We start from the raw sequence: 43,543 nt of genomic DNA, 5'->3' as shown, positions 1-43,543 counted from the left end.
CCATAAAATTTATGTAAAACAATAAATTACGCCCGCTTTTCGGAGCCACTAACCATATAACCTAAATTTAACCAAATTTATAACCACGCGCGCGAAGGCGCGCACCGCCTCTTGGGGCTACGCCCCGCCGGCTCCTCCGCTACGCTACGCCCGCGCTACGCGCTCCCCACCCGGCACCCCCAGGGGCTTTGCCCCTCGCTTCGCTCACCCCTATGGATCAGCCCTCCGGGCTGGCTATCTCACCGTGCAAAGCATTGCCAAAAACATGTATTGGCCAAATTTGCTTGGCGCTCTCCAGTCGCTGTGGCTGCCCCTCCGGGGCACCGCTTCCGCTGCCTTCGCTCCTTCAAGCGCCGCACCGCACGCGGTGCAAAAGCATTGTTTTTAGTTTTGGGGGGTGACTTTTAAGTGTCATGGCCTTATCCTCGAATCCGTTCTTTTCATCCGTTTAGACCCTCTTTTTAATATTAAAATGGGTGTAATAAGGGGTAATAATGATACTCACAGTCGGTAACACTAAAGGCGGCGTCGGGAAAACGACACTGGCGCTGAACATCGCCATTGCTCGTGCCTTATCAGGTCGGGATGTTTGGTTGATTGATGGTGACCGCCAAGGGACAGCCCAGACCGCAATTGCGTTGCGCGCGGAGTCGGGGCGTCAGCCGGCGATTGCCTGTGCCCAATACGCAGACGGTACGACATTGCGGACCCAGGTTCAGCACCAAGGCAAAAAGTTCGAGGATATTGTCATTGATGCCGGTGGACGTGACTCCACTGCCCTTCGCGCTGCTCTGGTGCTGTCCGATGTGCTGCTGGTGCCCTTTGCGCCCCGCTCTCTGGATGTATGGGCGTTGGCTGACATTTGTGCCCTGATCGATGAGGCTAGGTCAGTGCGTGACGGATTAAAAGCTTATGCCGTGTTGAATTCGGCAGATCCAGGCGGTTCGGATAACGCGGATGCTGCGGCGGCTGTCGCTGACTATCCGCAACTGGTCTATCTCGATACGCCCATCCGGCGCCGCAAGGCAATTGCCAATGCCGCCGGACAAGGGCTTTCCGTGCTGGAGGCTTCACCGAAGGACGCCAAGGCCAGTGATGAACTCCATGCACTGCTTTCAAAATTGTTTTAATATTGAAAGCAGTTATTTGAATATTAAAAAGGCATGATATGGCTATTACAAAACCTGTCGCCAAGGTGACGCCGCCGCCAGCGGCTCCGGTGGATGAGTTTATCAATGGCGCTCCGGATGGTGAGAGCGCCAAAAAGGAACGTAAGGGTGTGCAGAAAGGGAAGCGGGAACAGATCAGCCTGACCATCCCCCCTGCCCTGTTGACCCGCCTCGATGCCGTTGCTGAGCGCCTGGCACTGTCCCGTGCCGGGATGATCAACCTGGCGATCGTTCGGGCCGTCGAGCAGGAAGAAAAGTCACAGTGACGGCGGTATGCTAGGCTGAAGATGTTAGTGCTTTTCCAATCTTCCGGAGCAAGGTGATGGACAAACATCCGCTGGATCAACGTCCGCCGCAACCGGTCATCTCCCTTGCGCGTATTGCGGCCAAGCCATTGCCGATAGCGTGGCCAGAGGGCTGCCAGTCACGGGCATGTTTGATGGCAGCGTTCAGCAACTGAACGCCGATGATCCCCGGCTGGATGCTTACCGGCAACCGGGGGAAGACATGGCGTCGCTATATGCTGCCAGTCCTGTGGAGGTGTGTTACACGCCGCCCATGAAGCCGGTGGCAGACAACTTACGGCCGGCCATGGCTCATCGACATATTGAAGTGCGACTCCAATCATTTGACGGTCTTGGGCTGACTCCGAGTGAAGTCTTGGATGCTTTGCAGATGGCGGTGGAGCGGGCACGAGCCATGCTGAAAGAGTAGCCCCTAAATTACACCTTATTTAATTGTTTTTTAATATTAAATAAGGTGTGATACCAGTGTCATATTCTGTTCATCAATTCAGTTCGCACTGACCGTCTTGCCGGTCAGGCGGGCTTCACTTGCCCAAAACTGAATTGAGGTCATCATGTCCCATCATCGAAATTCTTCCTTGCCTGTACCGACTGCTGCTTCTGTTCCGACCAGATCGACTTCTATTGACTATCCTGCTGATGACGGTCAACTGAGTGAGGATCAGCTGGAGGCGATCCGTCAGCTGGTGGTTATGCCCGAGCACCCGACAGTCTTATCTACGCTGCTGGCGGTAGGTCTTAACGACGAAGCGATAAAACCAGGTAGCTGAAGCAAGGTGATGTATTGACACTTGAGGGGCGTTTCCGAAGCCCCTCAAGTGTCAACAACAACGCGGGATTCATTCTTTTTTAATATTAATTAGATATTAAATAAATCATTTTTTCATGGTGATCGCGGAGAGCGTAGCCTTAAGCGCCACAAGCAGAAGTCGAGTAGGGCGTTTGTTAATTTTTCAGATTGGGGGGACGTGTGTATGGTCTATAATTAATCTATTAGTAATATTTTTTGAAAATTATAAGAATATTTAAATGATATGAAAAAATGGGCCGCGCATTACGCGGCCTGTGCTGCTTCCACTTGGCGCTCTTGAGCTGGGGCTTTCCGACTGCGAAGCCGCACCCAAGCGTGGCCATTCCGGCTCAGGGTTTCAAACTGTCCGTCCGCATCGATCAGCTTCCGTAGCCCGTTGAAACCGTATATGCGGGTCGTGAACTGCGGGTAGCGGCGCTGGATTTCCGTCATGGTATCGGCCATGAGCATCCAACCGTCGCTGTCGGCCCGGAATGCCACCGCCATGGCGATGACTTCATACAGGCCGGTCAGACTGAGGTCCGGTTTGTTATTGGCGCTGAAGGCGCGGGGCTGCGCCCGTAGGGGATCATCACTGATCCCGACCAGTATTTCGCGACGGTTCACATCGCTGGCTGTCGTCACAGACGGCAGGCTGCAGAGCAGCTCCCGGGCGCTGTCTTCCGGCCAGCGGTGGTGAGTCAAAGGGTGAGTCAGATAGCGGAGGACGTCCGCCGACAAACCCCAGTGATCGGGCCGCTGGAATAATCTGATCGCTTGGCGGATCTGCTCATCGTGTGTTTCCTGAGGCAGTGGTGTGCGCTCCTGGGGGCGAAGAATCAGCATGTGTTTGAAGCGGCTGCCGGGGCCTTTGCATTCGACCAGCTCCGGGTGATCCATTACGACGCCTTCCCATGTGACATAGCCGAAGTTTTTCGGGTCAAAGGAAGGCATCAGCAGCATCAGGGCATCGTACAAAGCTGTCGGAGATATCCGGAGCTGATCATCGGCATGAACCCTCGCCAAGGCGCTGATGCGGTCAAAAAGCGCCTGGCGTTTATCCTCCCGTGCGGGTTTCGCGGGTGAGGGCGGCACGGCTACTGTTTGCTCCGGTGCGTTAAGACGGATGAAATACTGACTGGGTTTTTCCGCACGCCGTCCCAACTCCAGATAGCCCAGGGCCTGATACATCTGGGTCAGATTGCTGAACTCTTTTCGGATCGTCAGGTAATAAGCGTGGCTCCGGGCGCTGGTGTCGAACTTCGTCATATCGACCCACACGGCTTCTTCCTTGGGCAATTTCTCATAGGCGTCTCTCAACAATGCGTTCAGGGCCCGGTCTTGGCTGATGTCCATCTTGCCCGCCGGCTTCTTGTCACTGGTGAATTTCGTGATCTTGCCAGGGGCTGTCGGAGTGGCCGATGGCGGGGTTTTCACCGCCGGTTTGGCTTCCAATGCGGCCAGTGTCGTGAAGTGTTGGCAAACACCGCGCAAGCAGGGGGCGTTATCGCGGCTAGCGATGGCGAAAACCTGTTTTCCTTGCTGCCGCAGGCGGACGGCCAGTGGTGCGAAATCACTGTCGCCGCTGATCAGGCAGAACCCGTCCAGAAGGGGTTTGCTGTACAGCAAGTCCATCGCGTCGATGATCATGGCCATGTCGCTTGTGCTTTTCCCTTTCACATAGCTGTGTTGCTGTACTGTCTGAATGGGCAGCGTCCGGCATGCCACTTTCCAGGCGGAGACGCTGCTATTGGCCCAATCGGCATAGGCCCGGATCAGCACGGGCTGGCCCCAGCGATGGACTTGCTCCATCAACAAGTCGAGTCCGCGGGTGGGCATGTTTTCGGCATCAATGAGTACCGCCAGCCGGGGCTGATCCGGTGAGTTGAGCCGTTGCTGGATCTTCTGATTGATCCGGGCGAGGGCGGGGCGGGCAAGTTGGAGTAGTCCTTGAAGAATCGGCATGAGTGGCTCCTGATAGCTCCGGTTGGCTTGGAATGGTGAAGTGCCGGCCCGCTTTCCTGCAATGACAGTGGTCTACCGCGCGACGCAAGTTGACGTTAGTTGATGGGATAAAGTGAGCCAGGCACCAGCGTACTTTACCAGTGTGAAAGGTTAAAAAGAATATTCTTTTAATATTAAAAAAGGTGTCTTTTGATTTTAACCAATGTCGCCGATGCTGTTGGTGGATTGATGAGATACAGCACTTTTAACCGTCCTGGAGACAGGCGCGGAGCGTTTCCGCTGGTTCCTGGCGTGTCCAGACACATAGGCCAGCAGGGGAGGCGGAGTAAGGGAGGAGGATGTCTTCTGGCCGTCACCGCCCGTTAGGGCGAGAGCATGCCGGTAGACCTGCTGTGTGGAATCAGGGGGAGGGGAGTGTGATGTCGCCGCCTGAGCAGGTTCCCTCCCGGCGGCACGGGGTCATTTTTTCTTTGGGTTGGTGATCAGTTCCACTTCCAGAATGATCAGGCGGCCCAAACGGATCGTCAGTATTCCTTCGCCGAAGGCAATGTGCCAGGCCAGTTTGCACCCCACGAAGAGTATCAGCGCTGAGAATATGTAGCAGAACGCCGCGTACAGGATCCAGGCGAAGTGCATGTAGGACTGGTAGAGCTGATTCAGCATGGTGGCTGACTCTCCTTATGAAGGCTCACTGGTTGCGAGCGTAGGTTTTGGGGCAGTCGCAGGCACGGCTAACAAACGTGCGAGTTCTGCGGTCTGGGCGATAAAGTCTTCCGGTCTTTTTTTACTGAATTTTTTCAGGTTTTCCAGCTTCCAGCGTAAGGCAGGAAGTTCGGCTGCATGGGGGCACTGCAGAAGCTTCCATGACGGTTCAGCCTGACTCAGACTGACCAGAAAGCTTCGCTGGTTGGGCGTCAGTCGTTGCGACAGTTCTTCCCGTAGGCGAGTTCTTGTTTCAAGCAGTGTTTTCAAGGGGACGGGTTCGGTCGTCATGCCTACAAAGTGGTTATGGTATTCGCGTTCTATATCCTTGTCGGTGCCAAACAGCACCTCGTGGAAAGGGCGGGTCCCACCAGCCAGATAGGTGACAAAACATTCGATGGTGGCGTCAGTCAGTCCGCCGGTTTCAAAGAGTCGCCAGACGTCGAAAAGATCGCGCGGATGCTGGCGATCCAGGGCTGCAACCAGTTTGCTGCCATAGAGTTCGTCCGGCGCCAGCATGGGTACTTCCACTTCGGTGCTGAATTGCAAGGAGGTCTTGGGGCTGAGTGCCAGCTTGACCGTGGGGAGAACCGTGCCGCGAAAAACGAAATTCACTTCAATCTTGACTTGGCTGGTCTCATGTTCGATTAACAGCTTGGTTTCGCCCTGATCCTTGGAGGGTAGGGTACGCACCGTGACCCCCAAGGGGGTAAGGCGTTCCCGGATATTCTCCAGCTCGGCGGCGATATCGCGCAGGGCTTCCGCCCGGCTCGGCTGCCATGGGACATACACCACATCAATGTCAACGGAGAGGCGGGGCATATCCTGGACGAACAGGTTGATGGCTGTCCCGCCTTTCATGGCGAAGATGTCATTGTCGAAGACGGCCGGCGCAGCGGTTAGCAGCAGCCGGACGGTTTGGGCGTAGCGCTCATCCATGGGGTTTGAGGCTCAGTAGGCTGCCGTCATCGAGATGACGTATCCAGCGTTTTTTGCTGCCGGTAGGGATGCGATATTGCTGCAACAGCAGATCGAGGTTGATGGCTCCAGTTTCTTGTCCCCAGGTCAGCAGTAGTCGCGTGGTCTTGATGCTGGTGCAGGCTTCAAGAAGCGGTCCCAAGGTGTTCAGTCGCAGGTTACGGACGCCGGAAAAAACGTTGTAGGCTTCTTCTACACCTTGATGTGTTCCTACTTCATAAAGCATTTCTAGCAATGCCCGCTCCGGGACGGAAACGCGCAGGCTGTTGACCACCCCCGGCGGAGTAGTCAGCGTTTTCTCCGGCCAGGAAGCGTCCGGCCAATTGAAGAGGGTTGCGGACACATAGTGTGCCGGGAACCGGGTGGTCAGCCAGTCCGGCAGTGAAAAGCGTTGCTCCCCCCACAGGGTTGTTGAGTCTCGAAACATCAGGTTATGGCGAACACCCTGCATGGCCAAGGCGCTTTTCCCGGCGACGTGCAGCCCACGGATACGGGTTTGCAGGAAGCAGAGGGTAGGGTGCAGTTCCAGAGAGTCGCCAGCGAAGGCATAGACGCCGTGGCCAAGACGAACCAGCCAGCCGCTGTTGACATATTTAGCGGCCAGCTGAGGGGACACGCCATGCTGCTGCAGGGTGTCGAGGTCAAAGGGCATTCCTCGGGGGAGGGAGGTTTGCAGGCCTTTGATTAGATCATGACGTGAAATTAAACTCATGGTTTAAATTTATAGCATAAAATAATCACGTGGAGGCCAGAAGAATGCTCTTTTTCTATGTCAAAAGGCGAGTGCCAATAAAGCTGTATTACACTATATGAAGACAGTGACCTGATCGGAGATTGGGCGCTAACATCAGAAACCCAGTGTAAGGAACTCGCGTCATATGCGGCGTTTCAAGTACCTGACAATGGCCGATATTGAAGCCATTTGTTTATTGGCGGACGCCCGTAAATCAGTACCTGCCGGCGTTGCCCCGGATTGGCAGATTCGTCCCGATTCCGAAGATCGACGACAACTGGACGATCTGCTGACGCGGGGGTTGTCTTCGGCCCATTTGACCCTGTTGCGCCGGATCCAGCAACTGCCTCGCGAAGCCCAGATCGAACTGGCATCGCTAGCCTGGTTTGGACGGGGCGATGCTTCCTTCGATCAGGTCACGGCGCACGCAGAGCAGGCCTACAGTTCCACCTTGCCGTATTACCTGGCCGACAAAGTTGAACTCGGGGATTACCTGCGGCGAGGATTGCAGCGCCCATAATGATGCAGCCAGTCTCAAAGCGGCTGGCAGGATTTCTATGCGAAAAGTTCGGCCCACGCGATCCGGCCGAGTTAAAGCCACTGACGAATTAGCTGATGAGCTTTACCTCTTCAAACGTTGGCTACAAAGTGTCAATGGCCAAGCAGCAGCCCTGTTCTCATGAATGCCCGTCCAACTGACAGCCACGCATGAACCCGACTCCGGATCACACCAGGCCTCACAGCCTCAAAAGACGCAATCCGTTAAAAACCACGATCAAACTGGCGCCCATGTCCGCGAATACCGCCATCCACATCGTGCCATGGCCGGACAGCGTCAGCGCCAGAAACACCGCCTTGATGCCCAGCGCCACGGTGATGTTTTGCTTCAGCACCACCGCTGTCGCCCGCGATATCCGGACAAAAACCGGAATCTTGCGCAGGTCGTCATCCATCAGCGCGACATCGGCTGTCTCGATGGCGGTATCCGTGCCCGCCGCGCCCATTGCAAAGCCGATATCGGCCCGCGCCAGCGCCGGCGCGTCGTTAATGCCGTCGCCCACCATCCCGACCCGGCCGCCGTCACCGGTTAGCGCCGCGATCGCGGCGGCCTTGTCCTCCGGCAACTGGTTGCCCCGCGCCTCATCCATGCCCACGGCGTCGGCGATGAAGCGGGCGGTGGTCGGGTTGTCGCCGGACAACATCAGGGTTTTGACGCCCAGCCGGTGCAGGTCGGCGATGGCCTCCCGGCTACTGTCCTTGACGGTATCCGCCACCCCGAACAAGGCCAGTACACCGTCTTCCCCGGCCAGCAACACCGTCGTCTTGCCTTGTGCTTCCAGTATTTGCAGATGCGATTCGATGGCCGGTGAGCACAGCTTCAAGTCTTCAATCAGCCGATGGTTGCCCAGATGGTAAGTCCGATCATTGATGCGACCGGTAACGCCGCGTCCGGGCAAGGCATTGAAGGCGGTCACATCCAGAGGCGCGCTGCCAGTGTCAGCCAGCGCCCCGGCCACGGCCAGCGATACCGGATGGTCAGAGCGCCGCGCCAGGCTGTACGCGATACGCAGCGCCTCGTCTTCTTCCCCGGCCAGTACCTGGCGGTCGGTCAGGGCGGGCTTGCCGTGGGTGATGGTGCCGGTCTTGTCCAGCGCCAGCCAGCGCAGGGCATGGCCTTGTTCCAGATAGACGCCGCCCTTGACCAGGATGCCGTGCCGGGCGGCGGCGGCCAGACCGCTGACGATGCTGACCGGCGTTGAAATCACCAGCGCGCACGGGCAGGCGATCACCAGCAACACCAGCGCCTTGTAGATCCAGTCGAACCAGACGCCGCCGAAGGCCAGCGGCGGAATCACCGCCACCAGCAAAGCCAGGGCAAAAACGGTTGGGGTATAGACCTCGGCGAAGCGATCCACGAAACGCTGCGTGGGCGCACGGGCACCCTGGGCGGATTCGACGGCCCGGATGATGCGCGCCAGCGTCGAGTCGGTGGCGGCCGCCGTTACACGGTATTCCAGTTCGCCGCTCTGGTTGATGCTGCCCGCGAACACCGCATCGCCGGGGCCCTTGTCTACCGGCACGCTTTCACCGGTAATCGGGGACTGGTCAAGGGCGGACTGCCCACTGAGTATCTGCCCGTCCAGCGGCACGCGCTCACCGGGCTTGACCCGCACCCGCGCCTCCACCGGGACAGTGGCCGCCTCGACGGTCAGCCAGCCGCCATCCGGCTGTAGCACGAGCGCCCGGTCCGGCGTCATCGCCAGCAGGCCCCGGATGGCGTTGCGGGCACGGTCGAGTGACGCTGCCTCGATCCGTTCGGCCACGGCGAACAGGAACATCACCATCGCGGCTTCCGGCCACTGGCCGATCAGGAAAGCGCCGGTGACGGCGATGCTCATCAGGGCATTGATATTGAGTTTGCGGTTGGCCAGCGCCGTCCAGCCCTTGCGATAGGTGGTCAGGCCGCCGGAGAAGACGGCCAGCAATGCTAACGCCGCCGGTAGCCAAGGAGTCAGCAGGTGCAGCCAGTCGGCGGCCTCCGCACCCATCGCCGCCAGTCCGGCCACGGCCAGCGGCAGGACGGAGGCTGGCGTTTCCGCCTCGTCCTCGTCGCGTTCTGCCGCCGGGTTTTCCGGCTCGAAGCCCAGGCTGCGGATAGCAGACTGTATGGCGTCCAGGGCCGAGGCCTCGTGATCCACGGTCAGAAGGCGCTGCATCAGGTTGAAGCTGAGACCCTGTACCCCGGTCATCCCGGTCAGCTTGCCCCGGATCAGGGCCTCCTCGGTCGGGCAATCCATCTGGCGGATCAGGAACTCGGAGCGAATCCCCGCACCCGCACTGTCCGGAAGAGAGGGGGAACTTGGCGGAGCCAGCGGCGAGCGGGATGCACAACCGCCTCCGCAGCAAGAGGACTCAGAATGGGAGTGATCGGTCATGAAAGTCTCCGCCTATTGGGCTATGCTGCCAGTAAACACCCTGAAGCTGCTTCAGGGTCAAGCCGTGAGAGCACCGCCATGAAAATCGGGGAACTGGCCCGCGCCGCGCAGTGCAGCGTCGAGACCATCCGCTACTACGAAAAAGAAGGATTACTGTCTGCGCCGTTACGCACAGACGGCAATTACCGAGACTACGGTCCCGGCCACATCGAACGGCTGCGCTTCATCCGCAACTGCCGGGCGCTGGACATGGCGCAGGAGGAAATCCGGCAGTTACTGGGCTGGATGGATCATCCTGCGGACGATTGCGGGGTCGTTAACCGGCTGGTGGATGACCATATCCGACACGTCGAGATGCGTCTTGCGGAACTGGAGCGGCTGCGGGGACAACTCCAGTCGTTGCGCCAATCCTGTCAGGCGCGGCGCACCGTCGAAGACTGCGCCATCCTGCAGGCGCTGACGCACCGGGAGCCGCAGGCATCCCCGCTCCGCCATCATCACTTGGGCTGAGCGGTGACAACCGCGGTTCAGGATGCCGATTTGGCGGCTATGGCGGGATAGCGACGGGAAAGGACCGCCCCGATCAGGAGAGAGGCTGGCGCCAGCACCAGTGCATAGGTCAGCCAGACACCATATTCGCCCCCCGGTCCGTAAGGTTCGGTCGCGTTATGCCAGAACGTGTTGTCGAGTCCCGGCAGAGCCCCGGCCTCGCTGAACTCGTGGAAGGCGTAAATCCCCAGCTGGACCGCGAACAGGCCCAGAAAGACACCGGTGACGGCAAACAGCAGGGACAGATTGACCCGCTGGCCGTAACGGCTCCAGAGACCGGCCACCCCGATCGCCGCTCCCACGCCTGCCGTCGCCCATATCGCCAGCTGGCGTCCGGTCTCCATGCCGGACAAGGCCGCGATCAGGGTGGCTGCTTCCACCCCTTCACGACCGACCATGAACACCGCGAACAAAAAAACGCTGCCCCACATGAACAGGGGGCGGCGGTTGGTCGCCTTGGCCAACTCATCCCGGATTTGCCGGGCCATCTGTTTGCCGTGGCGCTGCATGTGGATGATGCAGCCGACGATCAGGGCGCAGGCGACCAGGGCCAGCCAACCCTCCCATAGCGAGGAGAAAGCGCCGTGGCGGGCCAGATAGACACCCAGGGCGGCCGATCCCAGGATGGCGGTGCCGGTGCCCGCAAACAGGGCCGTCGTCAGCGAACGGTTGCCGGTCTTGCCCAGGAAGGCCAAGGCGACCGATATAATCAGCAGGGCTTCCAGCCCTTCACGAAATGTCGTCATGAAAATAGCCAGCATGGCAATCTCCGGATTCTGGATCAGCGGGGGAGCGGGGCGATCCGGTTCGGCATCGCCCTTTCATTATTGCACAAATGCAAATGATAACCGTTACTATTTGTCAGTTAACTCACTCTGGCCGCCAGCCGCCCAGCCGCGCATCCCGGCAATCTCCAGCCCCAGCACCGCCTGCCAGGCGCTTGCCCGCGCCGTCAGTTCGGCGTCCGCCGCCGCCAGTGCTTGCCGCCGCAATTGCAGCAGCTCCGCCACCCCGGTTTCCCCCAGCCGGAATCCCTTCTGGCCGCGCTCGGCCGCCAGCGCTTGGGCTTTGGCGCTGTCGGCGGTCAGTTGCCAGACCCGCCACTGATTGTCGGCGGTCAGCCAGGCCAGCGCGGCGTCGGATTCCTGCCGCCGCAGTTCGCCCTGGGCCGTCAGTTCAGCGGCGCGGGCGTCCGCTTGCGCCTGCGCGGCCTGCTGCTGCCGGCGCTGGCCGGACAGCGGCACACTCAGGCTGAGGCCGATGATGCGGTCGGTGTTATGCGCTTCCGAGGCGGTGAACACGCCCACGGTCGGGTCGGGGGTACGCTCCTGCGCCTGCCGTTCCGCCTGCACCCGCAACTGCTGCGCCTGCAAGCGGGCCAGCGCCAGACGCGGGTTGTCGGTCAGCAGCCGTTGCCGCCAGCTGGCCGCGTCACCCGTGGGGGCAGACGGCGGTGGCAGGGTGGCGTCGGTCAGCGCCAGACCTGGAAAGCGGCTGCGCAGACCGGCTTCGGCCTGCTGTTCAGTCAGTTGTGCGGCGGCCAGCTGACCGGCCAGTCCGGCCAGCTCCGCGACGGCCAGGGTTTCCTCCTGCACCGCGCCGTCACCGCTGCGGATGCGTTGGCGCACTCCGGCGAGGTTGGCCTCGCTCAGTATCCGTTGCTGTTCCAGCAGGGTGCGCCGCTCCTTGGCCTGCGCCCAAGCCAGCCAATGATCCAGCAACTCGCGGGCCGATTCCTGCCGGGTTTTGGCCACCTCCAGGGCGGCCGCTTGCCGGGTCAGTTCCGCCTGTTGCCGATCGAGTCGGGCCTTGCCCGGCAGCCGCAGGCCATGTTCCAGCGCGGCATTCCATTCTTGGGAGTTGGCCGCGCCCTGGGTGCGGCGCTGCTGGGCGCTGAGGTTGGCGGTCCATTCGTAGGGTGACGCCGTCAGCACGGCGGCGGCGCTGTCGGCCGCCTGCTGCCGGGCTAGTGCGGCAGCCAGTTCGGTATCCTGCGCCAGCACGCCGCGCACGGTGTCGGCGGTCGGCAGGGCGAAGGCCGGGGCGGCGAGCGCCGCCAGCAGGCCCAGGGTGGTCGGGAAAGCTCGGGACATCACAGTTCTCCCGTATCTAGGACGTGGGTCATCCAGTAGGTAACGCCGGTACCGGCCATGGTCGCCCGTAACCGATCCAGCAGGGCATCGGCCGCCGTGCGGTCGAGCAGCAACTGGATGCTGACCGAATGGCCGCGCCCCAGCACCTTTTCCAGGCGGTCGAGGGACTGCGGATGCAGTCCGTGGGTGAAGGACGGGGCGCTGCTGAACAGCGGCGCGTCCGCGTCCACCAGCAACAGGTCAACGATCTTTTCTTCCAGCTCCGGCGGGCAGAGCAGGGTCAGGCAGCAAAGTGTCATGTACGGTTCTCCGTCGCAAAGGCAAAGCGCCGGTAAAGAATGGGAAGCAGAATCAGGGTCAGGGCTGTGGCTGTAATCAGGCCGCCGATGACGACAATCGCCAGCGGGCGCTGGATCTCGGAGCCGGGGCCGCTGGCGAACAGCAGCGGGATCAGGCCGAAGGCGGTGATCGAGGCGGTCATCATTACCGGCCGCAGCCGACGCTGGGAGCCAACCATGACGCAGTCCTGCAAGGACAGGCCTTCCGTCCGCAGCTGGTTGAAGTAACTGACCAGCACCACGCCGTTCAGCACCGCGATGCCGAGCAGCGCGATGAAACCCACCGACGCCGGCACTGACAGGTATTCGCCGCTGACCCACAGGGCGACGATGCCGCCCACCAGCGCAAAGGGGATGTTGCTAAGCACCAGCAGCGCCTGCCGCACCGAACCGAAGGTCGAGAACAGCAGCAGGAAGATCAGTCCCAGCGCCACCGGAATGACGATGGCCAGGCGTTGCGCCGCCCGCTGCTGGTTCTCGAACTGGCCGCCCCAGGCCAGGTGGTAGCCCGGCGGCAGTTTGACCTCGCGGGTGATTTTGGCCTTGGCCTCGTCCACAAATCCCACCAGGTCGCGGCCGCTGACGTTGGCGATCACCACGCTGTAGCGGCTGCCCGCTTCGCGTTCCACTTTCACCGGGCCTTCCTCACGCGCCAGACTGGCAATTGCCGGCAGCGGTACGCTGCGGCCGTCCGGAGCCAGGACATTGAGGTTGGCGAAGGCTTCCGGCGACACCCGGATATCGGCCGGGCCGCGCACCAGGATCGGCACCCGGCGGTTGCCATCCACCACGGTCCCGGCCTTTTCCCCTTCCACCTGCAGGCGTAGCGCATCCTGCACATCGCTGACGTTCAGGCCGAAACGACCCGCCGCCAGCCGGTCTACTTGCAGCCGCAGGTACTGTACGCCGCCGTTCTGCACGGTGTAGACATCCTGCGAGCCGGGCACCTTCTTCAGCACTTGCTCCATCCGTTCAGCCAGTTCGTTCAGGGTATTCAGGTCCGGACCAAACACCTTCAGCGCCAGGTCACCGCGCACGCCGATGATCATTTCATTCACCCGCATTTCGATCGGTTGCGAGAAGCTGAACACCAGACCGGGGAAGCCTTCCATGACCTCGCGCAGGCGGTCGAGCAAGGCCTCCTTGTCATTCGGCGTCCGCCACTCGTTGGCGGGCTTGAGTTCGAGGAAGGTATCCGTCTGATTGATGCCCATCGGGTCAAGGCCGATTTCATCGGAACCCGCCCGCGCCACGATGCCGGTGATTTCCGGGACGGATTTCAGCAGCGCCTGCTGCACCCGGTTGTCCAGTTCCAGTGTCTGGGCCAGACTGACCGTGGGCTGCTTCTCGATGCCGATCAGGATGTTGCCCTCGTCCATCGTCGGCATGAAAGTCTTGCCGACCTGCGTATAGACCACCCCGGCTCCGGCCAGCAGGACCAAGGCCCCGATAATGACCGGCGCGGGACGGCGCAGGCTGGCGGCCAGCAGCGGCGTGTACAGGCGCAGCAGCTGGCGCGGCAGCCAGGGGTCGGCGTGGTCGTTGCCGCGCAGCAGGAAGGAGGCCAGCACCGGGATCACCGTCAGCGACAGCAGCAGCGACCCGGCCAGCGCGAAGATGATGGTCAGCGCCACCGGCACGAACAACTTGCCTTCCAGCCCTTGCAGCGTGAGCAGCGGCAGGAAGACGGTGATGATGATCAGGATGCCCGCCGTCACCGGCGTCGCCACCTCGCGCACCGCGCGGTTGACCAAGTGCAGCAGCGGCAGACGGCCCTTGCTCGGGTCATGTGCCAGATGCTGGACCACGTTCTCGACCACCACTACGGCGGCGTCCACCAGCATGCCGATGGCGATGGCAAGGCCGCCCAGGCTCATCAGGTTGGCGGACATACCGAACTGGTGCATCAGGATGAAAGTGACCAGCGCCGACAGCGGCAGGATCACCGCCACGGTGATGGCGGCACGGGCATTGCCGAGAAACAGCCCCAGCAGCACCAGCACCAGCGCGGTCGCCTCCAGCAGGGCCTTGGATACCGTCCCCACCGCCTTGTCGACCAGATGGGCGCGATCATAGAACACATGCAGTCTGGTGCCGGCGGGCAGGCTGGGTTGTATCTCCGCCAGCCGTACCTTCACCCCGGAGACCACCTCGCGGGCATTGGCCCCGGCAAGACTCAGGACCAGGCCTTCAACGGCTTCGCCCTGACCATTGCGGGTCACTGCCCCGTAACGGGTGAGCGCGCCGGTGCGCACCTCGGCGACATCGCCCAGCCGCACCACTGCGCCGTCGCGCATGGCCACGACAATGGCGCGCAGGTCGTCCGGGGTGCGGATGCGGCCTTCCTCCCGCACCAGCAGCGATTCGCCGCCCTCATCCAGCCGTCCGGCGCCGTCGTTGCTGTTGTTGGCGGCAATCACCTGCCGCAACTCTTCCAGCGTCACCTCGTTGGCGGCCAGCTTCAGCAGGTCCGGCACCACTTCCAAGGCACGGGCCTCGCCGCCCAGCGCGTTGACATCCGCCACACCGGGCACGGTGCGCAGGGCGGGGCGGATCACCCAGTCCAGCAGGTCGCGCTTCTCCATCAGCGACAGCGTGTCACTTTCGAGGGTGAACTGGAAAATTTCGCCCAGCGGCGTGGTGATCGGGGCCATGCCGCCAGTCAGGCCTGCCGGCAGGTCGCCCATGATGTTGTTCAGCCGCTCGGCTACCTGTTGCCGCGCCCAATAAATATCGGTGCCGTCGGCAAACTTGAGAGTGATGTCGGCGATGCCGTACTTGTTGGTGGAGCGCAGCGCCTCCTGATGGGGAATGCCGAGCATTTCCACCTCAATCGGCACGGCAATCCGTGATTCGACTTCTTCCGGCGTCATGCCGGGGGCCTTGAACACGATTTTGACCTGCACCGGCGACACCTCCGGAAAGGCATCAATCGGCAGTTTGGTGAACGACAGCCAGCCACCGGCGGCAACCACGACCACCAGCAACAGCATGAACAGCCGCTGCGACAACGAGAATTGCAGGAGACGGGTCAGCATTTACTCGGCCTCCATGCCGCTCTCGCCCAGCCACACACCCTTGAGCGCGATGATGTTGCTGACGGCGACCTGATCCCCGGCCTGCAAGGGGCCTTCGACCCGCACCTGATCCCCGGCCGCCACGCTGACCGTCACCGGCCGGGCCGTGAACCCGTTACGGCTGCGGACAAAGACATAAGCCTGCGCCCCCTGGCGGGTCACGGCGGCCTGCGGCAAGCGCCAGGCTCCGCCGGTGGAGGGCAACCGGGCTTCCAGCGCCGTACCCGGCAACAGCGGGGTGGCCGGGCCGGCATTCAGACGGGCGCGGGCGCTGACGCTCTGGCCACCGCCCGCCACCGGGCTGATGCTGACCAGTGTTGCCGATTGCGCGCCGACCTGCACCGCCATGCCCGGCTTGTAGCGACCGGCCACGGCCAGCGGTAACTGGATTTCGACCCACACGGGTGTCGGCCGCACCAAATGCAGCAGTGCTTCCGCCGCCTGCACGCGCTGGCCTGGCCGGATAGCCATGCCGGTGACCACCCCGGCCGCCGGGGCGCCGATGACCAGTTCCGGCGCGGGTGCCGCTCCGGACTCCAGACGCCGAATTGCACCTTCGGCCATCCCGGCCAGTTGCAACGCGGTCCTGGCCTGCATCAGCCCGGCCTGCGCCTCCTGCCTGGCCGCCTCCGCCTCCAGCAGGCGGCGCTGCGGCGTGATGCCGGTGTCAAACAGCTCCTTCTCGCGCTGCCAGGCTGCCCCGGCCAACCGGGAGCGGCTGACGGCCTGCACCAGCGCCAGTTGCAGTGTGGACAGCTCCGGGCTTTGCAAGATCAGCAACGGCTGACCGGCCTTGACCGGTTGACCGTCTTGTACCTGGACACGGGTCACCAGCGCCGCCAGCGGACTGCTGACCACCTGTTCCTGATCGGGAGAGAGCACCACCCGCGCCGGGTAGCTGACGGACAGCGCCCCGGACGGTGACGGGGCCAGCGGTAACAGGCGGATGCCCAGGTTCTGGATCTGTTGGGGGCTGACGGCAAAGGCGTCAGCGGCCAGGACGGGGCCGGTGAGCACGGCGCAGAGCGCGGCGGCCACACAGGAAAGACGGAATACCATGAAACACTCCTTACGGAGCGATCCGCCGGCGGCAGGCCGGAAAGAGAAACAGATCGCCCGAATCCAGACAGGGGAAAACCGGCCGCAAAGGCCGAGCCTTATGGAGTGGTGAGCGATTTAAATGAGCAGGACTGTCATCGCGCGCAGGGCGACGGGGTGACTGTTGGGAGATGGAGGAGGTGGGGCCGGACTGGTCGCCAGGGGCGGCGGTTCGAACAACGGCAGGAACGACAGCACCGGCAGCAAGGCCGGGAACATCAGGGGTTGCACATTCTTGGCGGGCGCGGGCTCATCCGTGGCGTGACCGTCATCCAGCGCCAGATCCACACACAGCTGCCCGGTCGCCTTTTCGGCGGGTGCGTCCAGGCAAGGCTTCCCATTCAGTTCCAGCACCGCCTTGCCGTCCGGTTCCAGGCACAGCACATCGGCCATGGCCACCCCGAGCCCAAGACACCAATGCAACAGCATCACTGCGATCAAAGGCAGTGACCAGCGGCGGCGACGTCGGCGGGTGAAGTGGAACATGCAGGGGCGTTCAGGTATCCGGATATGGCGGGCAGTCTAGCAAGGATCAGTAGAAGAGAAACGTTCTTGTTTGTAATTGATGATCTATTTCCTCGCCCCTATCCCCGGAGAGTCGCCAAGCCCCGCGAGATCCGGCGAAATGCGCAGATGCCATAGGCTATCGTGGCTGAAAGGCAATGATCGCCATGCCGGATAGCGCCACGACAACGCCGGTCAGGTCCCAGACGTTCGGTCGGATGCCGTCCACACCCCACAGCCAGAGAATGGCAACGGCGATATAGACCCCGCCATAAGCGGCATAGACGCGCCCGGCAGCGGCTTCGTGCAGGGTCAACAACCAGGCGAACAACGCCAGACTCAATACGGCGGGTGCCAGCAACCAGACCGGTTTGCCGCCCTTTAGCCACAACCAGGGCAGGTAACAGCCGACAATTTCGGCGAGCGCGGTGGCGATATACAGCAGCAGGGTTTTCATGCGGCAGGACTCTAGCATTCGATGTTTGTGGTACGGGTTACAAGACAAAGAGTCTATATCAGGTTGTTTTACCCAGCAGCTTCAACCCATCCGACCGCAACTCCCCTTTGGGTGAGACATGGCGGTACAGGGTTTGCCGTGTGATCCCAAGCTCTACGCAGAGGTCCCCGACGCGGGTTTCCGGTTGACCCATTGCCGCCATCGCCAGACGCAGCTTGGCCGCAGTCATCTTGAACTTCCGGCCGCCCATGCGTCCCCGCGCCCGCGCCGATGCCATACCGGCTTTGGTCCGCTCCGAAATCAGTTCTCGCTCGAAGTCGGCCAGCGCCGCGAAGATACCGAAAACCAGCTTGCCGGCGGCCGTCGTCGTGTCCACCGCCGCGCCCTGACCGGTCAGCACCTTCAGGCCAACGCCCCGGGCGGTCAGGTCATGCACGGTGTTCACCAGGTGACGCAGGTCCCTACCCAACCGGTCCAGTTTCCAGACCAGCAGGGTGTCTCCCTCGCGTAACGCTTTGATGCAGGCGGCCAGGCCGGGCCGGTCATCCTTCTTGCCGGAGGCCTGGTCTTCGTAAAGGTGGGCCGGATCGACCCCGGCGGCGATGAGCGCATCGCGCTGGAGGTCTGTGGACTGGCTGCCGTCCGTCTTGGACACGCGCATGTAGCCGATGAGCATTTTTCCCTCTGGATGGATGTCACATAAACGTTCGGTTGCGTGACAAGCGGAGCAAACTCGGAGTTGGCATCAAATTTTGTCACTTATCCCGTATCGCAAAGTAAGACACGCAAAGGACCAATTTTCAAGATAAAGTGAAGATTCCGGCAGGATGTCTGGGGGGATGTTCTGTGTTTAGGTCGAACTCAGCATTTTGGAAAGCGTCTGTTGAGGCATTTTCAGTCTGGTGAAACCTGTTAATGAAGGTTGGGAATAGATGGCAGATGGCGTCCATGCCATCGCCTCATGGTTTATATTACCAGTCTAATTGACAGGGAACCCCAATTATATCTCGAAGCCATCTATTTGATTTCGAAACAGCATTTTCAATGCTGTGTGCTATTTTAGGGATAAAAATCGTTCCTTCGATTGATGTTATATAAACAATGCTCCCGTCATCATTTTCATGAATGACAGAATCATAAGATTTTCCACTGTAAGAAAATCGGCCAATTTTTACGTCATGACCTCTATGAAGGTCAAAATAAGGAATGGTCATCAGGAATCTCCTCTTCATGCCATACCTTATTTTAGCGTGCTAAACCGATCCATCCGGTCTAGAACGAAAAAATATTAGGAAACCCCCCTCCAATGGAGGGGGGCTTGAGTTAGGAGTGTTTTCACGGATTCAGCCACAAACGTAGCGTTCACCGTGGTCCGGCCGATCATAAGATCGCCACCCCTCCGGACAGGGTTTGGTTTATTTCTACCACAACTTTTCGGCGTGTGATTGCCTGATTTCCGCAAAAGCAGAGAACAAAGCGAGCAGGGTGCCACCCCTGCCGCACACACACTACGTCTTCCCACCAACCAACAACTGGTTCCGACTTTCGGGTACATACCGACCGCACAAAGTACGTTCGGCTCGTGACCAGGCTTCGACTGAATCGCCTGACCCCTTTCGCCCCTACTCATCGAATCTCCCCCGCTTGCGCCTCGACGGTGCCACCCGTCTCAATTGGCCGTCAGCGGTTCCCACGTTATTTTCCGGTGTCTCATTGAACAGAACGCCAGCGCTCTCCCCTAATGTGTCTTGGCCATCGGCCTCACCTGCAAGGCAGGTTTTCAGCGCTCCGAGATTCCAAAGCAAGTCGCTTACCAACACATCGGATCATCGAACTTCAGTCATAGGACTGGCTCATGTTCCCCACGATGCACCCTCTGCGGGCGCAATTACAGGCTTAAGCTGTACAGCGATCCTGGCGGCTTGCGCCCCCAGGTACCGAGTCCTCCAGATTTCTCCTCAGACCCCTGACGTGTTTCCACGCCCTCAGCAGCCCACCTGCGTGGCACAGGTTCGACAGTCTCCTGCCGCCCCTGGATCGGACTGATTACCGATTCTCACCGGAAACAGGGTGTGGCCTGGTTACCCAGGCTCCCGTGTCCGCGTCGCCCAAACTCAACATCCTGAAGCATGAGTCATGAATCTCACATCGTGATTCATGACTCATGAATTGCCTCGCCCGAAGGCGGATTGGGTCGAAAGGAGCATCACAGCTCCTAGCGCCCGTCGTAGCCGTACCAGCCCCATTACGGGCATACGGCTTCACCAGTCTGGCTCCCGATTGGCGATCGGGAGTTCCTGGTCGGTGGGAGGACGCAGCGGGGGTGGCAACCCCGCTGTCACACGTGGCTGACACCCGGAACTCCGGCGTCCCGAAAATTTTCGCAGGTCACAGAGCAGGCCTCAAGGCCTGCAGGAATCTCTTATTATTCAGAAGCTCATTCCCTGCACAAACAATCCAATTTAAGAAGCTGAATGCCTTTAAAAAATACAGCTCTGCTTTATTTGGTTGCGGTCTGTCGGCTAGGATTCGCTCCCGTTTCACGAATGGATGCGCCTCCCCATGCTGACCTGCGAAAGCAAGATCCTCCTGATGCAACGCCTTCAGGACTACGCCCGTCTCGACTACCGTTACTACTTCCAGGGGGAAGTCGGCCTCGACAAGCTGAACAGCCTCAGCCGAAAATTTGCCCAACAGTACGATACCGAACTGAGCAAGTTTCAGCGTGCCCGCCGCAAGCGCAGCGGCGAGGCTGTCACCCAGTTATTGGTTTGGACGCCCGAAGACAGCGACAAGGCAAGGTTCTGGTTGCTCGCCACCGAGGGTAAGGGCCGGGTGCATGACTATGAAACCTTGCTTGATCTCCGCGACAAGGCCAACCGTATCCGGCTTCCCGATTACGAGCTGGTTCACGACGGCGTGAGTTGGTCCTGGCGCATGTCCCAAGCGACTTATTCCTTCCATCAGAAGCGCCTCCGGAATGCGATTCTGGCGCGTAACGATCTGCTCTATGGGGTAGCGGTAGCCTCCCTCTATCAAAGCCCTGGATTTCGGCTGGTGCGGCGTCAGGTGGGGATGCTGGCCCGTTGGCTGCGTCTGGAATGGGGGAAGCTGCGCAAGGAGCCGATGCAGGAGTTGCCCACCTTCCTCCCCTATGTGCGGCGTTTGCCGAATCCGGCGGCTAAGACCAAGGCCCGCTCTACCCGTCCGGCGGTGGTTGCGGATGAGGCGGCGTGATAGATTGACTGTTCAATTTCAGTACGTCTTCATGCTCTTGTGATACAATGCAATCATGTGTACACAATGCAAGAAGGGTGTGTGATGTCCACGACCATTTCCATGCGGATGCCCGAATCGCTGGCCGAGCAGCTGGAGCTGCTGGCCAAGGCGATGGGCCGTAGCCGTTCCTTCGTCGCTGTTGAAGCGATTCAGGCCTATGTGCGTGAACAGGCCTGGCAAGTTCAGGAAATCCAGAATGCCTTGCAGGAGGCTGACGCGGGTGATTTTGCGGCCGAGGATGATGCCTCAGGGGTGATCCGCAAGTGGGCTGGCCATGCGGGTTAAATGGCTGCGTATCGCGGTCCAGAATCTGGATCAGGCGGCCGAATGGATTGCCAAGGATAATCCACAATCGGCTCGGGTTTTTGTTATTTCAGTGCAGGATACCGTGGATAAGATCAGTAACCTCCCTGCGATAGGGAAAACTGGTCGAGTGGCGGGAGTCCGTGAAATCGGCGTTATTGGGTATCCGTACATAATCCCCTATCGCGTGGTCGGGGATGAGTTACAGATACTGCGTATTTTCCATGTCAGGCAGCAATCTCCTGGCCGTTGGGAATAATAGTTGTGGTGAGGGATTATTATGGCAGCGGCAAAAAAAGATAAAGGGAATCTGGTGGCCACGGTTGAGGCCATGCAGCGCCGTGCCCTGATTAAATCGCCGGGTAATGATTCGGAGAAAGTTCTCCAGTTGCCATTATGGCCGGCTGAAATGCGGGCTATTCCTAATGATTATGCTCGCTCGGCTTTGTTCACGGTGCGGAACAAGAAGACGCCCCGCGAGGCGATGATGGGGCATGAAGTCTTTCACACCAGTCAGGATGTGCAGATTTACTACACCGGTATCGAGCTGCGGGCCGATGATGATGAGCTGGTCTGGCAGCAGGTCTTAGAGTACGCCAAGCATTTTCCATTGGGGCAACCGGTCTCCTTCACGCTTTATCAGCTATGCACGGATCTGGATTGGCCGATCAACGGCCGCTACTACCAACGTGCCGAGGAGTGCCTGGATCGCCTGCAGGCGAGCGCAATCAAGTTCGTGTCCAAGCGCTTGGGCAGTCTGGAGTCCCTGTCGATGATCAAGCGTTATCGGATGGTAGGGCGTGGGTCGCGCGGGGCGCGTTGTGAGGTTGAAATTGATGGGGAAATGGTCTATCTCTTCGCCGGGCATCACTATACCCAAGTGGTGTGGACCAAGTACCGTAAGCTGTCGCCTGTTTCCCGGCGGCTTTATGATTACCTCGCATCACATAAAGAGCCTTACCCGCTGGCGCTGGATACATTCAACCGGATGTGTGCTTCGTTGTGCAATCGCCCGAAGAAGTGGGCTGAAATGGTTCGGGAGTCTTGTGAGGAGCTGAAACAGGCCGGGCTGGTGGATGCGGCCTGGGTGCATGAAGGGATGATTCGTGCCCAGCGTTAGAGCAATACAGGCAACAGCGAATTCTGGTGGACTGCGGGCTATTCCAGGGGCTCAAGGAGCTTCGCCAACGAAACTGGCGCCAATTCCCGGTTCCTGCATCGTCCCTGGACGCTGTGATCCTCACACATGCGCATCTGGACCACTCCGGCTATTTGCCCCGTCTCTACCGGGAGGGTTTCCGGGGGGGGGTATACACTACCCCGGCCACACACGAAGTCGCGGGCATCTTGCTCTACGACAGCGCCCACCTGCAGGAGGCGGAGGCAGAGCGGGCAAACCGCGGACGTTACTCCCGGCATGATCCGGCGGAGCCGTTGTACGGCGTCCGGGAAGTGGAGGCGGTATTGCGATTGTTCCAGCCAAAGATAGCCAATGAGGGCTTCCGGCTCGGTGATCTGACCGTTACTTTCCTGCCAGCCGGGCACATCCTGGGAGCCGCCTGTGTCCGTATAGAGGCCGACGGCAAGTCGCTGGTGTTCAGCGGTGATGTCGGGCGACCCGATGATCCGCTCATGAAGCCGCCTCAGCCCTTGCCATCCACGGACTTCCTGGTGCTGGAATCCACCTACGGCGACCGTTTGCACGCACCGGTCGAAGCGTCGCGTGAGTTAGCCCGCATTGTCGTGGAAACGGCGTCCAGGGGCGGAACCTTGCTGATCCCTGCTTTCGCGGTTGGCCGCGCCCAAACCCTGCTGCAATTGCTGGCCGAGTTGCAGGGTCAGGGCGCTATTCCGGAGTTGCCCATTTATCTGGACAGCCCGATGGCCATCAACATCAGCCATATCCTGTGCCGCTATCAGCCGGAACACCGTCTCGATCCGAAACAGTGCCACACCCTCTGCGGCATCGCCACTTATGTGCCTGACAGTGAAATATCGCGGAAACTGTCTCGTGATCCCCGACCAAAAATCATTATTGCCGGGGCGGGCATGCTGACCGGCGGGCGTATTCTGCATCACCTGGAGTCCTTTGGCGGCAATCCGGATAACTGTTTGCTGGTTTCCGGATATCAGGCGGCCGGAACACGCGGCCGGAAATTGCTGGATGGTGAGCATCGGCTACGGTTATTTGGCCGTGAAATCGAAATCCGCTGTCAGGTAGAGCGGTTGGACGCGCTGTCAGGACACGCAGATTATCGGGAGCTGGGAGATTGGTTGTCGGCCTTGCCTAAGGCTCCGCGCCGGGTTTTCCTGACGCATGGAGAGCCGCAGGCCGCATTGGCATTGAAGGATTATCTGGCGGAACGTCTGGGTTGGCAGGCTGAAATCCCGAGCGAGTTTGAGAGTGTGGATCTGTCACTTGATGCGTCTGGCGAGGTCTAGAGCTGGCGGGCAATGGCCATGACTCCTTTGAGTCCGGAACCGAACCGTGCAATGGCTTCTCGATGTTGCCGTAGCTCGCTATAGGACAGAAACCGTAATGACAGCTCGCGCACCCGTGAAAATGCGGGACGGGCAAATTGGTCGCGAACATCCTGTTCCCGATTGTCAGGAGCGACCAGGAAATAGGTGCTGGCCAAATGCTCCGGAGCGGCCAAGGCTAGATCAAGCATGCGTACGATGCCGGAATAAATACTGGTGCTGTGCTCAACCTCGAACGCGGCCACAACGCCACCTTGTACATCCAGCCACAGAATATCAATCAGACGGATGGTGTCCTGAGACGGTAACGTCTCGAGTGAGAGCGGCAGGCGCTCCAGGCAGCCATCGCCGAGGCGTCCGCCAGCAAAGGCCCGTCCACGGTCATTGCTGGCAATCCAGATCCGATAGCCCAGCGCGATGCCCAAGTCACGTAGCCAACCTTGGATCTCAGTATGGGTATGGTCGGATTCGCGAGCGGCTGACAGAGCCTTGGCGGTCTGGGCGTTCTCTTCACGGATGTTCGCCAATTCGGCACGGAAGCGCGCCAACGCCTCGGCATCATTGTCCAACGGGGGGGCCGGGTAACGCTGGTTGCCCATGTCAAAAAGGAAGCCGGCAACAGCGCCGAAGTCATTCGAGAACAACCCCCGATAGGTCAGTTGCAACTGCTGCATCCCACGCCGCATGACCAGATAGTCCGGCCATTTTCCCAACTTGACCTTGCCACCGGTGACTAGGTTATAGCCCCTGACGATGGCGGTATTGAAAGGGGGGACCCGGGTCGGATGTAGAAAGTAAAGCAGGTTGGCCGCTGCCGGGCCCAATCCCTTGATCTGATGCTGGTCGAGCTGGTGAATGGCATCAATCAGTGCCTGATCACTGTTGCAACAAAAACACTGATTCAGGAAGCGGCCGAATGCCTTCTGGTTATCGGGGCTTTCATAGATATCGGGGATGCGTAGCTTGGGTTTCCACAAGAAGGCGTGATCAGCGCCCTTGAAAATCTGGCGTTGCTCCGCGATGGAGCTGACGACTGTTTCCAAGGTGGATCCCCGATATTGGCAGCCGAAGGTTCCAGCCTCAATTTCCGCGATCACCGTTTGCAAGCCACGCCGGATGGAACGGAAGTTCTTCAGGCGCTCTTCCCACAGGAACCACGTCTGATAGGTGCCGCCTGGATCAGATCGCCAACGTTCGATCAGGGGCGTCAGCGTGGTACTGGACGGCGAAGTGCTCATGCTTGTCCTCGAAGCGGTAGGGGTTCACGAACGTAGTTAGCAACAGCCCCGTTTCTTTGTATTGATTGCGGCCGTCACCGGGAGCCGCTCCATATCTCCTGGCAGTGATGCTTGCCGCAGCCGTAGCGCGTTGAAAACCACCGACACCGAACTCAGGCTCATCGCCAGCGCCGCGATCATCGGCGACAGCAGCCAGCCGGTCAGTGGGTACATAACTCCGGCCGCTATCGGCACTCCCAGCGCATTGTAGACAAAAGCGAAAGCCAGATTCTGCTTCATGTTCGCCACGGTGGCCAGTGAAACCGCCCGCGCGACGGCAATGCCGCGCAAATCCCCTTTGACCAGTGTCACCTGGGCGCTATTCATCGCCACGTCGGTGCCGGTGCCCATGGCGATGCCGACATCGGCCTTGGCCAGTGCCGGAGCATCGTTGATCCCGTCGCCCGCCATTGCCACCTTGCGGCCTTCACGTTGCAGGCGCTCCACCAGCGCCAGCTTGTCGGCGGGCTTGACCTCGCCATGCACCTCATCCAATCCTAGCGTTATGCCTACAGCTTTGGCGGTAGTCAGCCCGTCGCCGGTGGCCATAACGACCCGGATACCCATGTCACGCAGGGCGTGCAGCGCTTCCGGCGTAGTGGCCTTGATCGGGTCCGAGACGGCCAGCAGCCCGGCCAGGCGTCCCTCAACCGCCAGATGCATGACGCTGGCGCCGGTGAGGCGCAGTCGTTCTGCCTCTGCTCGCAAGCTATCGGTTGTAACGGCTAATTGATCCATCAGGGTGGTGTTGCCCAGCGCCAGCGCTTTGCCGTCCACTACCCCGCGCACGCCGATGCCGGTGCCGGATTCAAAGTTGTCCGCCTTGGCCAAGGGAATATCCCGGCGCTTGGCCTCCGCGACCACGGCGGCTGCCAGCGGGTGCTCGCTGCCCTGATCGAGGCTGGCGGCTAGGCGAAGCACCTCGTTTTCGGAGAATCCGGGTGCGGCCACGATCCGGTCGAAGGCGGGCTTGCCTTCGGTCAGCGTCCCGGTCTTGTCCACGATCAGGGTATCAATCTTGCGCAGATTCTCGATCGCGGCCGCATCCCGGAACAGGACTCCCCGCTTCGCGCCAGCGCCGGTGGCGACCATGATCGACATCGGGGTGGCTAATCCCAGCGCGCAGGGACAGGCGATGATCAGCACTGCGACGGCGTTGATCAGGCCATAGACCCAGTTCCCGGCCAACAGACCCCAGCCGAGGAAAGTCAGAGTGGCTATCCCGATCACGGTCATCACGAAATAGCCGGCCACTTGGTCGGCCATGCGCTGCATCGGCGCGCGAGAGCGCTGCGCCTGCATCACCATGGTGACGATCTGTGAAAGCATGGTGCCCGCGCCGACCCGTTCGGAGCGCATAACCAGTGCGCCGTTGGTATTCATCGTTGCACCGATGACCTTGTCTCCCGGACGCTTCATGACGGGCACCGGTTCACCGGTGAGCATGGACTCATCCACGGCGCTGCTGCCTTCCAGCACCACGCCGTCCACAGGCACTTTTTCGCCCGGTCGCACCCGCAACCGGTCGCCAACATGGACATGGGTCAATGGCACATCTTCTTCCGTCCCGTCGTCATGAAGGCGGCGAGCAGTTTTCGGAGCCAGCCCCAGCAGGGATTTAATGGCGGCCGACGTCTGGGAGCGCGCCTGCAACTCCATCAACTGCCCGAGCAGGGTCAGTGAAATGATGACGGCAGCCGCCTCGAAATACACGGCCACCCGGCCCATCGAGATGAAGGACTCCGGAAAGGCCTGCGGGATCAGTGTGGCCACCACGCTGTATACATACGCCGCACCGGTACCGAGGCCGATCAGCGTCCACATGTTGGGGCTGCGGTTCACTACCGACTGCCAGCCACGGACATAGAATGGCCACCCGGCCCACAACACCACCGGTGTCGAGACCAGCAGTTCGATCCAGCTTTGCACGCCCATCCCGAACCAGTGAAAGCGGTGTCCGAACATGGCCAGCACGAAGACGACGAGGGTTAAGGGCAAGCTGCCCCAAAACCGGCGGCGGAAATCGACCAGTTCCGGATTTTCCTTTTCCTCCAGATCGGGCAGCACCGGCTCCAGCGCCATGCCGCATTTTGGGCAGTTGCCGGGGCCAAGCTGCCGCACCTCGGGGTGCATCGGACAAGTGTATTCGGTGCCGCCCTCGGTCGGCGTCACCGGTACGGGTGACGGTGGTGCAAGGTAACGCGCCGGTTCCAGCCGGAACTTGTTGAGGCATTTGGCGCTGCAAAAGAAGTAGGTGGCGCGGTCGTGCTCCAGGTGGTGCGGGGAGGCCGGTGTGACGGTCATCCCGCAGACCGGGTCTTTCAGCGCCCCTGCCGGATTATGGTGGTGTTCAGGTGCCTGTGTGTGATTGGCGTGATCATGAGGATGTTCGTGGTCATGCTCGTGCATGGAGGCCTCCCGGCGTCAATTTCAGGTATCGGCATTTCACTGGTGAGGCCGGATTAAGATTGATCCGGCTTCTTGATGAACTCCACATCAATCATCAGCTCAACGGCATCTCCTACCAATGGGATATACGCTGTTGAGTCAAACGCAGACCGGGTGATCACAGTCTTTGCCGAAAACCCGGTTCGCAAGACACCGAACATGTCCTTGCCGGAGCCCAAGAAGGTCACGTCCAGTATCTGTGGCCGGGTCACCCCGGCCAGCGTCAGATCGCCGGTGACGGTACCCTTGCCATTCCCCGCATACTTTATGGCTGTCGATACAAACGTCACTTTTGGAAAGAAGTCCGCCTTCAGAAAATCTACCGGAAAGCTCTTGTCCGCCTTGGCGTTGCCGGTATTCATCGAACGAGGGTCAACTGTCACTTGCACTCGGGAAGCTTCCGGACTTTTTGGATCGAAGGCGTAGGCAACGTCAAAATTGTCGAAGCGGAAGGTATACCAGGCAAAACCCTGATGCAGTACACGGGCGATAATGCTGGCATGAGCCTTGTCCAGCTTGTAGACCCCGGCGGGCATGTGGTTTGGATCGGGGTCCGGCGGCGTCTGCGACGTGGCTGCAGCCGATACGGCTGTGGCGGTCATTAGCAACAAGGCTGGTACAATGTGGACTGAATGGCTAAACATGGGTTGTTATCTTTGGCGTTCGGCTCATGGACAATGCGGTGTTTCCTTCATCTGTTATTTGCAATCTACGAGAAGTAAACACACGCTTCATAGCCCGTAAGGGCGCGCTAGCGCATCACCATTTTTATGGCTGATGCGTCAGCAATAAAATAGGCATGACCGGGAATTACTGTCCGGGGACCGCGCCATGGTTATGGTTATGTTCCGGAGAGGTTTCCGGCTTGGCCTTGCCGCCCTTGCGGTGCTTCGGCTTCTTCGCGGCTTTCGCCTTGTCAGCCGGCTTCATGCTATCCATGCCCTGCATGCAGTGATCGTGCATGCCTTTCATGTCATCCATGCCCTTGCTGTCGCCCATGCACTTCTCATGCATGGCCTTCATGTCGTGCATATCTCCACCGGGCTTCATATCGTCCTTCGGGGTCATCGATTTCATATCCATCTTGTCCATGCCCTTCATGGCGGGTTTGGCCGCGTCATCGGCATGGGTCAGGCCGCCCAGGGCGACAATCAGCGGGAACAGCAGCAGGTGGCGTTTCATGGGGATTTCTCCAGAGAGCTTCATGTTGTCCGGGGGGACAGGTGGGGTAGGAAACGGGGCGTCCGTCCAGCATAGGCCTGCCAAGCCTTGCCAAACGCGGACTCCATATCCCGTTCCTCGGTCACGGCCAGCTGGCCATACATGGCCAGTAACACCGGGAACATCAGCAGCGTCAGTATCGTCGGCCATTGCAGCAGAAAGCCGAACAGGATCAGAACAAAGGCAACATACTGGGGATGCCGGATACGGGCATACGGGCCACCTGTCGCCAATACGCCGGCGCGCTGTGCGTGATACAGCACATGCCAACTGGCGGATAACAGCCAGAACCCCGCGATGATGAGGACGTTGCTGGCGATGTGCATCAGGTCGAAATGCGGGTTGCCCTTCTCGCCCAGCAGGGTATGCCACAGGTGGCCGGAGTCGTGCGACATCAGATCGATGCCAGGGTAATGCGTCTGCAGCCACCCGGCCATCACGTAGATGGTCAGCGGGAAGCCGTACATCTCCACGAACAGCGCGACGATGAAGGCCGAGAATGCGCCGAAAGTGCGCCAGTCACGGCTTGTTTGCGGCTTGAAGAAGCTATGCGCGAAGATGATGAACACGGCAGAGTTCAGGAAAACCAGTGACCACAGCCCATAGGCCGCTTCGTGGTGGGCATTCATGGGCGGTCTCCCGAGGTGCGGTCGTTATCCTGCGGTGGCCGATGACCGTGGTGGTGTCCGTGGTGCATGAACAGATGCATCAGCGGGCAAGCGAACAGGATCAGGTAAGGTAGTAGTCCGAGCAGGTGCGCCCGGTGCTCCTCGAACAGGAAAAAAAGGGCGACACCGCCCATCACAGCCAGGGCGATTGCCGCGCGTGACGAGCGAAAGGGTGGATGGGGGTGAACAGGATGTTCTTCTGTGTTCATGACAAGCTCCTTGCCCCGTCCACCGGGGCGTCAGTGGGTATGGGCGTGGCCATCCGCTTGGCCAGACGCTCCGGCGTCGTGATCACCCTCCTCGCCGGGACTGGCTGTCAGTCGACGGTAGGCGGAGGCATCCAGCGTCGGTAATTTACGCAGGAACGCTACCATTGCCCAGATTTCTTCATCATCGTGGGTTGGCCCCCAAGCGGGCATGGCGGTTAGCTTGATGCCGTGCTTGATGACCCAGAAGGCCTCCGCCGGATCATGCATACCATGTTCCGCCAGTTTGGGCGGCTGCGGATACAGCCCGGGCCGGATTTCCGAATCCTGCTGCAAAGGTGATAGGTGGCAACCGGTGCACATGGCATTGTAGTGCTCAGCTCCCATGCTGATGACGGCCGGGTCATCCAGGTTGGCGGGAACGGTAATGCCGGTGGCGTGATGGGCGATGGCGCGGTCGCGGAAGAAGCTGATGAAAGCCTCCACAGGCCGCCAGTGCGGTTCATCGGCGCCGATGGCGTAGACGCCTGACCACACAAAGCCGAGGCCCGCCGCGACGGCGAGCGCTGATCCGGCCAGCAGGGTTTTCGGAAATTTGCCCATGATTATTGCCCTTGGGACTTCTTCAGGTCTGTGATCAGCAGGCCGCCGTTCTGGCGCTGCACCACGAACTGCACGGCGTCACCCGCCTTCAGGCCGTCCAGCATTTGCGGGGACTGGACCTTGAAGATCATGGTCATGCCGGGCATGCCCAGATTCTTGATGTCGCCGTGCTTTATGGTCAGCTTGCCTTGGGCGGTGTCCACCTTGCGGATTTCGCCCTGGGTGTACATGTCGGCCATCGGGCTGGCGGCCGGGGTGGTCTGGGCTGCCATCGGGGACGCTTGCGTGGGCATAGGCATCTCGTGCGCCATGTTGCCGGTCGTGGCATGGCTGTGCGGATGATTGCTGTCCGCCAACACAGCCGGTGTGACGGTGGCGAGTACGGCACCCAGCAGGATGGCGTGAAGGGTGGTTTGCAGGATTTTCATGGGTGTTCTCCAGTTATAGTGGGGGCAATGAGTTCGGAGCTGGGGGCAGAACGGTGACTCTGCCCTGCATGCCCGCCTGCCAGTGTCCCGGTATCAGGCAGGCATATTCGAAATTGCCGGCTCGGGTGAACTGCCAAATCAGGTCGCTGCTTTTCCCGGTCTCGATCCGTATCAGGTTCGGGTCGGCATGGGCCATGTCGGGTATTTGCATCATCATCGCAGCGTGCGCTTTCAGGCTGTCCGGTGTGCCCAGAACGAACTCGTGGGGTTGTTGGCCCGTGTTCATCAGGCGTAGCCTAACGGTTTCACCTGTCGTCACGGTGATCAGGTCCGGGTTGAAGCGTGGCGAATCGTCCAGGCGGATTTCGATGGTGCGGGCCACGTCACGAGTCATACCTTGGCGGCCATAAGGTGTTTCCTCGGAGGTGATGGGGTTATCCACGGTCATGTTGGGGTCGATGTGCTCATCGCCATGCGCCTGCGCCAGATTCACCGTCAGCAGTAGTGGCAGCGCGGCCCACCAAAGTGCCAAGGATACGGTCATGTCTGATTCCTCCTGATGGCCTCAGTGATTCATCGGCCCGGTGGGTTTGCGGACGTTCAGGTCATGATCCCCGACCGGTGCGGGCTCAGTGCGCACGGTGGCTGGCTCTTCGCCGGTATGCAGCCATGCGACAGTGCCGGAGGGGTGGTCATACCAGCCCGGATCGCGGTAGTCGTCCGGTTTCTGGTTGTCACGCACTTTCAGTACGGTGAACATCCCGCCCATCTCCAGCGGCCCAAAAGGCCCCTGTCCGCTCATCATCGGCAGGGTATTGTCGGGTAGCGGCATTTCCATTTCACCCATATCGGCCATGCCCTTGTCACCCATGGGCATGAAGTCTGGGGCCAGCCTTCGAACCTTGTCGGCCAGCCCCTGTTGAGATGCTCCAATCATGGTTGGCAGCTTGTGGCCCATTGCATTCATCGTGTGGTGCGATTTGTGGCAATGGAAGGCCCAGTCACCGGCCGTCGCCTCGAACTCCACCGCGCGCATCTGGCCGACCGCAACATCGGTAGTGACCTCCGGCCAGCGCGCTGACTTCGGCACCCATCCTCCGTCGGTGCCGGTAACTTCAAAATCGTGCCCGTGCAGATGGATTGGATGATTGGTCATGGTCAGGTTGCCGACACGGATGCGCACCCGGTCGCCGGTGCGTGCGACCAGCGGATCCAGACCGGGGAATACCCGGCTGTTGAAGGTCCACAGGTTGAAATCCGTCATTGTGGACACCTTGGGTGTGTAACTTCCGGGGTCGATGTCGTAAGCGCTGAGCAAGAACACGAAGTCGCGGTCCACCCGCATGAAGTCCGGGTTTTTCGGATGCACTACGAAAAAGCCCATCATGCCCATCGCCATCTGCACCATTTCGTCAGCGTGCGGGTGGTACATGAAGGTCCCGGATCGCTTCAGTGTGAACTCGTAAACGAAGGTTTGGCCGGGCTTGATTTGCGGTTGCGACAAGCCGCCGACACCGTCCATGCCGGACGGCAGGCGGATGCCGTGCCAGTGTATGGTTGTGTGCTCCGGCAGCTTGTTGGTAACGAAGATACGCACCCGGTCGCCTTCCACGCATTCGAGGGTTGGGCCGGGGCTTTGGCCGTTATATCCCCACATGTGCGCGGTCATGCCGGGGGCCAGCTCACGCACGACCGGTTCGGCGACCAGGTGGAACTCCTTGACACCGTTTTTCATTCGGTACGGCAGGGTCCAACCATTCAAGGTGACAACCGGATGGTAGTCGGGCCCTCCGTGTGGCAGGCGCGGCCCGGAGGTGCCTGGATGGTCCTGCGTCGCTGCCTCGGGAATGCCGGCGTGGACGCGGGACGCCAGTCCGCTGGCGAGCGCGGTGGCGCCGGCACCGAGCAGAAAATGTCGTCGTGTCGTCATGGTCGGGAGTCTCCGTTAGTGGCCAGGGGTGTCGGGTCGACCGGTAATGATCGGGGCTCCGGCTTCGCGGACACCGCCTCCAGCACCGTAAACGGCGCCGTTGAGAATGGTATCCTGCACCCAGTAATCGTTGAGTGCGGTCATCCAGGCGTGGCTGGCCGCTACTTGCTCACGAGCCTGGGCCAGCAGGTCGAATGTGCTGATCAGCATGCCGTTGTAGCGCAGTTGCATTTCTTCAGCGATTTGCCGCTGGAGCGGCACGACCTCGTCGCGATAATGGCGCGCCAGCGCATAGGCGGCCTGATAACCCTGATAGGCGGTGCGGGCCTCGCTACGGGCGTTGACAGCCGTCTCGGCGACTTCAGCTATTGCCGCCCGGTAACGGGCTTCGGCTCCTGCGGTGCGGATCCTGCCGAAATCGAAGATCGGGATTTCAAAACCCACGGTGACTCCCTGTTGCCGGGGCTGATCGTTGTAAGTATTCGTCTGATAATCCAGATCCAGAACATTAACGAATCGGGTGATCCGGGTCAGCTTCAATGTGCGCACGGTATTATCGAACCGCTGTCGCGCCAACCTGACATCCAGGCGATGTTCAAGCGCATCCTGTTCAATATCAGCCAAGGCGCGGGGTTGTGGGGGCAGGTCCGGCAGCCGGTCTGGCAATCGGATGTCAGTCGTGTTTGTCAGGCCTAGCAGGCGTGCCAGTCGCTCCAGCGCGGCGTTGTATTCCACCTTATCGCGCTCGGACTGAGCGGCTGCTTCCGCGTAAAAAGCCTGCTCGCGGGCGGCGTCCAGCCGGCTGATGTTGCCTGCAACAGCCAGACTCCGGGCCAGATCACGCCCCGCCTCCGCTGCTGTCAGTACTTCACGGCCGTAATCCCGCCGTTGACGGGCGAAAATGGCCGCTACATATGCCAGTCGGGTTTGCTGCGCCAGGCTAACAGCTATCCGGGCTGCCTCTTGCCGGGTGATATCGTAGCGCTGGCGTGCTATCGGTGTTTGTGCGGGCAGCAGCAACAAATCGATCAGATCGATACCAATACTGAAGCCAGTTTCCCGGCTGGAGCCTTGGGTCAGTCTGGATACGGAAAAGCGCGGGTTGGGGATGCGGGTTGCCGCCACCAGTTGGGCCTCATCGAGGCGTAATTCAGCAAAGGTGCGTTGCAGGCCCGGGTTGTTCAGCAGGGTAATCGTGGCCGCTTCATCCATCGTGATCTCGTGTGCCAGCAATTCTCTGACACGCTCCCCTTTCAGGTCGACGGCAGTGACGCCGGTCGCAGTCAGTATGGCGTCGCGCTCACGACCTTCGTCGGATAGCGTGGCGCAGGATCCCAGTCCGGTGGTCAACGTCAGGACCAGAAGGGTTTGGCTGACTGCTTTGGAAGAAGGCATCACATGGCTCCGTGGCGCATGCCCGGCATGGCCATGCCGTTGTGAGGGGGTAAGGAGGTCGTATCGGCTTCGCCATCGTGCGCCCCGTCAGGAGCGGTGTTGTCACCCATCACCAGCCTGTTGCTTTCGCGCCAGTCACGGACGGCCGGATCGCTCCATCCCTGATAACCGGCAAGGCCGTGCTCGGGCGCGCGGGTGTCGATTGCTGGGGATATGGTGTCGGCGGCCTGTGTCAGGCCGGAGGACAGGAGCAGGCTGACAAGCAACAATCGCATCTGAGATTCTCCTGCCCTGCAATATCTTCGGATACGACTATGATGCGGGTTATTTACGGTCAGTACCCTGACACGAAAATGACATTTGTGTCATCCGCGCTTCAGGTGCGGCAAAAGCGGGTATTGTTGATGGCCATGACGCGACACAATTTGGGGCTGGCCTGCTATGAAGATCCTGCTGGTTGAAGATGAAACCAAGACTGGGGAATACCTGCGCCAGGGACTGTCCGAAGCGGGTTATATCACCGACTGGGTACAGGACGGCCTGGCGGGCCGCCATCAGGCCCTGTCGGAAGAGTACGACCTGATTATTCTTGATGTGATGTTGCCTGACCTGAGCGGCTGGCAGGTTTTGGCCGATATTCGCCGGTCCGGGAAAACCCTGCCGGTGCTATTCCTTACCGCCCGTGATCAGATTGAGGATCGGGTCAAGGGGCTCGAGCTGGGCGCGGATGATTATTTGGTAAAGCCATTTGCCTTTGCCGAGTTGTTGGCGCGAGTGCGCACCCTGCTGCGGCGCGGACGCACGAGGGAGTCGGATGTGTTGTGCGTTGCCGACTTGGAGCTTGATCTGCTGCGCCGCCGGGCCGTCCGTGCGGGCCGCCGGATTGATCTGACGGCCAAGGAGTTCGCGCTGCTGGAATTGCTGATGCGGCGGCAGGGCGAAATCCTGCCGCGTTCACTAATCGCCTCGCAGGTCTGGGATATGAACTTCGACAGCGACACCAATGTGGTGGAGGTAGCCATCAAGCGCCTGCGCGCAAAGGTAGACATCGGGTCTCCCAGACTGATTGGTACGGTACGCGGCATGGGGTATGTGCTGGAAGCGCCATCGGAGGATCGCCATGGCGGTTAGGTCGCTGACTTTCCGTACCAGCTTGTGGTTTAGCCTGCTCGCGTTAGGAGTCTTCCTAGTGATGGGGCTCTTCATCTTGGCCTCTGTTCAACATCACTTTGGAGAACAAGATCGTGATGCGCTGGCGGGAAAGTTGGAACTGATTGCCCGGATTTTGCACCCGCTTCCAGATCAGCCTTTGGCATCAGACTCCCGCCGCATATTGGAAGCCGCCTTGGTGGGGCATCATGATCTATCGGTGCAGATTCTGACGGGGGATGGAGTACCGTTTCTTCACAGCGGCGAGGCTCTTTTTCCAATGTCCATGCTGCACGATGCAGCCCCTTGGGAGACAGGCCAGGTTGCAAGGGTCCTGACCTGGTCGGCATCCGGTGAGAGTTTCAGGGGGGTGGCTGTCCGTTTGGCAGGGGCCGCATCTTCCCGGACTTCCGGCTGGATCGTCGCGCTAGCGGTGGATACCCGTCATCATACGGACTTCATTTCCGCTTTCGGACGGGAATTGGCACTGATCGGCGCTGGCGGCCTGCTGTTGATGGCCGTATTGGGTTGGCTGGTCACCCGGCGGGGCTTCCGGCCGGTGCTGGAAATGGCTCAGGTGGCCGAGGGGATATCCGCACAGCAGCTGGATAAGCGGCTTGCCCCGGCGATCATGCCTGCGGAACTTCAACCGCTGGCTCGCGCTTTCAACGGGATGCTGGATCGCTTGGGAGACTCACTGCAACGTTTGTCGGGATTCTCTTCGGATCTGGCTCATGAGTTGCGTACGCCAGTCAACAATCTCATGACACAGACACAGGTTTGCCTGTCAAAGCCGCGTGATGTCAACGAGTACCGTGAAGTCCTCTATTCCAACCTGGAAGAATTCGAGCGGCTGGGACGGATGATCGGTGACATGCTGTTCCTCGCCAAAGCTGATCATGGTCTGGTGGTGCCTGAGCGCTCGCCCGTGAATGTCAGAGCCGAGATAGAGGCGCTGTATGAGTTTTACGACGCCTTGGCGGCGGAAAAACAATTGGTCTTGAGCGTTGAAGGAGAGGGCCAAACCTCGGGCGACGCGCTGATGTTGCGGCGGGCTTTCAGCAATTTGCTATCCAATGCCCTCCGTCATGCCGACCTTGGATCGATGGTGAAAGTCAGCCTGGTGCCCTCAGCGGATCGTTTGGCTGTACTGGTCTGCAATACGGGTGATACCGTGTCCATGGAGCATCTGCCCCGGCTGTTCGACCGCTTTTACCGCGTGGATGCATCGCGGCAACGCCAGGATGAAGGCGCTGGTCTCGGGTTGGCAATTACCCGAAGTATCATCCAGGCGCATGGCGGTGAGGTCACGGTCACGTCCAGTGCCCGGCAGACCTGTTTCCGGGTTGAGCTGCCTGTTGCGGTTCATGGCAGTCAAATCGTCTGGAGCGTACAGCCTTGAACCAGAACAGGCTCACGCGCAAGCGCCTTTCAGTACTCTTGAGTCTGCTGCTGACCGCTTTTCTGTTCTGCCAAGGCGTAGCGAAAGCAGCGGCGTTGATTCCGGCACTGTCACAGGTGGTCGTGGCCACTGTTCCGCTGAGTTGTCACGAGAGGATCCAGCCGCTCCACACGACTACAGAAGCGGACTGCGACACGGGTTGCCAACATCTCGATAAAGCGTACAGCCCTGAGTCGCAGCCCTCATCTTGGGTTCATCTACCGCTGGTGTTTATATTTTTTATGCCCGCGCTGCAGGGTGAAGCCGGCAGCCCGATTGCCTTTGCTTCCCTCCCATGGCACGACCCGCCCGGCGATCCGCCCATCCCAATCCGCTTCCAGCGCTTCCTGAAATAGCCCGCGCCGTGCGGTCGTGTTCTGCCGGCCGCCTCCCCTCTCCCGTTCGCGATGCGAATGGACCGTATTTGTTATGGCTGGTAGCCATAGCACTTCGTAACCCGCCTGACCGCTGTCTCCCACGCTCCCCGTCCGGAGATCGCCGCAGGCCTTGAATGGTGATGACCCGATGAGGATGCCCGTTCCCCGGAGCCTTCCCCGCGCCTGCTTGCTCGGCTGGATGGCTCTCAACTCTGGTAGCGTCACGGCTGAAGAACTGAGTTTTGCCGACGCCCTGCAACAAGCCCGTCTCCATGCACCGCAAATCGTGCAGCAGCAGGCCAATTTGTTCGGAGCCACGGCGGCACAGCGTGCCGCTGACGCCTTGCCCGACCCCAAGGCCTTTGTCGGAGTCGATAACCTGCCAATAAATGGTGCCGACCGTTTCAACCTCACCCGCGACTTCATGACCATGCAGAAGATCGGGGTGATGCAGGACATTCCCAACCGCGCCAAACGTATGGCCCGCGCAGAGGCTGCCCAAGCCCGTATTGATGAGGCCGCCGCTGACCTCCGCCTGACCGAAAGCGTTGTGACCCGCGAAACCGCAGTCGCTTGGCTGAATCGTTATTTTCTCGGGCGGCAACTTTCTTTGTTCGTGGACCTAGAACAGGAAAACCGGCTCTGGGCTGGGGTGGTGCAGTCGCAACTGACCGCAGGGAAAGGCCTGATGGCGGATGCCCTGCTGCCGCAACAGGAAGTGATCAGCCTTGCCAACCGGCGAGACGATCTGGAGCGGGATATCCGCAAAGCCGACGCCGTGCTGGAGCGCTGGCTGGGCCGCTTTGGCAAATTTGCCCCCGTTGGCGAGCCGCCAGCGTTCACCCTTAATCCGGACACTCTGCGCCAGCATGTTGAGCACCATCCGGACCTGAACCGCTTTACCCCGCTGGCCAACCTGGCGCAAGCCGAACTCCATGAAGCACAGGCCGCCAAAAAGCCGGACTGGGGTGTCGAGTTGGCCTATCAGCAACGCGGCCCCGGCTACAGCAACATGGTCTCGGTGCAGGTCTCAGCCGATTTGCCCTTGTTTACGCACAGCCGCCAGGACCCGCTGATCGCCGCGAAGCAACAAGCCTTGGCCGAAGTGGACGCCGAACGAGAGGCCATGTTGCGCGAGCATGTGGCGGCGCTGGAGGCCGACCTTGCCGACTACAAGGCCCTCACCCGGCAGCGGGACCGGCTGCAGCAGGAAGCCGCACCGTTAGCTCAACGAAAGGCGGACCTGTTGCTGGCCGCGTATCAGGCTGGCCGCGCCGAATTGGGGCTGGTTCTGACGGCGCGGCGGGAATCGCAGGCGTTACGGTTCCAGATTATTGAACTGACCGCACAGCAGCAACAACTGGCCGCGCGCCTGCATTACCTCTACACCCCTGATCCGGAGATCGCGCCATGAGCCGCCATATCCTCAAGACCGTGCTGTTTACCGCATTTATCGCTACCACCGGGGCGATTGGCGGCTACTGGTTCGCTCAGCGTCCGCACGCGGCAGCGGTCATGACCACTGTCGCCTCATCCTCGGCCCAAAAGCCGCTGTACTGGTATGACCCGATGGCGCCCGACCAGCATTTCGACAAACCCGGAAAATCGCCCTTCATGGATATGCCGCTGACACCCAAATACGCCGACGGCAACGAAGCCTTACCGGGCCTGCGAGTGGACAACACGGTGTTGCAGAACACCGGAATCCGCTATGCCACCGTCACGCGCGGCCGTTCTGGCTCCGCTGTGGAAGCGCCCGCCACCGTCGGATTCAATGAGCGCGATATCGCCATTGTCCAGACCCGCACCGGCGGTTTCGTGGAAAAAACCTATGACCGCGCGCCGGGCGATATGATTCCGGCCGGTGCGCCGCTGCTCGACCTGCTGGTGCCGGAATGGGCTGGGGCGCAAGCCGAATACTTGGCTTTGCGCCAAACCGGCGATGTCGGACTGACGCAAGCTGCCCGCAACCGCCTGCGCCTTCTGGGGATGTCGGACACCCTGATCCAGCGTGTAGATCAGATCGGGCAGGTGCAGAATACCCTCACCATCAGCGCCCCCATCGGCGGCGTTATCCAGTCGCTGGATATCCGGCAGGGCATGACTGTCAGCCCCGGCATGACGGTTGCCCGGCTCAACGGACTCAGCACGGTCTGGCTGGAGGCGGCGATTCCTGAAGCACAGGCCGGTCAAGTCAGGCCGGGCCAGGCTGCCGTCGCCCGTCTCGATGCCTATCCCGACCTCGCTTTGTCCGGCCAGGTCATTGCCATCCTGCCGGAGGTTAACACTCAGAGCCGGACCTTGCGGGTGCGGCTGGCGTTCCCCAACCCCCGCCAGCAATTGCGGCCCGGCCTGTATGCGCAGGTTCGGTTGGTGACAGCGGCTAGGACGGATGCCTTGTTGGTGCCCAGTGAGTCTCTGATCCGCACCGGTAAGCGCACGGTGCTGATCAGCGTCGATCGGCAAGGTCGATTCCAGCCGGTCACGGTGACTACGGGCGGCGAAGCGGACGGCCAGACCGTCATTCTGTCCGGCGTACAGGCCGGGGAACGGGTGGTGGCCTCGGGGCAGTTCCTGATCGACTCTGAGGCCAGCCTGCAAGGCGTACTGACGCGGTTGGCGAGCGATTCGGCGGCAACAATGACAGCTCCGTCAAAGTCTGTCCCGGCTTCGGCTGATATTGAAGCATGGGGCGTCATCGAGGCGATAAGCGTCCATGAAATCACCCTCTCCCATGAGCCGATTCCTGCGCTGGACTGGCCTGCGATGACGATGGCCTTTCCAGTTGCCGCCGAGGTCAAGACTGCCGGATTGAAGGTCGGGCAACGGGTGCGCTTCACGCTGGTCAAGGGTGTCGATACCCCGACGATAACGGCAGTCCGGCTGCAGGGAGGTCAACCATGATTGCCACCCTGATCCGCTGGTCAGTGCACAATCGCTTCCTGGTGCTGCTGGCGACCTTGTCCATCACCGTCTGGGGTATCTGGTCGATCCGGCAAACGCCGGTGGACGCCCTGCCTGATCTCTCCGACGTACAAGTGATCATCCGCACCACCTTGCCGGGACAAGCGCCGCAGATCGTCGAGAATCAGGTCACCTACCCGCTCAGCACCACCCTGCTGTCGGTGCCGGGGGCGAAGACAGTGCGCGGTTACTCCTTCTTCGGCGACTCCTTTGTCTACGTGCTGTTCGAGGACGGCACCGACCCCTACTGGGCGCGCTCGCGGGTGCTGGAATACCTCAATCAAGTGCAGGGGCGGCTACCCACCGCCGCGAAGACCGCGCTGGGGCCGGACGCGACCGGGGTTGGCTGGATTTACGAATACGCGCTGGTGGACCGCACCGGCCAACACGACCTGGCGCAACTGCGCGCCTTGCAGGACTGGTTCCTGCGTTTCGAGCTGAAGGCGCTGCCCAACGTGGCGGAAGTGGCCAGCATCGGCGGCATGGTCAAGCAGTACCAAGTGGTGCTCGACCCGGTGAAGCTGGCGGCCTACGGCATCCCGCAAGGCACGGTGGTGGACGCCATCCAGCGCGCCAACCAGGAAGGCGGCGGCTCGGTGCTGGAGCTGGGCGAAGCCGAGTACATGGTGCGCAGCAACGGCTACTTGCAATCGCTGGATGACTTCCGCGCCATTCCGTTGAAAGTCGAAGGGAGCGGCGTGCCGGTGACGTTGGGTGCGGTGGCGACCGTCCAGCTTGGCCCGGAAATGCGGCGCGGCATCGCCGAACTCAACGGCGAGGGCGAAGTGGCGGGCGGCGTGGTCATCCTGCGCTCGGGCAAGAATGCCCGCGAGACCATCGCCGCCGTCACCGCCAAGCTGGCCGCCCTCAAAGCCGGGTTGCCCGCCGGGGTGGAGATCGTACCGACCTACGACCGCTCGGCGCTGATCGACCGCGCCGTGGACAACCTAACCCACAAGCTGGTCGAAGAGTTCCTTGTGGTGGCGCTGGTCTGCGCCGTCTTCCTCTGGCATCTGCGCTCGGCGCTGGTGGCGATCATCGCGCTGCCGCTGGGTATCCTGATCGCTTTCATCGTCATGCGCCAGCAGGGACTCAACGCCAACATCATGTCGCTGGGCGGCATCGCCATCGCCATCGGCGCCATGGTCGATGCCGCCGTGGTGATGATCGAGAACGCCCACAAGCGCCTCGAAGCCTGGCAACACGCCCATCCCGGCCAGACCCTGCGCGGCGCTGCACACTGGCGCGAAATTGCCGAGGCGGCGGCGGAAGTCGGCCCGGCGCTGTTCTTCTCCCTGCTGATCATCACTCTGTCCTTCATCCCGGTGTTCACGCTGCAAGCGCAGGAAGGCCGGTTGTTCGGACCGCTGGCCTTCACCAAGACCTATGCAATGGCGGGGGCGGCCGGATTATCGGTGACGCTGATTCCAGTGTTGATGGGCTTCTGGATTCGTGGCCGCATTCCCGAGGAGCACCGCAACCCGCTCAATCGCGCCTTGATCGCCGTTTACCGCCCGTTGTTGGACCGGGCGCTGCGCTACCCCGTCCGGACGCTGATCGTGGCGCTATGCGCCTGCCTGACGGCCCTATGGCCATTGTCGCGGGTGGGTGGCGAGTTCATGCCGTCGCTGGACGAAGGCGACCTGCTTTACATGCCCTCAGCCCTGCCCGGCCTGTCAGCGTCCAAGGCCGGACAACTGTTGCAACTGACCGACCGCATGATCCGCACCGTGCCGGAGGTGAAATCGGTGTTCGGCAAGGCCGGACGGGCGGAAACGGCGACCGATCCCGCGCCACTGGAGATGTTCGAGACCACCATCCAGCTCAAACCCCGCGAGCAATGGCGGCCGGGCATGACGCCGGACAAGCTGATCGAGGAACTCGACCGCGCCGTAAAGGTGCCAGGGCTGAGTAATATCTGGGTGCCGCCGATCCGCAACCGCATCGACATGCTGGCCACCGGCATCAAGAGCCCGATCGGAGTCAAGGTGGCCGGGACCAATCTGGCTGACATCGACCGCACCGCGCAGGCCATCGAGCGGATTGCCAAGACCGTGCCCGGCGTTAGCTCAGCGCTGGCGGAACGACTGACCGGCGGCCGTTATGTGCAGGTGGACATCCGTCGAGACGCCGCCGCGCGTTACGGATTGAACATTGCCGATGTGCAGGCGGTCATCAGCACGGCGATTGGCGGCGGCAATATCGGCGAAACTGTCGAAGGGCTGGCGCGCTTCCCTATCAATGTGCGCTATCCGCGTGAATGGCGGGACTCGCTGGAGGCGCTGCGGCAATTGCCGGTGCTGACGCCGGGCGGTGCCCAGATCACCCTTGGTACAGTGGCGGACCTGCGCATTGCGGATGGCCCACCGATGCTGAAGAGCGAAAACGGACGACCGTCGGGTTGGGTGTATGTGGACGTGCGCGGACGTGATCTGGTTGCCGTGGTGCATGACCTGCAACAGGCAATCCGGCAACGTGTACCGCTCAGCCCCGGTATCAGTCTCAGCTACTCTGGCCAGTTTGAGTTCCTGGAGCGCGCGACCGCTCGGCTGAAACTGGTTATTCCGGCGACACTGCTGATTATCTTCGTGCTGCTTTACCTGACCTTCCGCCGGATCAGCGAAGCGCTGTTGATCATGGCGACACTGCCCTTCGCGCTGGTCGGCGGCATTTGGCTGCTCTGGTTACTGGGCTACAACCTGTCGGTGGCCGCCGGGATCGGCTTCATTGCGCTCGCCGGGGTGTCCGCCGAGTTTGGGGTGATCATGCTGCTGTACCTGAAACATGCCATCGCGGAGCGGCAGGACGAGACCACGCCCCTGACCACCGCCCAACTGGACGAGGCCCTGCGCGCCGGGGCGGTGCTGCGGGTCCGGCCGAAGGCGATGACCGTGGCGGTTATTCTTGCCGGGTTGCTGCCGATCCTGCTTGGCAGCGGTACAGGTTCTGAAGTGATGAGCCGGATCGCTGCGCCGATGGTCGGCGGTATGATTACCGCGCCGCTGCTGTCGCTGTTCATCCTGCCCGCCGCCTACCGGCTGTTGCGGCTCCGGCGGCAGGCTGTTTGTGCGGAGGCCGACGACCATACGCCCTGAAGCCATTCGTTCCCCCCCTTCCCTCTGGTTTGTCCGGATCATCCGATCGACTGGGCCACCCGAGAATCCCCCCGGTGTTGGCCATCCGCCTGGGCCGGGGGCTCGTGCCGGATCGGTTCGACGGTTCCGGATGAGCCTGTTATTGGATAAGTACCGCGCATGCGACTGTAGCGCTCGCCGGATGATGCTTAAGAGCTGTCGAGTTTTGGATAAATCCCCCCGCTGATATTGACACTTGAGGGGCGTGCGCCATCGCTGGGCTTACAAAATATCTTCGGGGGAAAGTTATCCACAGGACGTTGGTTTCTATTGACACTTGAGGGGCGTATTTTTTGAATTTATTGACACTTGAGGGGCCAAAGTATTGACACTTGAGGGGCGTGCTCGGAACCGGTATTGACACTTGAGGGGCGAAACTATTGACACTTGAGGGGCTGACTATTGACACTTGAGGGGCGAAACTATTGACACTTGAGGGGCATAGCACTTCCATAAAATTTATGTAAAACAATAAATTACGCCCGCTTTTCGGAGCCACTAACCATATAACCTAAATTTAACCAAATTTATAACCACGCGCGCGA

42 protein-coding genes and 1 pseudogene are annotated in these 43,543 nt (G+C 60.6%); 17 read left to right on the top strand and 26 right to left on the bottom strand.

Annotated features, from left to right (window positions below):
- The first annotated feature begins 494 nt into the window (after positions 1–494).
- From EV700_RS00770 to EV700_RS00755, 4 genes are all read left to right on the top strand, one after another.
- Positions 495–1,130 (top strand): nucleotide-binding protein, encoded by a 636-nt coding sequence (locus EV700_RS00770; RefSeq protein ID WP_130410460.1) that lies wholly within the window; start codon positions 495–497, stop codon positions 1,128–1,130.
- A 38-nt stretch (positions 1,131–1,168) separates the two neighbouring features.
- Positions 1,169–1,435, top strand: a complete 267-nt coding sequence (locus tag EV700_RS00765; RefSeq protein ID WP_130410459.1) for a ribbon-helix-helix domain-containing protein — start codon at positions 1,169–1,171, stop codon at positions 1,433–1,435.
- 166 nt (positions 1,436–1,601) lie between these two features.
- Positions 1,602–1,883 carry a hypothetical protein gene (locus tag EV700_RS00760; RefSeq protein WP_130410458.1) on the top strand — a complete coding sequence of 94 codons (282 nt, stop codon included), beginning with the start codon at positions 1,602–1,604 and terminating at the stop codon, positions 1,881–1,883.
- A 145-nt stretch (positions 1,884–2,028) separates the two neighbouring features.
- Positions 2,029–2,244 carry a hypothetical protein gene (locus EV700_RS00755; RefSeq protein WP_130410457.1) on the top strand — a complete coding sequence of 72 codons (216 nt, stop codon included), beginning with the start codon at positions 2,029–2,031 and terminating at the stop codon, positions 2,242–2,244.
- 284 nt (positions 2,245–2,528) lie between these two features.
- Here EV700_RS00755 and EV700_RS00750 read toward each other — a convergent pair whose 3' ends face one another.
- From EV700_RS00750 to EV700_RS00735, 4 genes are all read right to left on the bottom strand, one after another.
- On the bottom strand, positions 2,529–4,229 hold the full coding sequence (locus tag EV700_RS00750; protein ID WP_130410456.1) for an NYN domain-containing protein: 1,701 nt from the start codon (positions 4,227–4,229) through the stop codon (positions 2,529–2,531).
- Positions 4,230–4,688: 459 nt separating this feature from the next.
- A complete protein-coding gene (locus EV700_RS00745) occupies positions 4,689–4,892 on the bottom strand; it encodes a hypothetical protein (protein WP_130410455.1) in 204 nt (67 codons plus the stop codon).
- Between the two features lie 15 nt (positions 4,893–4,907).
- Entirely contained in the window at positions 4,908–5,870 is a 963-nt protein-coding gene (locus tag EV700_RS00740; protein ID WP_130410454.1) for a nucleotidyl transferase AbiEii/AbiGii toxin family protein, read from the bottom strand.
- Complete coding sequence (locus tag EV700_RS00735) at positions 5,863–6,621, bottom strand: type IV toxin-antitoxin system AbiEi family antitoxin domain-containing protein (RefSeq protein WP_130410453.1); 759 nt, start codon at positions 6,619–6,621, stop codon at positions 5,863–5,865. Before EV700_RS00735 ends, EV700_RS00740 begins: the two co-directional genes overlap by 8 nt.
- Positions 6,622–6,787: 166 nt before the next feature.
- On the opposite strand from EV700_RS00735, the gene EV700_RS00730 reads away from it, so the two are divergent.
- Positions 6,788–7,162 carry a DUF3775 domain-containing protein gene (locus EV700_RS00730; RefSeq protein WP_130410452.1) on the top strand — a complete coding sequence of 125 codons (375 nt, stop codon included), beginning with the start codon at positions 6,788–6,790 and terminating at the stop codon, positions 7,160–7,162.
- Between the two features lie 217 nt (positions 7,163–7,379).
- Here the strand turns inward: EV700_RS00730 and EV700_RS00725 are convergent, their stop codons facing one another.
- Positions 7,380–9,578 carry a heavy metal translocating P-type ATPase gene (locus EV700_RS00725; RefSeq protein ID WP_130410451.1) on the bottom strand — a complete coding sequence of 733 codons (2,199 nt, stop codon included), beginning with the start codon at positions 9,576–9,578 and terminating at the stop codon, positions 7,380–7,382.
- Between the two features lie 78 nt (positions 9,579–9,656).
- Here EV700_RS00725 and cadR point away from each other — a divergent pair, with 78 nt between their 5' ends.
- Positions 9,657–10,088 carry a Cd(II)/Pb(II)-responsive transcriptional regulator gene (gene cadR, locus EV700_RS00720; protein WP_130410450.1) on the top strand — a complete coding sequence of 144 codons (432 nt, stop codon included), beginning with the start codon at positions 9,657–9,659 and terminating at the stop codon, positions 10,086–10,088.
- A 17-nt stretch (positions 10,089–10,105) separates the two neighbouring features.
- Here cadR and EV700_RS00715 read toward each other — a convergent pair whose 3' ends face one another.
- The 9 genes from EV700_RS00715 to EV700_RS00675 all read right to left on the bottom strand — a co-directional run bounded on the left by EV700_RS00715 (position 10,106) and on the right by EV700_RS00675 (position 18,908).
- On the bottom strand, positions 10,106–10,888 hold the full coding sequence (locus EV700_RS00715; RefSeq protein WP_130410449.1) for an FTR1 family iron permease: 783 nt from the start codon (positions 10,886–10,888) through the stop codon (positions 10,106–10,108).
- A gap of 93 nt (positions 10,889–10,981) precedes the next feature.
- A complete protein-coding gene (locus EV700_RS00710) occupies positions 10,982–12,220 on the bottom strand; it encodes a TolC family protein (RefSeq protein WP_130410448.1) in 1,239 nt (412 codons plus the stop codon).
- Positions 12,220–12,519: a DUF3240 family protein gene (locus EV700_RS00705; RefSeq protein WP_130410447.1), complete on the bottom strand. Its 300-nt coding sequence runs from the start codon at positions 12,517–12,519 to the stop codon at positions 12,220–12,222. The genes EV700_RS00710 and EV700_RS00705 overlap by 1 nt, the downstream gene beginning before the upstream one ends.
- On the bottom strand, positions 12,516–15,596 hold the full coding sequence (locus EV700_RS00700) for an efflux RND transporter permease subunit (RefSeq protein WP_130410446.1): 3,081 nt from the start codon (positions 15,594–15,596) through the stop codon (positions 12,516–12,518). Before EV700_RS00700 ends, EV700_RS00705 begins: the two co-directional genes overlap by 4 nt.
- Positions 15,597–16,694: an efflux RND transporter periplasmic adaptor subunit gene (locus EV700_RS00695; RefSeq protein WP_130410445.1), complete on the bottom strand. Its 1,098-nt coding sequence runs from the start codon at positions 16,692–16,694 to the stop codon at positions 15,597–15,599.
- 117 nt (positions 16,695–16,811) lie between these two features.
- Positions 16,812–17,126 (bottom strand): hypothetical protein, encoded by a 315-nt coding sequence (locus tag EV700_RS00690; RefSeq protein WP_130410444.1) that lies wholly within the window; start codon positions 17,124–17,126, stop codon positions 16,812–16,814.
- A 250-nt stretch (positions 17,127–17,376) separates the two neighbouring features.
- A complete protein-coding gene (locus tag EV700_RS00685) occupies positions 17,377–17,694 on the bottom strand; it encodes a YnfA family protein (RefSeq protein ID WP_130410443.1) in 318 nt (105 codons plus the stop codon).
- A gap of 58 nt (positions 17,695–17,752) precedes the next feature.
- Positions 17,753–18,370, bottom strand: coding sequence for a recombinase family protein (locus EV700_RS00680; protein WP_130410442.1), 618 nt, complete (start codon positions 18,368–18,370; stop codon positions 17,753–17,755).
- Between the two features lie 295 nt (positions 18,371–18,665).
- On the bottom strand, positions 18,666–18,908 hold the full coding sequence (locus tag EV700_RS00675) for a hypothetical protein (RefSeq protein WP_130410441.1): 243 nt from the start codon (positions 18,906–18,908) through the stop codon (positions 18,666–18,668).
- A 1,348-nt stretch (positions 18,909–20,256) separates the two neighbouring features.
- Between EV700_RS00675 and EV700_RS00670 the strand changes: the two genes are divergently transcribed.
- The 5 genes from EV700_RS00670 (at position 20,257) to EV700_RS00650 (ending at position 23,718) form a co-directional block, all read left to right on the top strand.
- On the top strand, positions 20,257–20,931 hold the full coding sequence (locus EV700_RS00670) for a hypothetical protein (RefSeq protein ID WP_130410440.1): 675 nt from the start codon (positions 20,257–20,259) through the stop codon (positions 20,929–20,931).
- Positions 20,932–21,015: 84 nt separating this feature from the next.
- Positions 21,016–21,258 (top strand): CopG family ribbon-helix-helix protein, encoded by a 243-nt coding sequence (locus EV700_RS00665; protein WP_130410439.1) that lies wholly within the window; start codon positions 21,016–21,018, stop codon positions 21,256–21,258.
- Positions 21,248–21,535, top strand: coding sequence for a type II toxin-antitoxin system RelE/ParE family toxin (locus EV700_RS00660; RefSeq protein WP_130410438.1), 288 nt, complete (start codon positions 21,248–21,250; stop codon positions 21,533–21,535). The genes EV700_RS00665 and EV700_RS00660 overlap by 11 nt, the downstream gene beginning before the upstream one ends.
- Before the next feature lie 21 nt (positions 21,536–21,556).
- Positions 21,557–22,396, top strand: a complete 840-nt coding sequence (gene trfA / locus EV700_RS00655) for a plasmid replication initiator TrfA (protein WP_130410437.1) — start codon at positions 21,557–21,559, stop codon at positions 22,394–22,396.
- Positions 22,397–22,416: 20 nt separating this feature from the next.
- Positions 22,417–23,718, top strand: coding sequence for an MBL fold metallo-hydrolase RNA specificity domain-containing protein (locus EV700_RS00650; protein ID WP_130410436.1), 1,302 nt, complete (start codon positions 22,417–22,419; stop codon positions 23,716–23,718).
- Here EV700_RS00650 and EV700_RS00645 read toward each other — a convergent pair.
- The 12 genes and pseudogenes from EV700_RS00645 to EV700_RS00590 form a co-directional block, all read right to left on the bottom strand.
- On the bottom strand, positions 23,715–24,995 hold the full coding sequence (locus EV700_RS00645; protein ID WP_130410435.1) for a polysaccharide deacetylase family protein: 1,281 nt from the start codon (positions 24,993–24,995) through the stop codon (positions 23,715–23,717). The genes EV700_RS00650 and EV700_RS00645 overlap by 4 nt on opposite strands.
- Positions 24,996–25,097: 102 nt before the next feature.
- Positions 25,098–27,443 (bottom strand): annotated as a pseudogene (locus EV700_RS00640) (heavy metal translocating P-type ATPase); the annotation flags it as partial.
- 53 nt (positions 27,444–27,496) lie between these two features.
- Positions 27,497–28,126: a YceI family protein gene (locus EV700_RS00635; RefSeq protein WP_130410433.1), complete on the bottom strand. Its 630-nt coding sequence runs from the start codon at positions 28,124–28,126 to the stop codon at positions 27,497–27,499.
- Between the two features lie 166 nt (positions 28,127–28,292).
- Positions 28,293–28,664: a hypothetical protein gene (locus EV700_RS00630; RefSeq protein WP_130410432.1), complete on the bottom strand. Its 372-nt coding sequence runs from the start codon at positions 28,662–28,664 to the stop codon at positions 28,293–28,295.
- Positions 28,665–28,684: 20 nt separating this feature from the next.
- On the bottom strand, positions 28,685–29,332 hold the full coding sequence (locus EV700_RS00625; protein ID WP_130410431.1) for a methyltransferase family protein: 648 nt from the start codon (positions 29,330–29,332) through the stop codon (positions 28,685–28,687).
- Positions 29,329–29,580 (bottom strand): DUF2933 domain-containing protein, encoded by a 252-nt coding sequence (locus tag EV700_RS00620; protein ID WP_130410430.1) that lies wholly within the window; start codon positions 29,578–29,580, stop codon positions 29,329–29,331. The genes EV700_RS00625 and EV700_RS00620 overlap by 4 nt, the downstream gene beginning before the upstream one ends.
- Positions 29,581–29,610: 30 nt before the next feature.
- On the bottom strand, positions 29,611–30,180 hold the full coding sequence (locus tag EV700_RS00615) for a c-type cytochrome (protein WP_130410429.1): 570 nt from the start codon (positions 30,178–30,180) through the stop codon (positions 29,611–29,613).
- A gap of 2 nt (positions 30,181–30,182) precedes the next feature.
- Positions 30,183–30,608 carry a copper-binding protein gene (locus EV700_RS00610; protein WP_207224535.1) on the bottom strand — a complete coding sequence of 142 codons (426 nt, stop codon included), beginning with the start codon at positions 30,606–30,608 and terminating at the stop codon, positions 30,183–30,185.
- Between the two features lie 13 nt (positions 30,609–30,621).
- Complete coding sequence (locus tag EV700_RS00605; protein ID WP_130410428.1) at positions 30,622–31,152, bottom strand: cupredoxin domain-containing protein; 531 nt, start codon at positions 31,150–31,152, stop codon at positions 30,622–30,624.
- Positions 31,153–31,173: 21 nt separating this feature from the next.
- Complete coding sequence (locus EV700_RS00600) at positions 31,174–32,538, bottom strand: multicopper oxidase family protein (protein ID WP_130410427.1); 1,365 nt, start codon at positions 32,536–32,538, stop codon at positions 31,174–31,176.
- A 15-nt stretch (positions 32,539–32,553) separates the two neighbouring features.
- Positions 32,554–33,933, bottom strand: coding sequence for a TolC family protein (locus tag EV700_RS00595; protein WP_130410426.1), 1,380 nt, complete (start codon positions 33,931–33,933; stop codon positions 32,554–32,556).
- Positions 33,933–34,208, bottom strand: coding sequence for a hypothetical protein (locus EV700_RS00590; protein ID WP_130410425.1), 276 nt, complete (start codon positions 34,206–34,208; stop codon positions 33,933–33,935). The genes EV700_RS00595 and EV700_RS00590 overlap by 1 nt, the downstream gene beginning before the upstream one ends.
- 166 nt (positions 34,209–34,374) lie before the next feature.
- Here EV700_RS00590 and EV700_RS00585 point away from each other — a divergent pair, with 166 nt between their 5' ends.
- The 6 genes from EV700_RS00585 (at position 34,375) to EV700_RS00560 (ending at position 42,959) form a co-directional block, all read left to right on the top strand.
- The gene (locus EV700_RS00585; RefSeq protein WP_130410424.1) at positions 34,375–35,064 is read left to right on the top strand and encodes a heavy metal response regulator transcription factor; all 690 of its coding nucleotides are present in this window, start codon (positions 34,375–34,377) and stop codon (positions 35,062–35,064) included.
- Positions 35,054–36,484 carry a heavy metal sensor histidine kinase gene (locus tag EV700_RS00580; RefSeq protein WP_165391281.1) on the top strand — a complete coding sequence of 477 codons (1,431 nt, stop codon included), beginning with the start codon at positions 35,054–35,056 and terminating at the stop codon, positions 36,482–36,484. Before EV700_RS00585 ends, EV700_RS00580 begins: the two co-directional genes overlap by 11 nt.
- Positions 36,481–36,879: a hypothetical protein gene (locus EV700_RS00575; protein WP_130410422.1), complete on the top strand. Its 399-nt coding sequence runs from the start codon at positions 36,481–36,483 to the stop codon at positions 36,877–36,879. The genes EV700_RS00580 and EV700_RS00575 overlap by 4 nt, the downstream gene beginning before the upstream one ends.
- A gap of 220 nt (positions 36,880–37,099) precedes the next feature.
- Positions 37,100–38,314 carry a TolC family protein gene (locus EV700_RS00570; RefSeq protein ID WP_165391280.1) on the top strand — a complete coding sequence of 405 codons (1,215 nt, stop codon included), beginning with the start codon at positions 37,100–37,102 and terminating at the stop codon, positions 38,312–38,314.
- Positions 38,311–39,804, top strand: coding sequence for an efflux RND transporter periplasmic adaptor subunit (locus EV700_RS00565; protein WP_130410420.1), 1,494 nt, complete (start codon positions 38,311–38,313; stop codon positions 39,802–39,804). Before EV700_RS00570 ends, EV700_RS00565 begins: the two co-directional genes overlap by 4 nt.
- A complete protein-coding gene (locus tag EV700_RS00560; protein WP_130410419.1) occupies positions 39,801–42,959 on the top strand; it encodes an efflux RND transporter permease subunit in 3,159 nt (1,052 codons plus the stop codon). The genes EV700_RS00565 and EV700_RS00560 overlap by 4 nt, the downstream gene beginning before the upstream one ends.
- Positions 42,960–43,543 lie beyond the last annotated feature (584 nt).

Source organism: Fluviicoccus keumensis (assembly GCF_004217445.1).
In the GTDB taxonomy this organism is placed as follows: domain Bacteria; phylum Pseudomonadota; class Gammaproteobacteria; order Pseudomonadales; family Moraxellaceae; genus Fluviicoccus; species Fluviicoccus keumensis.
The sequence above is the reverse complement of the archived record's forward strand: the minus strand, read 5'-3'. Positions and strand labels throughout refer to the sequence as shown.

Bases quoted from the DNA above. Each gene is read 5' to 3' on its own strand.
- EV700_RS00770 (WP_130410460.1), top strand. From the start codon at position 495: ATGATACTCACAGTCGGTAACACTAAAGGCGGCGTCGGGAAAACGACA.
- EV700_RS00765 (WP_130410459.1), top strand. From the start codon at position 1,169: ATGGCTATTACAAAACCTGTCGCCAAGGTGACGCCGCCGCCAGCGGCT.
- EV700_RS00760 (WP_130410458.1), top strand. From the start codon at position 1,602: ATGTTTGATGGCAGCGTTCAGCAACTGAACGCCGATGATCCCCGGCTG.
- EV700_RS00755 (WP_130410457.1), top strand. From the start codon at position 2,029: ATGTCCCATCATCGAAATTCTTCCTTGCCTGTACCGACTGCTGCTTCT.
- EV700_RS00750 (WP_130410456.1), bottom strand. From the start codon at position 4,229: ATGCCGATTCTTCAAGGACTACTCCAACTTGCCCGCCCCGCCCTCGCC.
- EV700_RS00745 (WP_130410455.1), bottom strand. From the start codon at position 4,892: ATGCTGAATCAGCTCTACCAGTCCTACATGCACTTCGCCTGGATCCTG.
- EV700_RS00740 (WP_130410454.1), bottom strand. From the start codon at position 5,870: ATGGATGAGCGCTACGCCCAAACCGTCCGGCTGCTGCTAACCGCTGCG.
- EV700_RS00735 (WP_130410453.1), bottom strand. From the start codon at position 6,621: ATGAGTTTAATTTCACGTCATGATCTAATCAAAGGCCTGCAAACCTCC.
- EV700_RS00730 (WP_130410452.1), top strand. From the start codon at position 6,788: ATGCGGCGTTTCAAGTACCTGACAATGGCCGATATTGAAGCCATTTGT.
- EV700_RS00725 (WP_130410451.1), bottom strand. From the start codon at position 9,578: ATGACCGATCACTCCCATTCTGAGTCCTCTTGCTGCGGAGGCGGTTGT.
- cadR (WP_130410450.1), top strand. From the start codon at position 9,657: ATGAAAATCGGGGAACTGGCCCGCGCCGCGCAGTGCAGCGTCGAGACC.
- EV700_RS00715 (WP_130410449.1), bottom strand. From the start codon at position 10,888: ATGCTGGCTATTTTCATGACGACATTTCGTGAAGGGCTGGAAGCCCTG.
- EV700_RS00710 (WP_130410448.1), bottom strand. From the start codon at position 12,220: ATGTCCCGAGCTTTCCCGACCACCCTGGGCCTGCTGGCGGCGCTCGCC.
- EV700_RS00705 (WP_130410447.1), bottom strand. From the start codon at position 12,519: ATGACACTTTGCTGCCTGACCCTGCTCTGCCCGCCGGAGCTGGAAGAA.
- EV700_RS00700 (WP_130410446.1), bottom strand. From the start codon at position 15,596: ATGCTGACCCGTCTCCTGCAATTCTCGTTGTCGCAGCGGCTGTTCATG.
- EV700_RS00695 (WP_130410445.1), bottom strand. From the start codon at position 16,694: ATGGTATTCCGTCTTTCCTGTGTGGCCGCCGCGCTCTGCGCCGTGCTC.
- EV700_RS00690 (WP_130410444.1), bottom strand. From the start codon at position 17,126: ATGGCCGATGTGCTGTGCCTGGAACCGGACGGCAAGGCGGTGCTGGAA.
- EV700_RS00685 (WP_130410443.1), bottom strand. From the start codon at position 17,694: ATGAAAACCCTGCTGCTGTATATCGCCACCGCGCTCGCCGAAATTGTC.
- EV700_RS00680 (WP_130410442.1), bottom strand. From the start codon at position 18,370: ATGCTCATCGGCTACATGCGCGTGTCCAAGACGGACGGCAGCCAGTCC.
- EV700_RS00675 (WP_130410441.1), bottom strand. From the start codon at position 18,908: ATGACCATTCCTTATTTTGACCTTCATAGAGGTCATGACGTAAAAATT.
- EV700_RS00670 (WP_130410440.1), top strand. From the start codon at position 20,257: ATGCTGACCTGCGAAAGCAAGATCCTCCTGATGCAACGCCTTCAGGAC.
- EV700_RS00665 (WP_130410439.1), top strand. From the start codon at position 21,016: ATGTCCACGACCATTTCCATGCGGATGCCCGAATCGCTGGCCGAGCAG.
- EV700_RS00660 (WP_130410438.1), top strand. From the start codon at position 21,248: ATGCGGGTTAAATGGCTGCGTATCGCGGTCCAGAATCTGGATCAGGCG.
- trfA (WP_130410437.1), top strand. From the start codon at position 21,557: ATGGCAGCGGCAAAAAAAGATAAAGGGAATCTGGTGGCCACGGTTGAG.
- EV700_RS00645 (WP_130410435.1), bottom strand. From the start codon at position 24,995: ATGAGCACTTCGCCGTCCAGTACCACGCTGACGCCCCTGATCGAACGT.
- EV700_RS00635 (WP_130410433.1), bottom strand. From the start codon at position 28,126: ATGTTTAGCCATTCAGTCCACATTGTACCAGCCTTGTTGCTAATGACC.
- EV700_RS00630 (WP_130410432.1), bottom strand. From the start codon at position 28,664: ATGAAACGCCACCTGCTGCTGTTCCCGCTGATTGTCGCCCTGGGCGGC.
- EV700_RS00625 (WP_130410431.1), bottom strand. From the start codon at position 29,332: ATGAATGCCCACCACGAAGCGGCCTATGGGCTGTGGTCACTGGTTTTC.
- EV700_RS00620 (WP_130410430.1), bottom strand. From the start codon at position 29,580: ATGAACACAGAAGAACATCCTGTTCACCCCCATCCACCCTTTCGCTCG.
- EV700_RS00615 (WP_130410429.1), bottom strand. From the start codon at position 30,180: ATGGGCAAATTTCCGAAAACCCTGCTGGCCGGATCAGCGCTCGCCGTC.
- EV700_RS00610 (WP_207224535.1), bottom strand. From the start codon at position 30,608: ATGAAAATCCTGCAAACCACCCTTCACGCCATCCTGCTGGGTGCCGTA.
- EV700_RS00605 (WP_130410428.1), bottom strand. From the start codon at position 31,152: ATGACCGTATCCTTGGCACTTTGGTGGGCCGCGCTGCCACTACTGCTG.
- EV700_RS00600 (WP_130410427.1), bottom strand. From the start codon at position 32,538: ATGACGACACGACGACATTTTCTGCTCGGTGCCGGCGCCACCGCGCTC.
- EV700_RS00595 (WP_130410426.1), bottom strand. From the start codon at position 33,933: ATGCCTTCTTCCAAAGCAGTCAGCCAAACCCTTCTGGTCCTGACGTTG.
- EV700_RS00590 (WP_130410425.1), bottom strand. From the start codon at position 34,208: ATGCGATTGTTGCTTGTCAGCCTGCTCCTGTCCTCCGGCCTGACACAG.
- EV700_RS00585 (WP_130410424.1), top strand. From the start codon at position 34,375: ATGAAGATCCTGCTGGTTGAAGATGAAACCAAGACTGGGGAATACCTG.
- EV700_RS00580 (WP_165391281.1), top strand. From the start codon at position 35,054: ATGGCGGTTAGGTCGCTGACTTTCCGTACCAGCTTGTGGTTTAGCCTG.
- EV700_RS00570 (WP_165391280.1), top strand. From the start codon at position 37,100: ATGGCTCTCAACTCTGGTAGCGTCACGGCTGAAGAACTGAGTTTTGCC.
- EV700_RS00565 (WP_130410420.1), top strand. From the start codon at position 38,311: ATGAGCCGCCATATCCTCAAGACCGTGCTGTTTACCGCATTTATCGCT.
- EV700_RS00560 (WP_130410419.1), top strand. From the start codon at position 39,801: ATGATTGCCACCCTGATCCGCTGGTCAGTGCACAATCGCTTCCTGGTG.